39 protein-coding genes are annotated in these 45914 nt (G+C 65.7%); 21 read left to right on the forward strand and 18 right to left on the reverse strand.

Annotated elements, in window-relative coordinates; genetic code table 11:
• Positions 1-585: 585 nt before the first annotated feature.
• From bla to ACTJLD_RS40605, 6 genes are all read left to right on the forward strand, one after another.
• The gene (gene bla, locus ACTJLD_RS40580; protein ID WP_373453115.1) at positions 586-1452 is read left to right on the forward strand and encodes a class A beta-lactamase; all 867 of its coding nucleotides are present in this window, start codon (positions 586-588) and stop codon (positions 1450-1452) included.
• Positions 1453-1537: 85 nt separating this feature from the next.
• Complete coding sequence (locus ACTJLD_RS40585; RefSeq protein ID WP_141667349.1) at positions 1538-2350, forward strand: hypothetical protein; 813 nt, start codon at positions 1538-1540, stop codon at positions 2348-2350.
• A gap of 321 nt (positions 2351-2671) precedes the next feature.
• On the forward strand, positions 2672-3931 hold the full coding sequence (locus tag ACTJLD_RS40590) for an MFS transporter (protein ID WP_440661670.1): 1260 nt from the start codon (positions 2672-2674) through the stop codon (positions 3929-3931).
• A 214-nt stretch (positions 3932-4145) separates the two neighbouring features.
• Complete coding sequence (locus ACTJLD_RS40595; RefSeq protein ID WP_226113868.1) at positions 4146-4670, forward strand: RidA family protein; 525 nt, start codon at positions 4146-4148, stop codon at positions 4668-4670.
• Between the two features lie 18 nt (positions 4671-4688).
• Positions 4689-5426 (forward strand): class I SAM-dependent methyltransferase, encoded by a 738-nt coding sequence (locus ACTJLD_RS40600; protein ID WP_059484476.1) that lies wholly within the window; start codon positions 4689-4691, stop codon positions 5424-5426.
• 113 nt (positions 5427-5539) lie between these two features.
• Positions 5540-7432 carry an SAM-dependent methyltransferase gene (locus tag ACTJLD_RS40605; protein ID WP_059692677.1) on the forward strand — a complete coding sequence of 631 codons (1893 nt, stop codon included), beginning with the start codon at positions 5540-5542 and terminating at the stop codon, positions 7430-7432.
• A gap of 172 nt (positions 7433-7604) precedes the next feature.
• Here ACTJLD_RS40605 and ACTJLD_RS40610 read toward each other — a convergent pair whose 3' ends face one another.
• Positions 7605-8879 (reverse strand): tyrosine-type recombinase/integrase, encoded by a 1275-nt coding sequence (locus ACTJLD_RS40610; RefSeq protein WP_042976913.1) that lies wholly within the window; start codon positions 8877-8879, stop codon positions 7605-7607.
• A 221-nt stretch (positions 8880-9100) separates the two neighbouring features.
• Positions 9101-9751 carry a GTP cyclohydrolase II gene (gene ribA, locus ACTJLD_RS40615; RefSeq protein ID WP_322073914.1) on the reverse strand — a complete coding sequence of 217 codons (651 nt, stop codon included), beginning with the start codon at positions 9749-9751 and terminating at the stop codon, positions 9101-9103.
• 177 nt (positions 9752-9928) lie between these two features.
• On the opposite strand from ribA, the gene ACTJLD_RS40620 reads away from it, so the two are divergent.
• Complete coding sequence (locus tag ACTJLD_RS40620; RefSeq protein WP_021162297.1) at positions 9929-10390, forward strand: CBS domain-containing protein; 462 nt, start codon at positions 9929-9931, stop codon at positions 10388-10390.
• A 154-nt stretch (positions 10391-10544) separates the two neighbouring features.
• Here ACTJLD_RS40620 and ACTJLD_RS40625 read toward each other — a convergent pair whose 3' ends face one another.
• The gene (locus tag ACTJLD_RS40625) at positions 10545-10874 is read right to left on the reverse strand and encodes a DUF4148 domain-containing protein (protein WP_027789405.1); all 330 of its coding nucleotides are present in this window, start codon (positions 10872-10874) and stop codon (positions 10545-10547) included.
• Positions 10875-11386: 512 nt separating this feature from the next.
• Between ACTJLD_RS40625 and ACTJLD_RS40630 the strand changes: the two genes are divergently transcribed.
• A complete protein-coding gene (locus ACTJLD_RS40630; RefSeq protein WP_021162294.1) occupies positions 11387-11785 on the forward strand; it encodes a GreA/GreB family elongation factor in 399 nt (132 codons plus the stop codon).
• A gap of 176 nt (positions 11786-11961) precedes the next feature.
• Here the strand turns inward: ACTJLD_RS40630 and ACTJLD_RS40635 are convergent, their stop codons facing one another.
• Positions 11962-13086, reverse strand: a complete 1125-nt coding sequence (locus ACTJLD_RS40635; protein ID WP_021162293.1) for a porin — start codon at positions 13084-13086, stop codon at positions 11962-11964.
• Positions 13087-13697: 611 nt separating this feature from the next.
• On the opposite strand from ACTJLD_RS40635, the gene ACTJLD_RS40640 reads away from it, so the two are divergent.
• Entirely contained in the window at positions 13698-14081 is a 384-nt protein-coding gene (locus ACTJLD_RS40640) for a YXWGXW repeat-containing protein (protein ID WP_059652797.1), read from the forward strand.
• Positions 14082-14571: 490 nt separating this feature from the next.
• Here the strand turns inward: ACTJLD_RS40640 and ACTJLD_RS40645 are convergent, their stop codons facing one another.
• Positions 14572-14958 (reverse strand): winged helix-turn-helix transcriptional regulator, encoded by a 387-nt coding sequence (locus ACTJLD_RS40645; protein ID WP_027789408.1) that lies wholly within the window; start codon positions 14956-14958, stop codon positions 14572-14574.
• Between the two features lie 321 nt (positions 14959-15279).
• On the opposite strand from ACTJLD_RS40645, the gene ACTJLD_RS40650 reads away from it, so the two are divergent.
• The 3 genes from ACTJLD_RS40650 (at position 15280) to ACTJLD_RS40660 (ending at position 18818) form a co-directional block, all read left to right on the forward strand.
• Positions 15280-15756, forward strand: coding sequence for a nuclear transport factor 2 family protein (locus ACTJLD_RS40650; RefSeq protein ID WP_027789409.1), 477 nt, complete (start codon positions 15280-15282; stop codon positions 15754-15756).
• 212 nt (positions 15757-15968) lie between these two features.
• A complete protein-coding gene (locus tag ACTJLD_RS40655) occupies positions 15969-16784 on the forward strand; it encodes a helix-turn-helix transcriptional regulator (RefSeq protein WP_440661677.1) in 816 nt (271 codons plus the stop codon).
• A gap of 408 nt (positions 16785-17192) precedes the next feature.
• Complete coding sequence (locus ACTJLD_RS40660) at positions 17193-18818, forward strand: amidohydrolase (protein ID WP_119338444.1); 1626 nt, start codon at positions 17193-17195, stop codon at positions 18816-18818.
• Between the two features lie 19 nt (positions 18819-18837).
• On the opposite strand, the gene ACTJLD_RS40665 is transcribed toward ACTJLD_RS40660, so the two are convergent.
• Both ACTJLD_RS40665 and ACTJLD_RS40670 read right to left on the reverse strand, forming a co-directional pair.
• Positions 18838-19449, reverse strand: a complete 612-nt coding sequence (locus tag ACTJLD_RS40665) for a cysteine hydrolase family protein (protein WP_027789412.1) — start codon at positions 19447-19449, stop codon at positions 18838-18840.
• Positions 19450-19622: 173 nt separating this feature from the next.
• Positions 19623-20873, reverse strand: coding sequence for an MFS transporter (locus ACTJLD_RS40670; protein WP_027789413.1), 1251 nt, complete (start codon positions 20871-20873; stop codon positions 19623-19625).
• A gap of 334 nt (positions 20874-21207) precedes the next feature.
• Here ACTJLD_RS40670 and ACTJLD_RS40675 point away from each other — a divergent pair, with 334 nt between their 5' ends.
• Both ACTJLD_RS40675 and ACTJLD_RS40680 read left to right on the forward strand, forming a co-directional pair.
• Positions 21208-21744: a VOC family protein gene (locus tag ACTJLD_RS40675; RefSeq protein WP_226150239.1), complete on the forward strand. Its 537-nt coding sequence runs from the start codon at positions 21208-21210 to the stop codon at positions 21742-21744.
• 41 nt (positions 21745-21785) lie between these two features.
• The gene (locus ACTJLD_RS40680) at positions 21786-22541 is read left to right on the forward strand and encodes a glucose 1-dehydrogenase (protein ID WP_059697634.1); all 756 of its coding nucleotides are present in this window, start codon (positions 21786-21788) and stop codon (positions 22539-22541) included.
• Between the two features lie 176 nt (positions 22542-22717).
• On the opposite strand, the gene ACTJLD_RS40685 is transcribed toward ACTJLD_RS40680, so the two are convergent.
• Positions 22718-24235 (reverse strand): purine-cytosine permease family protein, encoded by a 1518-nt coding sequence (locus ACTJLD_RS40685; RefSeq protein WP_301825791.1) that lies wholly within the window; start codon positions 24233-24235, stop codon positions 22718-22720.
• Positions 24236-24437: 202 nt separating this feature from the next.
• Positions 24438-25085: a glutathione S-transferase family protein gene (locus tag ACTJLD_RS40690; protein ID WP_027789417.1), complete on the reverse strand. Its 648-nt coding sequence runs from the start codon at positions 25083-25085 to the stop codon at positions 24438-24440.
• A 104-nt stretch (positions 25086-25189) separates the two neighbouring features.
• On the opposite strand from ACTJLD_RS40690, the gene ACTJLD_RS40695 reads away from it, so the two are divergent.
• The gene (locus ACTJLD_RS40695; protein WP_440661682.1) at positions 25190-26308 is read left to right on the forward strand and encodes a transketolase-like TK C-terminal-containing protein; all 1119 of its coding nucleotides are present in this window, start codon (positions 25190-25192) and stop codon (positions 26306-26308) included.
• An 18-nt stretch (positions 26309-26326) separates the two neighbouring features.
• On the opposite strand, the gene ACTJLD_RS40700 is transcribed toward ACTJLD_RS40695, so the two are convergent.
• Positions 26327-26782, reverse strand: a complete 456-nt coding sequence (locus tag ACTJLD_RS40700) for a MarR family winged helix-turn-helix transcriptional regulator (RefSeq protein WP_027789419.1) — start codon at positions 26780-26782, stop codon at positions 26327-26329.
• Between the two features lie 173 nt (positions 26783-26955).
• Between ACTJLD_RS40700 and aceE the strand changes: the two genes are divergently transcribed.
• The gene (gene aceE, locus ACTJLD_RS40705; RefSeq protein WP_440661684.1) at positions 26956-29640 is read left to right on the forward strand and encodes a pyruvate dehydrogenase (acetyl-transferring), homodimeric type; all 2685 of its coding nucleotides are present in this window, start codon (positions 26956-26958) and stop codon (positions 29638-29640) included.
• A gap of 56 nt (positions 29641-29696) precedes the next feature.
• Here the strand turns inward: aceE and ACTJLD_RS40710 are convergent, their stop codons facing one another.
• From ACTJLD_RS40710 to ACTJLD_RS40720, 3 genes are read right to left on the reverse strand one after another with little or no spacing between them, the layout of a single operon-like run.
• Positions 29697-31220, reverse strand: a complete 1524-nt coding sequence (locus tag ACTJLD_RS40710) for an efflux transporter outer membrane subunit (protein ID WP_440661686.1) — start codon at positions 31218-31220, stop codon at positions 29697-29699.
• Positions 31217-34390, reverse strand: a complete 3174-nt coding sequence (locus tag ACTJLD_RS40715) for an efflux RND transporter permease subunit (protein ID WP_440661688.1) — start codon at positions 34388-34390, stop codon at positions 31217-31219. Before ACTJLD_RS40715 ends, ACTJLD_RS40710 begins: the two co-directional genes overlap by 4 nt.
• Before the next feature lie 13 nt (positions 34391-34403).
• Positions 34404-35642: an efflux RND transporter periplasmic adaptor subunit gene (locus ACTJLD_RS40720; RefSeq protein WP_440661690.1), complete on the reverse strand. Its 1239-nt coding sequence runs from the start codon at positions 35640-35642 to the stop codon at positions 34404-34406.
• An 80-nt stretch (positions 35643-35722) separates the two neighbouring features.
• On the opposite strand from ACTJLD_RS40720, the gene soxR reads away from it, so the two are divergent.
• Entirely contained in the window at positions 35723-36202 is a 480-nt protein-coding gene (gene soxR, locus ACTJLD_RS40725) for a redox-sensitive transcriptional activator SoxR (protein ID WP_059522233.1), read from the forward strand.
• Between the two features lie 54 nt (positions 36203-36256).
• Here soxR and ACTJLD_RS40730 read toward each other — a convergent pair whose 3' ends face one another.
• Complete coding sequence (locus tag ACTJLD_RS40730; protein ID WP_272546297.1) at positions 36257-37018, reverse strand: SDR family NAD(P)-dependent oxidoreductase; 762 nt, start codon at positions 37016-37018, stop codon at positions 36257-36259.
• A gap of 108 nt (positions 37019-37126) precedes the next feature.
• On the opposite strand from ACTJLD_RS40730, the gene ACTJLD_RS40735 reads away from it, so the two are divergent.
• Complete coding sequence (locus ACTJLD_RS40735) at positions 37127-38038, forward strand: LysR family transcriptional regulator (protein WP_027789426.1); 912 nt, start codon at positions 37127-37129, stop codon at positions 38036-38038.
• Between the two features lie 22 nt (positions 38039-38060).
• On the opposite strand, the gene ACTJLD_RS40740 is transcribed toward ACTJLD_RS40735, so the two are convergent.
• On the reverse strand, positions 38061-38714 hold the full coding sequence (locus ACTJLD_RS40740; protein ID WP_027789427.1) for a TetR/AcrR family transcriptional regulator: 654 nt from the start codon (positions 38712-38714) through the stop codon (positions 38061-38063).
• A 148-nt stretch (positions 38715-38862) separates the two neighbouring features.
• Between ACTJLD_RS40740 and ACTJLD_RS40745 the strand changes: the two genes are divergently transcribed.
• Both ACTJLD_RS40745 and ACTJLD_RS40750 read left to right on the forward strand, forming a co-directional pair.
• Complete coding sequence (locus tag ACTJLD_RS40745; protein ID WP_440661694.1) at positions 38863-40155, forward strand: NAD(P)/FAD-dependent oxidoreductase; 1293 nt, start codon at positions 38863-38865, stop codon at positions 40153-40155.
• Positions 40156-40199: 44 nt separating this feature from the next.
• Positions 40200-40598, forward strand: coding sequence for a DUF3331 domain-containing protein (locus tag ACTJLD_RS40750; protein ID WP_021163619.1), 399 nt, complete (start codon positions 40200-40202; stop codon positions 40596-40598).
• A gap of 17 nt (positions 40599-40615) precedes the next feature.
• On the opposite strand, the gene ACTJLD_RS40755 is transcribed toward ACTJLD_RS40750, so the two are convergent.
• Together ACTJLD_RS40755 and ggt are read right to left on the reverse strand one after the other, a co-directional pair.
• Positions 40616-41944 carry a dicarboxylate/amino acid:cation symporter gene (locus ACTJLD_RS40755; protein WP_060173516.1) on the reverse strand — a complete coding sequence of 443 codons (1329 nt, stop codon included), beginning with the start codon at positions 41942-41944 and terminating at the stop codon, positions 40616-40618.
• 226 nt (positions 41945-42170) lie between these two features.
• Complete coding sequence (ggt, locus tag ACTJLD_RS40760) at positions 42171-43922, reverse strand: gamma-glutamyltransferase (protein ID WP_060085561.1); 1752 nt, start codon at positions 43920-43922, stop codon at positions 42171-42173.
• Between the two features lie 363 nt (positions 43923-44285).
• On the opposite strand from ggt, the gene ACTJLD_RS40765 reads away from it, so the two are divergent.
• Entirely contained in the window at positions 44286-45164 is an 879-nt protein-coding gene (locus tag ACTJLD_RS40765) for a MurR/RpiR family transcriptional regulator (protein ID WP_027789432.1), read from the forward strand.
• Between the two features lie 27 nt (positions 45165-45191).
• On the opposite strand, the gene ACTJLD_RS40770 is transcribed toward ACTJLD_RS40765, so the two are convergent.
• Positions 45192-45914 (reverse strand): AAA-associated domain-containing protein (locus tag ACTJLD_RS40770; protein WP_440661698.1); only part of this gene is annotated, 723 nt, incomplete at its 5' end.

The following is a 45914-nucleotide window of genomic DNA, read 5'->3' on the forward strand; positions in this document are numbered from 1 at the left end:
TGAACTTCGATCGGCTGAGTTTCGTTGCGGAGCGCGCGAAACTGGCTGTTGCGTAGAAACCGATACGCAGGCCGGTGCATTGTTTGAGAGGCAGGGCCACCGGCCCCGTTGTTTTTACGGCGCTTGGTTGTCCAGGTACGCTCGCACGGCCCGATACGTGCCCTCACAATCGAAAGCAACCGACGGAAATCGACCCGAAACGAACCATCGGGTTTCTCGGGAGCGGCCGTTCGCCTAGAAACATTCCCGAAATCTACTGAGGCGCAACCTTGTGGTGCAGTGATCGATCTGGTCTCTTATGACAGGCTTTTGTAGGCGACTCGGGGCTCTAGATCTGCCGGCTGATAGAGGCCTGAGTGACCTTCATTTTCGATGTCGTACAAGCGAAACTCGGACAGCCGCGCTGCCGACTTAAAACCGCGAAGGTCATTCAAGGGCGACTCGTTTGCATGTCGGAGGTATAAATTTTCCTTGGACGTCGCGCAATATTTCATTGTTTTTCGCTCGGACGAAGAGGTGCGATATTGGCGATTCTTCCGGGGAGGTGGTTAATTGATTACACGAAGGCAATTCACCGTTACGGCATTGGCCAGTGCGATAGCCGGTGTTGCGGCTCAAGCAGTTTGCTCGGCGGCGCACGCGCAGCAGGGCACGGTGCTCGCGAGCCCGTTTGAGATGCGACTAGCGCAAATCGAGGCGCAGGTCGGCGGGCGACTCGGCGTGGCAATACTCGATACCGCTAGCGGGAAGCAAGTGGGTTGGCGCATGTATGAGCGCTTTCCGATGTGCAGCACGTTCAAGATCCTGTTGGCGTCACTGGTGTTGATGCGTACGGACCACGGCCAAGAAGATCTCACGCGTAAGATCGTATTTTCGAAGCGCGAAGTGGTGCCTTCTTCACCCGTCAGCGGCCCGCGCGCGGACAGTGACGGGATGACGATCGCGGAACTCTGCGAAGCAGCGCTCACACACAGCGACAATACGGCGGGAAATCTATTGCTTACAAGCGTTGGCGGCCCAACAGGACTTACTGCCTTCGCACGCAGCATTGGTGACAAATTCACCAGACTTGATCGCAACGAGCCAGCACTTAACGAAGCAGCAGAGGGGGATCCGCGTGATTCGACGACGCCGGCCGCGATCCTCTCGGACATGCACGCGCTTTTGCTCGGGAGCACCCTTTCGTCGAGTTCTCGCGACCAGCTCATCGCCTGGCTTGTCTCCAACAAGACCGGAGACGCACGTTTGCGCGCTCGATTGCCAAAAGACTGGCGCATCGGTGACAAGACGGGCACAGGCGATCACGGTACCGTCAACGACATTGCTGTTGTATGGCCTGCGGGCCGCGCGCCGGTCTTCGTAGGTGCGTACCTCACGGGAGCGACGAACGCGACCTCGACACAGCGCGATGAGGCTATCGCAAAAATTGGCGAACTGGTCACGGAAATATAGCGGCGTCGAGAAGTCTATTGTTCCGCTTACGTTTATACTTGTGTTCTTAACGAAATATTTATAATTAAAAATTGATCTATGCGTTATGGTAAATTTTCTGTTTAATAAAACAATTATATCTTTCACATCTGTCTATTTCATGATTTTACGGTGCGCGGTTGCTTCGCCGTACATGGGACATGGTAGTGTATCCGATGATCCGTTCAGCACCCCATATTTCGCGAAAATCGATGGCAACATGGTACTCTCAGTTACCTTGCCACCAAAGCTATTGGGGCTGGACATGAACGACCGGAATTCAATCAAGTCCGAAACGGGCGACTTCAAACAAGCACGCTATACTTTCCCGGACGCGAAGGTTCCGAAATCAATCCTACACGATCTGACCAAGATATATCTTTATGATCGTCGACGCGATGTACCAATTGTGTCTTCGGGAAGGGACTGGGTAATCGCGGAATTTTTCAGGGCGGGATCCCATATACCCGTTTCACGCTTTCGGCTGCTGGGTAGGAAGGTCGAACGCCAGGAACAGCTGGATGAGACTGGACGAACGATTAGGATCATCGCTATCGGCTGGGCTCGCTCGTCCACGGCGGAAGATGACGAGACAACAGATATGTCAGAGCTCGGTCAACATCCCGTGTGGATTCGAGTATTCAAGGTATCTCCTGCGGGAAAGAAAATACTCGTTGCTTTAGCCTGGCGACGGAAGCGTTTCGCTACGGCACCTGAGATCTATGACGAACCAGACGACAAGTTGCTCGCTTTCGGTCTACCGAATGGAACTGTGAAGTGGCATACAAAGGCCGAGTTCCTGAAAGCGTGGGATATTGACCCCAATGCTACAAAGTTATTGGGAAGGTCCGTGTCGACAGAAAAATCGCACCAACCATGATCAATCCTTACTGGAGTCTTATTTTGCCGATTACTCTGAACTATTCGCACTAGGCAGAAAATTTCTTCAGTCTTTGTCACGCGGTACCCGAGCACTTTTTCCGATTTTGCTTGCACCTCACGTTACGTCAGCTTTTATGGTTCATACGGACGAAACGGCCTGGGCATTGACGTGGCGCTGCAGCTGGCTCTTGATCTGAATGGGCCGTATGCGCATGGCCATTGACCACGTATCTGATCCGCTGACCGCGGGCTGAAGCAGCGTGCCAGGCCCGCGTGCTTACGTCCGCTTGTCCAGATTCATCAGTAGGGAGCCACTTTCATGGCGTTAGCCGCCGAACTGAAACAGAATGCTTCGCCGTATTTCCTGGCGTTGGGTGCCTTTGCGATTGGTACCGAAGGATTTATGCTCGCGGGGCTGCTGCCGATCATCGCGACAGATCTGTCCATCAGCGTCGCGGAGGCGGGGCAGCTCGTGACCGTCTTTTCGATTGCGTATGCGATCAGCTCGCCGATCCTGACGACGGCCGGTGCGGGCGTGAACCGGCGGCATTTCCTGATTGTCGCGCTGCTGTGCTTCGCAGCCGCCAATTTCGCGGCTTGCGCATCGCCCGGCTATCTGCCGCTGCTGGCCGCGCGCGTCCTGCTAGCCGTATCGGCCGGCCTGTACATGCCGAGCGCGAATGCGCTCGCCAGCTCGCTGGTCGCGCCGGAGCGTAGGGGGCGTGCGCTCGCGACCGTCCATGGCGGGGTTACGATCGCCGTCGCACTTGGCGTGCCGCTCGGCGCGTGGATCGGCAGCCACTTCGGCTGGCGTGCGACCTTCGCCAGCATCGGCGTGTTGTCCGCGCTCGTGACGCTCGCGGTGATGGTCGGCTTGCCGCGCGGGGTCGGCGCGAACCTGTCGGTACCGTCGCTCGCCCAACGGGTGGCCGTCGGGCGCCAGCCCGCCGTGCTGGTCACGCTGCTCATTACGACCCTATGGGCCGCCGGCATCTGGACTATCTATCCCTATCTCGCGCCGTTCTTGACAGGCCGCCCTGGCTTCAGCGGCGCGCAAGTGGGCGTCGTGCTGCTGCTGTATGGCGTGTTTGCCGGCATCGGCGTATCCATAGGCGGTCGTGCGATTGATCGTCTCGGCAGCGGGAAGGTATTGATCGCCTGTCTGATCGTAATGACGCTGTCGTATGAGAGCCTGACCGCCAGCGCGCTGCACCTGGAACCCGCGCATGCGCGCGTCGCGATCTTGATCGCGATCGCCGCATGGGGTGCAGCAGGCTGGGCGTTCAACCCGGCTCAGCAAACCAAGCTGATCGACATCGCCGGCCTTGACGTCGCGCCGGTCTCGCTGTCGCTCAATTCATCGTTCACGTATCTCGGCTTCGCGCTCGGCGCGGCGCTTGGATCGTTCATCGTCGCGTACCGCTCCGTGACTGACATTGGCGCGATCGGTGGAGTGTGCGAGGTCGCTGCGCTGCTCATCACGCTGGTGACCCATCGCCGTGTCCGGCCTACGGCGACGCGCATTCACGGCGCGGTACCGGCTGCCCCCACGCCCGCCGAACGTTCGACGCAGCCATGAAACGACACGAATGCAAGACAACGTAACGGGACACGATGCGCCCGTAGTGCCTTCGTCCCGGTTGACGTCGACAGCGCCGGACTGACAGAGGTCTTGACCCGACGATCGACATTGACGGATCGTTGTGGACGAGTCGGAAATCGTGATACGAGGAAAAGTACCTCACTCACGCGGAGGCGATCGTGATGGAGGCACCGGCAGACGTGCCAAACTGATGAACGAACCCGTCGCACCTTTCTGGTTCAAACCGATCGCCAAAACCGGGACTGCTATGACTACCGAAGAGCGACTCAAAAGTTCAGGGTTAGTACTGCCTCCAGTTCCTTCTCCTATCGCCAACTTCGTGAGTTGGCGGCGATCCGGCCAGATTCTTTATCTATCCGGTCAGGGGCCACGCGATGCTTCCGGCATGATTATCAGCGGGAAATTAGGTCGGAACTACAGTGTCGAACGAGGCTATGCCGATGCCCGTCAAGTGGGTCTGCAGCTTTTGTCGACAATTCAACAGGCGGCAGGATCGCTTGATCACATTGCCGGCGTTTTGAAAATCTTCGGCATGGTGAACGCAGCGCCGGACTTTTGCGATCATCCGACGGTCATTAACGGCTGCTCGGACCTGTTTGTGGAGGTACTAGGCGATCGCGGTCGGCACGCCAGGTCGGCGGTTGGGATGGGTTCGCTACCCAACGGGATGTCGGTGGAAATCGAAGCGATCGTCGAGATCGTGAACGGGCACTAAGACATCGATGGTGACGCAATGACGAATGCGATCTCGCGGCACTACGATACGCTCCTTGCAGAGCACTACACCTGGATGTTTGGAATGCCTTTCCGGGACAAAGTGGATGAGCAAAGAAAACTGCTCGAGGCGCTGGGAGTAGGGGCCGGCAGGCATGGAACAGCACTCGATCTCGGCAGCGGGCCCGGATTCCAGTCGATTGCACTCGCGAGCCTGGGTTTCGAAAAAGTCGTTGCTGTCGATACGAGCCAGACGCTACTAGACGAACTCAATAACCAGAAGGGCGATCTTCCAATCGAGACGGCCTTCGCTGATCTGCGAGGCTTGGATCGCCTGGTCGTTCCTCGGTCTGCGGAGGCAATCGTGTGCATGGGTGACACGCTCACGCACCTGGACAGCATGCAGGACGTGAAGGACGTGTTCAGGAAGGCGCGAGATGTCTTGCAACCGTCGGGCCTTCTGATCCTGACTTTTCGGGATCTCTCCATCGAGCTAACGGGGTTGGACCGGATTTTCCCCATTCGCGCTGATCGCGATCGCATCATGACGTGCATGCTCGAATATGGCCCAGATGCCGTTGTTGTCAATGACCTTGTCCATGTTCGAGAAGCGGGAGCCTGGACGCTTCACAAGAGCAGTTATCAAAAGCTCCGGCTGCATCCTGATACGCTTTCGGACGAATTGAGGCGAATGGGTTTCACCGTGAGAACAAACGCGCCAATTGGCAGAATGCACGCACTTGTCGCGGAGAAGTGATCGCAGGCCGTGGGAGGAAATCACGCGTTGAAAGTTGCTTGCACAACCTTTTATATTTCCCTTGCACCTGACGTTGCGTCAGCTTTTATAGTCGGTACCGACGACTGGGAAAAATGCGACTGAAAATCGGCGATCTGGCGAAGAAGGCGGGACTTAGCGTCCGTGCGTTGCATCACTACGATGCAATCGGGTTGCTGTCGCCGTCGCAGCGTACCGAGGGCGGTGCGCGCCTTTATGGGCGCGACGATCTCATCCGGCTGCACCGCATCGAAGCATTGAAGCGGTTCGGGTATTCGCTTCCGGACATCAAGGCCAGCCTCGATGGTCAGTTCGCCGATGCACCGCTTCTGCTTCTGCAGCGCCAGATCGCAGAACTCGACGCGCAGGCGTCGCGCGCGCAGCGTCTCGGTCGTCACCTGCGATACATCGTGGACATGCTCGCCACCGACGGCGAGACCACGACAACCGACTGGCTGAATGCTCTGGAGCTGATGAACATGGTTCAAAAACACCTCGATGACGACGAATTCGATGCGCTGCTGGCGGCCGGCCCTGAGTCGATGCCGTCGACCGATCCGGCATGGTCCGCGCTGATAGACGAAGTTCGCGAGGCCGTGCAACGGCCATTGCCGACTGACAGCGACGCAGCCGTGGCGCTCGCATGGCGCTGGATCCGGCTTGTGGTGCGGATGACCCGCAATGACCCAACGCTCGCCGCCAAGCTGATGACAATGCAGCTCGACGAGCCGCGTGCACCACAACTCGTCGGCATCACCGCGCCGATGCTGGCGTGGATCAATGAAGCATTCGTGCACGCGCGCTGCGCGCTATTCGCGAAGTATCTCGGTGCGGCGCAGATGAGCGAAGTGCGTAGTCGCCAGTTCGCGATGATGAACAGCCGCGCCTGGCCCGCGCTGGTAGGCGATTTGCGCGCGCAGATGGAAGACGGGGTCGATGCAGGGGCGGCACCGGTACAGGCGATCGTCAAGCGCTGGCAGCAATTGTTTCGCGACAGCTTCTGCGGGGAGGACAAGGTGCTCGAGGCGCGCGTGCTCGATGTAATGATGCGCGAGCCCGATCTGCAGCTCGGTGTCGGCATCGACGACGCGTTGCTTGCCTATCTGCACCAGGCGAACTTCGCTGGCCACGGCGTGATCGCAGCCAACGCCGGACCCAAGCCGAGCGCGCTGATGGTAGCCACGCAGCGGGCTGCGCACCAGTTGCTCGATCGGCCTCTGGTGCTGGACGATCCGGTCGCTCTCGCTGTCCTTGGTGCGACTGAAGCCCAAGCCGTGCACGACAACATCGACCGGTTCCGGCATCCGGCTTCGGTCGGACTGCGCAGTTCGGTGATCGTACGCAGCCGGTTGGCCGATGACGTGTGGGCGGCGGCGATCGAACGAGGTGTTCGCCAGTATGTGGTGCTCGGCGCGGGGCTCGATACCAGCGCGTACCGGCATCCCCATGCGGCCGGGCGTATCTTCGAAGTCGATCTGCCGGCGACGCAGGCATGGAAGCAAGCGCGCTTGCGCGAGGCCGGCATCGCGTTGCCGCCATCGCTGCATTTCGTACCGGTCGACTTCGAGCGCGTCGGCTTGGCCGAGGGTCTTGCACGTGCCGGTTTCGACGCGGATGCGCCGGCCATATTCAGTTGGCTTGGGGTGACGATGTATCTCGACGAGGCGGCGGTCATCGATACGTTGCGTTTCGTCGTCGATTGTTCCGAAGGCAGCGCGGTGCTGTTCGACTATGCTCTGCCGCTGTCGAGTCTGCCGCCGATCCTGCGTATCGCGATGGAGCAGATGACGTCGCAATTCGCCGAGCGCGGGGAGCCGTGGAAGAGCTTCTTCGAGCCCGACGCGCTTGTCGAAACGTTGGTCTCGCTGGGTTTCGGCCACTGCACCACGTGGACGCCGGACGATTTGAATCAGCGTTATTTATCGAACCGCACCGATGCGCTGCTTCTCGGAGAGACGCCCACACGGCTGGTGCTGGCGACGGTCTGAATCCAGTGCCGCTTTCTGTTCCGGTGTCGATCGGTTAGCCGGCCTCAGTCAGTCATCCATCGACACTGATTGTCGACGATTCAGGCAATCGCGTCGAGCGACTCTTCCTGGCCGAACAGAGTCAGACGATCTGACGCTGTCCGTTTGGTCTAACCTCGCCTTACACAACAGATTACTTAGTCGGATATCGCAGCGCGAGTTCATCAAGGAACTGCGACAGGCGCGTGAGCCACTCTCGACGTTCCCGATCGTAGTGGTGCCGGTTATACACGCCGGCTACACCCGGTTGAACATGACCAAGTACCGCCTCCGCGACATCATGCGGGCACCCAAGTGCGGCAAGCATAGTTCGGGCGGTCCTCCGCAAATCGTGAGGCGACCAGTGCGTGACGGGTAGCCGCGGCCGATTATGATTCGGCGCCTGCTTACAGTACGGCTGATGATAGTAAATGCCGTGCGAAATGACGGTCTGCTTCATCATCTCGCCGGTCGACGTCGGGAACAGAAAGCCGTTCACAGCCTGGTCCTTGCGTCGACGGACAACGGCCTCGGCTCGACCAACGAGCGGCACCCGCAAATCCCCTGCTTTCGCGCGCCACGAGTTCTTGGTTTTTTCCTTCGGCACGGTCCACCAGAGGCCGTCCGCCTCGTCGGCGATTTCGTGCGACTCCATAGAAATGATTTCGCCGCCGCGGGCGCCCGTCCACAGATACAACGTGATCGCGTCCGAAACCGTTAGGCTCATATTCGGCAGCCAGCGGAGCAGCGTGCCGACCTCATCCTCGCTCAATACCCGCTTTTTTGTGCCCATGGCGACGCCGTCGATCGTGCGCCCCTTGCTACGAAGCTTGCCGCGCAGGATCATTCGCCACCAGTTCGGCGTGCCGTCAGGCAGCCTCCCAGCGTCCATCGCATAGTCCCATGCTCCGCCTAACTCCATGCGGAGGCGAGCGGCGAGCGCCGGCGTGGCACGATAGGAATTCAAGAATTCGAACGCCTGCGCACGAGTTATCGACGCAGCCGGAACGCTCTCGATCGGGCCGAGCATCGCCTTGAACATCCGCCTAACCTCGATCACGCCCTTATCCTTCCGGGTCGGCTCCAGATAGCCGCCCATGTAGTCGAAACACACCCGCTTGACGGTGTATGCGTCGACGGTGCGCGAATTGGCAACCGCAGCGCGCTTCTCGCGCTTTGCAGCAGCAGGATCGGCCCCGGCATCGCGCTCCGCTCGCCTTTGCTCCCATTCAGAAATCGCTGCGGGAAACCCCATGGCCGGCCACTCGCCGAGCTTCACCTGACGCATCCGGTCGTCAATGGGGGATTTATATCGGTAGATCCAGGAGCGACGGCTCTCGCTGGCCTGAAAGCGGAGTCCCGGGAATCCGTCAAAGGTCATGTGCTGCCCGGCAGGCAGCTTGCTCGCGGTTCGTGCGTCGAATCTCATCAGCGGTCGGCGTAGGTTTTTGTTGTGGGCCGGGACCGCAGCGTAGCTTTTCGGTCTGGCGTAGGAAAATGTTACGCCAGAGTGCCAAGTTTTCGCCTATTTCGTCAAGTGCAGACAATGCACCTGACAAACGCAACTTTCGGCTCAAACCCTTTACCATAAAGGCTTCGAGGTGCGAAATCCAGATGGAGCAAGGGGCTCCGCAGAGCCCCTTGTTTCCGTTACTCGTTTTCTTCGAAGTAATGCCCGAACTTCGTCTGCTTCGTGCGGATATAACGCTCGTTTTCCTCGCGCACGGGCACCGCAAGCGCCACGCGTTCGCAGACGGGAATGCCGTGCTTCGCGAGCGTGTCGAACTTCGCCGGATTGTTGCTCATCAGCCGCACCGACGTCACGCCGAGGATCCGGAGGATCGCGGCGGCCGAGTCGTATTCGCGGGCGTCGTCGGGCAGGCCGAGGTCGAGGTTTGCCTCGACGGTGTCGCGCCCCTGCTCCTGCAGCGCGTACGCGCGAATCTTGTTGCTCAGGCCGATCCCGCGCCCTTCATGCCCGCGCAGATACAGCAGCACGCCGCGGTCTTCGGCCGCGATGTAGCGCAACGCGAGATCGAGTTGCTCGCCGCAGTCGCAGCGGTACGAGCCGAACACGTCGCCGGTCAGGCATTCGGAATGCAGCCGCGTCAGCACGGACTGCTCGCCGGCGACGTCACCCATCACGAGCGCGAGATGTTCGGCATCGCTGCCCGATACGCGGAAAGCGTACGACTTGAACGTACCGTAGCGTGTGGGCAGCGACGCGGTGGCGACGAGCGTCACGCACTCGTCGGCCTGGCCATGGCCCGGCGTGGGCGATTGTGGACGCGAAGACATCATGAATTCAATCGAAACGTTCAGGAATGTAGGAGTTGTGTGGATAGTGCGTGACGGGAGTTTACCGCTAATCTGGAATCGTCACGCGACTGCCGCCACCTGCGCGGCTATACTGGGCTCATCGGGTGACACGCATCACGCCCTGCCTGCCCTGCATCGACCTGCACACGGAGAAAGCGAATGAGCACGACTGTCGCGCAGATTCTCAAGGCCAAGCCGGATTCGGGCCGCACCATCTATACCGTCACGAAGACCGATCTCGTCTACGACGCCATCAAGCTGATGGCGGAAAAGGGCATCGGCGCGCTGCTGGTCGTGGACGGCGACGACATAGCGGGCATCGTCACCGAGCGCGATTACGCGCGCAAGGTCGTCCTGCAGGATCGCTCGTCGAAAGCCACCCGCGTCGAGGAAATCATGACGGCGAAGGTGCGCTACGTCGAACCGTCGCAATCGACCGACGAGTGCATGGCGCTGATGACCGAACACCGGATGCGCCACCTGCCCGTCCTCGACGGCGGCAAGCTGGTCGGCCTCATCTCGATCGGCGACCTCGTCAAGAGCGTGATTGCCGATCAGCAGTTCACGATCAGCCAGCTCGAACACTATATCCACGGTACGCCTGCGGTTACGTCCGCCTGACCCGCCCCAGCAAAAAAGGCCCAAACGCGTGAGCGTCTGGGCGGAAAGCCGCCGGAATGCGGCGACGGAGGTTCTGCTCCTGCGGGCGAATGACGCGCGCAACTGGCGCGCGTCTCGTCGATTAAGCGGTGCGCTCGGGCAGACCCGGCGGTGTTCAGTTCCCGAAGTAGACCGAGTTCACGGGGTTCGGTGCTTCACGCGTCATGCGGCGGCCGGCTTGCCCGGCACCCGTTGCCACGGCACCGTAGCCGCTCGTATCGGCTTGCGCGAGCATCGGCTGGTTCGGTTGAATGCGTTGTTCGGCGGCCTGGATGTTGTCCGGATACTGCGAATCGCTCGCCAGCGGCTTGTAGCCGTTCTGTTCGAGTTGCACGAGCTCGGCCTTGACCTGGTCGCGGGTCAAACCCTGCTCGGACTGTGCAAACGATGCGATCGGGGCGGCAAGGACGGATGCGGCGATGGCTGCGTAGATGATCGACTTCATGATTTACCTCCGGAATATGTTCTCTTATGACGTCGCCTCGGCAGGACTGTCTGAAGCGATTGAATGCAGTGTAGTTCTCGCATTCCCAAGGGGAAACCCTTAGTTTGAACATACAGCGTTGCGATTTCGACAAAAATAGACGACATTTTTCGGGCGATATCGCGACAACTTGCTTCAGCAGCACAACAATCGCTGACGAACTGCCGACGGCCAAATCACATATTCCGAAGGTTGTGTTGTAGAATCGTAAGGTTTTATTCGTCAGTCGATCTTCCATCCACCATGTACGCACGCACGCTCCTTTCGGTTTCGCCGTCCGGCCCGGCCGGCGTGCGCGCGCGCGCCGGTCATCCGGCGCATCCCCTCGCTCGACGCACGGCCCAAGCGCCGCTCGCCCCTGCCCGGCGCCTGATCTGACGGCTCGGTCTCCTCCCGGAGCCAGGTCAGACAGGCTCCGGGCGATCCTCATAGGCACGCCACGCCTGCCCCTGCCGATCATTTGGAGAACAGCCATGAAACAACGCCTTTACCAGTTGACCGAACTCGACGTTGCTCGCCTCGAGAAGCACGCCGAACACAACCCGCGCTTCCAGACGATGCTCGATACGCTGCTCGAGCGCGCCGACATCGTCCAGCCCGATGCCATCAAGGCGAACGTCGTCACGATGAATTCGCAAATCACGCTGCTTGACGAAGCGTCCCAGGAACAGGCCACCTGGACGATTGTTTATCCGGATGCCGCCAATCTCGAACTGGGCCGCCTGAACGTCTTCTCGCCCGTCGGTATGGCACTGTTGGGCACCCAACGCGGCCAGATGGTCAAGGTGATGCAGCCGAGCGGCGCCGAAAAGCTGATGAAGGTCGCCGCGATCGTGTTCCAGCCGGAAGCCAACGGCGAATACACGCGCTGAGCCATCTGCGGCGGGTATCGCCCCGCAACGGCGCACAACGAGAAAAGCGAGGCACACGCCTCGCTTTTTTGCATCCGGAGGATGCGAATCGCCGACACCTCGTTCCACAGACGAAAAAAAAGGCGCCCGAAGGCGCCTTTTTCGATTCTGCGAAGCGGGTTACCCCGCCGTCACGCTTAGAAGCGGTGACGCAGACCAACCGTTGCTGCGGTTTGGTTGATCGACGAGCTCGGCAGGTTGTTGCTGAAGCTGTCGCCGTTGTAGATCGATGCGCCAACGCCGTTCTTCGCTGCACGCTGGTACACAGCTTGAGCGTAGACATCCGTGCGCTTCGACAGTGCGTAGTCAGCTTGCAGGCCGAACTGGTTCCAGTGCGTGCTGCCGTTGTTGATCTTCGCGTTCGTGTACGTGTAAGCAGCACCCAGGCCGAGAGCCGGCGTCAGGTTGTACTTTGCGTTGACTTCGTAGTTGTCGGTGCGAACCGAACCCAGGCTACCGACTGCATTGTTGTCGAGGCGCGCTTGCGTCCATGCTGCGCCGACTTGTGCCGGACCGAATGCGTAGCCAGCAGCAGCACCGTACGTGCGGACGCGGCCTTGGCTAGCGATGCCACCGATCGCCGACGACGTCGCGCCGTTTGCGTTCGTACCGTCACCCAGGTTCGCTTGCGAGTAAGCTGCTGCCAGCTTCAGGCCTTGGAACTGGTATGCAGCACCCGCGCTGTATGCACGGTTGTTGCCGAAGTTCGTGTTGTTCGAGAACGAGTACGTGCCGCCGAATTGCAGGCCAGCGTAGTTTGCGCTCGTGAACTTGATCGTGTTGTTCTGTGCGACGTCGCCGTTCGTGCTCAGACGGTCAAGGTTCAGCGGGTGCGCGAAGTACGTGCCGCCCCACGAGCCGGTTGCCGTCAGCGGTGCCAGGTAGTCTTGCGTTGCGTCGTACTGCTTACCCAGCGTGACCGTGCCGTACTGGCTCGACAGGCCGACGAAAGCTTGACGGTTGAACATGCCGCCGTTGCCGTTCGCGAACTTGCCGTTACCGATGTTGAAGCCGCTTTCCAACGTGAAGATTGCCTTCAGGCCGCCACCCAGGTCTTCCGAGCCACGCAGGCCGAAACGGCTCTGGTCAATGCCCGAACCCATCGCCCAACGCGACTTGCCAGCTTGGCCCAGTGCCGGCTGGACGTTGCTCGTGTAGGTGATGCCTGCGTCCAGCACGCCGTACAGCGTGACGCTGCTTTGCGCGTGAGCGACGGTTGCGAACGATGCTGCAGCTGCTGCAACGATCAGAGTCTTGTTCATTCGTGGAGCTCCCTTCTAAAAAGAGGCAGGTCTCGCGACCTTGTTCATAAACGGTCTGCAACCGCCCGGGAGCGCCATCGATCCTGCTGGCCGCGCCCGGATAGTTGCCCGTTTGGGAACCGTGAGTTTAGGGGTGTACCCTAGGGGAGCGATCCGCAAATAAAGAAATAAGCTTTTCCAGAACTAGAAATAATGAAAGTGGGGCCGAGTTATAAGTATTTGTTTTGACGTTTGTTTTTGACTTCTTGACGGGGGCTTTTTGGAGGCTTCCATCGCACCATTCTTTCATGTCATCGTCTTGACGGTTGCATAGAAACAACAAACGGATTCGGCGTGGCACCCCAGAATAGGTAAATTTTACCCGATTCGATCTCGAATTTCTGGCTCCGAGCGCCTAAAACACATCCGTCAGCCGGTAAACAGGACGCGACGTTCGTGCTGCACGGGCAACATCCATCGTCAGCCGCAGAAAAACAGCGAGACCGGCCTCCGCCCGCTGGCGGTTCGCCCGCCTGCCGTGACACACGTAACAGCCTTGACCGCACGCGTAACCCGCCCGGCGGACTGGCAGGCTAATGTAAGGCAGCCTCGAATACTGAACAGGACACGCCATGAATCGACGCTCCTTGTTGCGCGCCATCGGATTGACCGCCGCCTTCGTCGGCACCGGCGGCTGGCTCCGCGCCGCTTCTGCCCAGCCCGTGCCGCCCCCGCCGCCCGGATATCGGCCGCCCGGCCCGAACCGCGTGCCCGGCAGGCCGCCCTATGCGGACCGCCCGGGCTTCGCGCCGCCTGCCGCGAGACACGATCGCCGCCCACCGCCGCCACGGCCGCACGGCTATATATGGACGGACGGTTACTGGCGCTGGCAGCGAGGCCGCTATATATGGGTGCCGGGCCGCTGGGTCGCACGGCGCCCCGGGCGTCGATGGGTGCCCGGCTACTGGCGCCGCCAGGGACAGGTGTGGATCTACGTCGACGGCACGTGGCGATAGGCAGGCGCGCGGCACCCCGCACTCGGCCGATGGCAGCCCCGGAACCAGGCGGCGCGACGAGCCCGCGCCATTCAGCCTCGACATCATGATGCCCGGCAGGCGCCCCCGCGCGCCCTGCCCCACCTCGCCCCGACGCATGCGCCCAGGCGTCCATCGGATCAGGCACCCTCGGCCGCCGACATGCCCGCCGGGTCTGCGATGCGCCATCCCGGTTCGGCCAGCCCCTGCCGCACCTCTCATGCGCCATGCAGCGAAAGACCGCCATTGCAATCGCCCCGGCGCGTACTCCGCAAGCGGGGCACCGCCAGTGCATTCCCGCATTCGGGACGAACGGAGCACATTGAAACTTCGGCGATGCCTGCCGCCCCGTCGAGATCATTCGGATAACGAAATCACATGCGGCAATGCACATGCAATCGCGGCATGCCTCGTCGCATCGCACTCGATCCGCCGCACACCGTCCATCGACAAAACAGCGCGTACGCCCTGCTCAGCGCCCGCCGCCGTCCAGCTCCCGTGCACGGCGCCGCGCGGCGCAGATCGCGCGATGATGTTCGTCCGCCCACTGGATCATCGCCTGCATCGGCGTCAGGAACGAACGCCCGAGGTCGGTCAGCGCATATTCGACGCGCGGCGGCACTTCGGCGAACAGCGTGCGGCTGACGAAGCCGTCCTGTTCGAGCCGCTTGAGCGTGCGTGACAGCATCTGCTTCGACACATCGCCGATCGCGCGGGCGAGTTCGTTGAAACGCATCGTCCCGCCGGACAGCGCTTCGAGCACGAGCAGGCTCCACTGGTCGCCGATGCGGTCGAGCACATCGCGGATCGGGCAGGGCTGATCGAGTTCGACGGTTTCGTCGGCGGGCGGGAACGGCATGACGGGATTCTCTTTCAAGGGCAACGCATGGTCAGCGCGGTGTGACCTGTTCACACCGCGCTGACTTCTTGTGACGGGTTCGCGGCAACTGTACCATTCGAGCGGCCCGGCAGCCGCGCGGATTCGGCAGTTCAACGAAGCATGACGACGACGCGCTTAGTCCGTATCTCGACGATACGAACCGGGCGGCGAATCCCTCGCGTCGACAACGCCCGTGCATCCGGCACCCTGCCCCGTCGCCCGCCGATCGTCATGACCGGCCCGACCCGCCGTCGCGCATCGCGCGCCAACCCACGCTTCGTCAGACAAGGAACCCGCTACATGTCATCGCTCCGCTCCCCCGTTCGCACCGTTGCCGCGCTCGTCCTGCTGGCCGCGTCGACGGCCGCGCTGGCCGCCGGCCCGGCCACGCGCAACCTGGCCGCCGAGGAAGCCAACCGCCAGCTCGTGCTGACGTTCTACGACCGCTTCTTCAACAAGCACGAAGCGGTCGAGGCCGCCGCCGTCGTCGCGGACGACTACAAACAGCACAACCCGCACGTACCGGACGGCAAGAAGCCGTTCGTGTCGTACTTCGTCGGCGCCTTCCAGAAGAACCCGGCGTCGCGCGCGCGCATCGTGCGCAGCGCAACCGACGGCGACCTCGTCTACCTGCACGTGCACGCGACCGAGCGCCCGGGCGACCGCGGCGAGGCCGTCGTCGACATCTTCCGCGTGAAGGACGGCAAGATCGTCGAACACTGGGACGTGATCCAGCCGGTACCCGAAACGTCCGCGAACGCGAACACGATGTTCTGACGCGCGGGGCCGCCACGCGGCGCGCAACGATGCGCGCCGCCCGCCGGGCAAGCGCGAATGCCTCGCGGCGGCGAAGTCTCCTACAATCGAGCTTCGCCGCCGCGCCGGCCTCCGTCCCGCATGACCGCACCGCCGGCCGCCGCGCCGCCGGCTCGCCGTCGCACGCGAAACACGGCCGGCACGGGCGGCCGTTCGCGAAGACGGTGTCAACGATGAGCCCCGCCCATATTTCCCTCAGCAATGCCGGCGACCTGGTCGCCAGCCTCGGCAGTCCGCAGTTTCCCGCCCGGCTTTGGGCATGGCTGCGCGAAACCGTCGATCCGCAGTCCCATTACAGCGTCGCGACGCGCTACCGGCGTGACGCGCCGTCGCATTCGGTCGACAGCGTCGACGTGCTGTTCTTCGCGGGCGGCGACGACCCCGACGGCACACGCCACGCGCTCGATCTGTATACACAGGGCGACTGGCGCAACGACACGCTGCTCCCGCATATCGAGCGCACCACCGATTCGCAGCTCGTGTTCTCGTGCAACGAGGACGTCGACACGGCAACCGAATACGGCCGCCAGTTCGCGCTCGGCGAACTCGGCGAAGACTGCACGCTGCTCGGCAGCGAGCGCGACTATGTCTATGCGTTCTCGCTGTTCCGCCGGCGCGGCCAGCCGTCCTATACGCTGGCCGAACTGGCGCTGCTGCGGCAGCTCGGCGATTTCGTGCTGCCGCTGCTGATCCAGCACGCGCGGCTCGCCCGCCTGACGCCCCGCTCGGACGACGGCGCGCTGCTGCAGCGGTTCGAACAGCGCCTGTCGGCCAGCGGCGCAACGCTGTCGCAGCGCGAACGGCTCGTGTGCCGCGCGGTGCTGCAGGGCCGGCCCGTCCCCCGGATCGCCGACACGCTCGCGCTCAAGCCGAGCAGCGTGCGCACCTATCTCGGGCGCGCGCTCGCGAAACTCGGCGTGACGAACCGGGCCGGGCTGTTCGCGTGGTGCGTGACCGAGGAAGAACCGCCGGCAGACCGCGGGCGCTAGACGACGACTCCGCATCCCGGCCACACCCGCCGGCTTTGTCGCAGGTTGTCCTAAAAACGATGACAGACAGCCGGCCGCCCCGCTCCTAGTATCTGACTCACCCGACGACGGGAACGCGTCGGATGCCACGGAGACACCGAATGCCGAATACCGGATGGACGCCGGCCCGCACGGCCGCGCGCGCGTCGCCCATCGATCCGCCGCTTCAGGCCCGGCGGCGGGATCGGCATTACGCCCCGGCCGCGGCCGGCCTTCACCGCGACGCATCGCGGCGCCTGCCGCGCAGCACCGGCACATAGCCGCCCCCATCCCATTCCAACCCGACCGGGTTCACGCGACCGGACGAGCCCCTCGGCCCGCCCGCCGGACACGTGCGCCCGTCGATCAGCCCCCATCCGGAGGAGACACATGCAATACGCCGACACCGCCTACCTGAACGGCCTGCTTTACACCGGCGACGCGCAGCGCCGCTTCGCGCAGGCGCTCGCCACCCGGGACGGCAAGATCGTCGCGGTCGGCCGCGACGACGATATCCGTCCGCTCATCGGCCCCGCGACGCGCACCGTCGACCTGGCCGGCAGGCTGATGCTGCCGGGCCTCGTCGACGGCCACGTGCACCCGCTCGAAGGCCACCAGATCCTCGGCGACTTCGACCTGTCCGGCATCAACGATCCCGACACGATCCTGCAGCGCATCCGCGCCTGCGCCGATGCGACGCCGAACGAGCCGTGGGTCTATCTCGGCGGCGCCAACCTGGCCGCATTCGGCGCGTATCCGACCCGCGAACTGCTCGACCGGATCGTGCCCGACCGGCCGCTGCTCGTGGTCGGCTTCGACGTGCACAGCGGCTGCCTCAACACGAAGGGCCTCGAAGCGGCCGGCATCCACGCCGACACGCCCGACCCGGCCGGCGGCGTTTACGAACGCGACGCGTCCGGCGCGCCGAACGGTGTCGTACACGAAGCGGCGTTCTATCGCGTCTGCCCGCTCATTCCGCAACTGAGCCCGGCCGGCTACCCGAAGTCGCTCGCGAAAGCGCACGCGATGGCGCACGGCTACGGCATCACCGGCTGGTTCGACGCACGCGTCGAGGAGGCCGAACTCAAGGCGTATGCCGACGCGCAGCGCGCGGGCACGCTGAAGGTGTACATGAGCGCGGGCCTCTATGCGAACCCGCGCCGCGATCCGCGCGAGCAGATCGAGCGCTTCGCCGCCTGGCGTCGCGCGTACGAATGCGACAACCTGCGCCTGCATACAGTGAAAATCTTCGTCGACGGCGTGCCCGAATCGAAAACCGCCGCGCTGCTCGAGCCGTACGCCGGCACCGACGACTGCGGCCTCGCGCTGTGGAGCCAGGACGCGCTGAACGAGATCTGCCTGCTCGCCGATTCCGCCGGCTTCGACCTGCACTTCCACACGCTCGCCGACCGCGCGGTGCGCATGACGCTCGACGCGCTCGAATATGTCCGGATCCGCAACGGCATGCGCGACCGCCGCGCGCAGCTCGCGCACCTGCAGCTCGTCGATCCGGCCGACATGAGCCGCTTCAACCGGCTCGGCGCGATCGCCAGCGTGCAGACGCTGTGGACGGCCGCGCGCGAAGAGCAGCAGCAGCTCTATCGCGACCTGCTCGGCGCCGAACGCACCGCGCGCAACTATCCGTTCCGCAGCCTGCGCAACGCCGGCGCGATGCTCGCGGCCGGCTCCGACTGGTCGGTCAGCACGATGGACCCGATGCAGATCATCCAGACGGGCGTCACGCACCTGCTGATCGACCAGCCCGACAGCCCGCCGTGGAATCCGCACGAACGCCTCGACCTGCTCACGATGCTCGAGGCCTATACGGTGAACACCGCGTATGCGCTGCGCTTCGACGACTGCACGGGTTCGCTCGAGGCGGGCAAGGACGCGAGCTTCGCGATCCTCGATCGCAATCCGTTCGCCCATCCCGTCGAGACGTTCGCGCAAACCCGCGTGATCGAGACGTGCTTCCGCGGCGAAGTCGTGTACGCCGCGCCGGGCTGGGCCGACTGAAGCACGAATCCGGCGGCCGTCAGGCGACGCCGAGCGCCAGCACCTGCTCGGTCGTCAGCACGTCGCCGAACGTGTCCGACAGCGCAGCCAGCGTCGCGCGATGGAGATCGCGGTGCGATACCGTGCCGCCCTCCGCGATGTCGAGGTCGCGCGTCGCGCAGGCATCGTCGACGACGATCACCGCGTAGCCGAGCGGCACCGCATCGCGTGCCGCGCCGGCCACGCAGGCATGCGTCATCAGGCCCGTGACGATCAGCGTGTCGATACCGGCCGCCTTCAGGCGCGCATCGATGTCCGTCGTCGGGAACACGCTCACCGAGGTTTTCTTCACGACCGCGTGATGCGGCGCCGGCTGCAGGCTCGCGTGAAAGCGGAAGCCGTCGCTGCCGTCCGCGAAGATCGGGCTGTCGGGCGAATCGACGTGCTGGACGTGAAACACCGGAATGCCCGCGCGATCGGCGAACGCGATCACGCGCTGCGCATTGCCCAACGCGCGCGGTCCTTCGGGAATCGGCAGCCGGCCGCTGAAGTATTCGTTCTGGAAATCGATCACCAGCAGCGCGGTGCGGGCGGCGGCGATCGATGTCGGCGCGGTCGCGCCCGCCAGGGTACGGATGGTCGGATGTTGCATGGGTCGCTCTCTCGGTTGGCGTATCGAAGGAACGGCGCGCCGGGCCAGCCGGCGCCGCCGGACGCGGCCCGGACGTTCCCCGGCCGCGAGGCGCCAGTGTCGGGCCGCGCGGCCGGGCGCGACAGCCGCGCGCGGGACAACGTCCGACAGGATCGGGCCAACGTGCATGCCGCCTACGACAGCGCGGCCGTTCGCGCCCCCGGCTGCGTGCGGCCGTACGCGACCATCATCGCGAAGCTGAGCAGGAAGCCCGCGCCGCCGATCAGCAGCAGGCCGATCTCGCCGAACACCGGCAGCAGGTTCGTGAGCGCCCCCGTGACGACCCACGCGACGGCCATCACCGAGCCCGCGACGCCGAGTGCCCAGCCTTGCCTGTCCTCGCTGACCGCGTCGGAGAACGCCGTGTACATCGTCGTATAAGCGACCATGTCGAAGCAGCCGACGACCATCGCGAGCGCCCACAGCACCGGCTCGTGCGGAAACAGCGCGGACAGGACCTGGCCGACGCCCGCGACGAGGAGGCCCGTCTTCGCGATGTCGACCACGCGCCATACGCGCAGCATCAGCCGCACGACGAACAGCAGGCCGAACACGAAGCAGAGGCCGATCACGCCGCTGAACAGCCCGAGCCGCGCGCTCGTGTAGCCGAATTTCGCCTGCAACAGCAGCATGATGGTCTGCAGGTAGAGCCCGTAGCCGACCTGCATCAGGAAGAACACCACCGACAGGAACGCGACGTTGCGCTGGCGCGCGGCCTCTCCGATGATGCGCAGCGGCAGCAGCGGATCGATACGCGTGTCGCCGCGCGGCACGGCCGAGTCGCGATACGACGCCCAGGTCCAGAACGCGCCGATCAGCGACAACCCGGCAACGAGCACGAACGGCGTGCCGTAGTCGAACAGCGGCGAAATCGTGCGGTCGGACGTGACGCCGCCGAGCACCGGGCCGACGATCACGCCCGCGCTGAACGCGAGCGACATGATGCTCATGTTGTACGCCTTGTTTTCCGGCGTGCTCAGGTCGGTGATCGCCGCCTGCGCGATGCCCTGGCAGCCGGCCATCAGCCCGGTGAGCCCGCGGCCGATCAACAGCAGCGCGACGCTCGCATGCCACGCACCGGCCGCCATCATCGCGTAGCCGGCCGCGAGGCCGGTCACGCACAGCAGCAGGATCTTGCGGCGGCCGTAGCGATCAGACAGTTCGCCCATCAGCGACGAGCCGAAGAACATGCACAACGGATAGATCCCGTAGCCGAGACCGAGGTAGAAATTGCGCGCGTGCGCGCCGGCGTCGGCCGGCAGGATGCCCGCGTGCGGATCGCTGAAGATCGCGGACATCATCGGATAGACGAGCCCGAATCCCATCGCGTCGAGCGCGATCGCGAGCAGACAGGGGCCGAGCAACTTGTAATCGAGCCGGGACATGGCGACCTTCCGGACAGAGTGGATGATCGCCCAAGCGTAACGACCGGACGGCGGCCGCGGTAGGCCGCCGCCCGCGATGATGACCATCGGCGGAACCGGCACCCTGCCTGCCGCCCGCGCCGATGGGCCGCCGGCGTCGGCGCGGAACGGCTGGCAGCGGCCGCTACCTGGCGCTTGACGCACCGGCATCGTCGCGACGACCCGCGCCCACCCGTCACGCCGGGACGAAGCGCGCCCACTCATCCGTTTGGATGGCACGCCGCGCGCGCTTTGTTGCGATCATGACCGCCATTCAATGCGCGGCACGCACACGGGCGGCCGCCACGGAGACGCCATGAACGACCCAGTCCTCGGCCCCATCGACCAGATCGGCTACGTGGTCGCCGATCTCGACCGCAGCATCGCGCGCTGGCGCGAACGCCACGCCATCGGCCCGTGGACCGTATTCCGCAACGTACGCCTCGACGGCCATCATCTCGGCGAGCCGGTGTCGGTCACGATGGACGTCGGGCTCGCGTATCGCGGCGATCTGCAGATCGAACTGATTCACGTGACGAACGACACGTCGTCGCCGTACCGCGATGTGCACGGGCAACCGCTCGTCGGGCTGCATCACGTCGCGTGGGTCGTCGACGATCTCGATGCGGCGATCGCACGGTTCACCGCACGCGGCTTGCGCGTCGTGTTCGAAGCGGGCAACCCGGCCACGCGCGTCGCGTATCTCGACGACCCCGACGACCCCGGCCTGCGCGTCGAATTCATCGAAGGCGCCGGCATGCGCGACATGATCGCGCGCGGGATCGCCGAATCACACACCCGGGACGGCACCGATCCGGTTCGCATCATCGACGCGGCGGCCGCCTCCGCATGAGCGGCCCCGCACATCCCCCCACACTCACGGGAGCAAGCAGCATGAAACGACTCGAAGGCAAGGTGGCGCTGATCACGGGTGCTGCCCGCGGCCAGGGCGAAGCGGAAGCGCGCCGGTTCGTCGCCGAAGGCGCACGCGTGGTGATCGCCGACGTGCTGGACGACGCCGGCCGGCGCGTCGCGGCCGAACTCGGCGCCGCCGCCCGATTCCAGCATCTCGACGTGACGAGCGAGGCCGGCTGGCAGGCTGCCGTCGATGCAACGCTCGCGCATTTCGGCCGGCTCGACATCCTCGTGAACAACGCGGCCATCCTGAAGCTCGTGCCGATCGAAGCGTGTTCGCTCGACGACTATCGCAAGGTGATCGACGTGAACCAGGTCGGCTGCTGGCTCGGCATGAAATCGGCCGTGGCCGCGCTGAAGGAAGCCGGTGGCGGCTCGATCGTCAACGTATCGTCGACGGCCGGGATGGAAGGCGTCGCGGGCGGCAGCGCGTACGTATCCAGCAAGTTCGCGGTACGCGGAATGACGAAGGCCGCCGCGCTCGAATTCGGCCGCTACGGCATTCGCGTGAACTCGGTGCACCCGGGAGGCATCGATACCGTGATGGCGCGCCCGCCCGAGTTCGCCGATTTCGATCCGTCGTCGATCTACAGCGGCCTGCCGATCGCGCGCATCGGCAAGCCCGAGGAAGTCGCCAGCCTCGTGCTGTTCCTCGCGTCCGACGAATCCGCGTACTGCACGGGGTCGGAATTCATCGTCGACGGCGGGATGCTCGCGGGCAGCACGTTCCACTGACTCGCATCGAAGCCGGCGCGCGCCTGCCAGCCCGGCAGGCGTTTTCGTTTGCGGCGGCGACACGTGGAAGTTGCGGCCGCCTCCTGTCGCGATCACACGCCCCGAAACGACGATGCCGCCGGCGGCTCTCCCGCGCGGCGGCATCGTCATCTGCGCAGCGCTGCACCACGCGCCGCTCAGTATCCCTTCGGCTGGATCGCCGGCGCGCCGTTGCCGCGCGCCGCCTGCGTGCCGCCGCGCACGAAGCGGCGCCCGTGCGGGCCGTACACGCCGTCCGGTTCCGGGTACAGCGTCAACAGCGCGAAATACAACATCCCGCCCATCACCAGCGACACCGGCACGCTCAGGTCGAGCCCGCCCGCGAGGTTGCCGAGCGGCCCGACGAACTGGCCCGGCAGGTTCACGAACGACAGCCCGACGAACGCGGCCGGCAGCCATGCGCCCATCGCGCGCACGTTCCAGCCGTGCGTGAACCAGTAATGGCCGCCGCGCAGCCCGCGGTTGAACACCTGCAGGTCGTCGGCGAGATAGTGGCCGCGCCGCGTCACGTAGCCGATCACCATGATCGCCATCCACGGGCAACTGAAGGTATCGATCAGCGTCGAGAACGTCGCGACACTTTCGACGAGGTTGAACCAGAAGCGGCCGACGAAGATGAACGCGATCGCGATCGTGCCGATCAGCAGCGTCGCACGCACGCGATTCAGGAGGCGCGGGAACATGCTCGACACGTCCAGGCCGGTACCGTACAGCGCGGTCGTGCCGGTCGACATCCCGCCGATGATCGCGATCAGGCACATCGGCAGCAGGAACCAGCGCGGCGAGATCGCGAGCAGGCCGCCGACGTAGTCGTTCGACGCAATGAATGCGGGCGCCTTCGCGGCGATGATCGTCGCGGTCGCGAGGCCGAAGAAGAACGGCACGAAGGTCGCGATCTGCGCGGCGAACACGGCGCCCATCACACGATGCTTCGGCGTGTGCTGCGGGATGTAGCGGGCCCAGTCGCCGAGCGTCGACGCGAACGACACCGGGTTGCTCAGCGCAACCAGCACCGCGCCGACGAACGCGGCCCAGAAGCCCGCGCTGCCCTGCTGCACCGTGCCCGCGTAGTTCATGTCGAACAGGCCGGCGAACGCGAACAGGCCCGCGACGAACAGCACGCTCGCGGCCCACACGGCGATCTTGTTGACCCACAGCATGAAGCGGAAGCCGTAGATGCAGACGATCAGCACGAGCACCGCGAACACCATGTACGCCGCACCGAGCGTGAAGCCGTTGACCGGCACGCCGACCATGTTGTGCGCGCCGCCGACGAGCGCGTCGCCCGAGCTCCACACCGCGAGCGAGAAGAACGCGATCGACGTGAGCAGCGCGAGGAACGAGCCGACGATCCGGCCGTGGATGCCGAAATGCGCGCCGGACGACACCGGGTCGCTCGTGCCGTTGCGCGGGCCGAACAGGCTCATCGGCGCGAGGATGCAGGTGCCGGCGAGCACGCCGAGCACGATCGCGCAGACACCCGCCTTGAACGACAGCCCGACCAGCACGGGAAAGCTGCCGAGCACCGATGTGGAAAACGTATTGCAGCCGCCGAACAGCAACCTGAACAGATCGATCGGCCGTGCATAGCGCGATGCATCGGGAATGCGCTCGAAACCGAACGATTCGACCTGCGTAATCCTGCCTTCACTCATTTGTCTCCAGCTCCTCTTGTGCATCTGTACGGCCCGGGACTGCGGCGATACGACACATCGTCATCGATTCGCGGCCACTCTAAACCGGATCGCGCGGCGCAAATATCACGCATTCGAGACGTTTACGACGAAGGAGAACAATGTTTCCCGGCAGGCCGGCGGCCGGCGCCCGCGCCATCCGTACGGCGCGGGCGATGCGACGTCAGTTCGCGCGCTCTGCCGCCGGTGCGCGGCATGCGATCAGGCCCCGCTGAACGGCTTGCCGCGCCTCGATACCGGCGAGCCAGCGCTCGACGTGCGGGTAGCCGGCGAGGTCGAGATCGAGCTCGGCCGCCGTGCGCAGCCACGGGAACGCGGCGATGTCGGCGATCGAGTACCGCGACGAAGCGAGATACGCCGATTCCGCCAATCGGCCGTTCACGACGCCATAGAGACGCCGCGCTTCGTTCCGGTAGCGCTCGAGCGCTTGCGCATTGACCGTCTTCGATGCATGCAGGAACCACCAGAGCTGGCCGAGCATCGGCCCGATCCCGCCGATCTGGAAGTGCAGCCATTGCTGCACCGCCGTGCGCTCGGCCAGCGTTTCCGGATGCAGAAAGCGCGTCTTCGCGGCGAGATAGCCGAGGATCGCGCCGGATTCGAACACGGTCAGCCCGGTGTCGTGGTCGACGATGGCCGGGATCTTGCCGTTCGGGTTGATCGCGAGATAAGCCGGGCTGCGCTGCTCGCCGGCGGACAGGTCCACGTGCACGCGCTCGTGCGCGAGCCCGGCCTCCTCCAGGTAGATCGCGATCTTGTGCCCGTTCGGCGTGTCGGCCGTGTAGAACGTGAGGGAATGCGTCGAAGTCATGTCGGTCCTTGTCTTCCGGTTGTCGTTGCAACTACAATCGTTGCAATTGCAATCCTATGCCGAAACCGACGCCCCGGCGACATGCCAATACCAAAAGGAGGGACATGCAGACTGCGCGATCCGGTCCGCCCGTGCGGACGCCCGACACCCGCCGCGCCGCGGTGGCCTGCCTCGAAAAGCTGCTGACGCAGCGGCTCGCGCCGCGTGGCCGTGCGGTGTCGCCGCTCGGCGCGATGCGCGCGGCCGCCGATTGCCTCGAACGCGATGCGGTGACATCGGAACACGTCTGGATCGTGCGAGCCGACACGCGTGCGCCGTTGGCAGACGCGGGGGCGCATCGCCGCATCAGCGCCTGGCCGCTGCGGTTTCTCGATGCGCGCAAGCGGTTCGAGCGGCCGCTGCTGTACCTGCTGCATGCACGCGCGACCGACCGGCTGCGGCTGGCGTCGATCGAAACCGTCGACCGCGGGATCTTCGTGAACGATGCCGAAACGCTCGCGTCGTCCTGGCCGAAAGGCGTGACGCCCGACGTCCCGCACTGGCTGGCCGCGAACCCCGCGTGCACGCCATACGATCCGGCCTCGGGGCATGAGGCGATCGCGATCCTCCGCCACGCGCTGCGGGCGCTTTATGTCGCCGGCCAGCCGGGCTTCTGCTACCTCGCGAGCCACGACGACCCCGTGCCCGATGCGAAACCGCTGTCGGCCACCGCGGCCCGCGATGCGTTCAGCGGCATGGTGCGGGCCGGCCGGCGGGCGGCGGCCGGCGCGGCCGCCCGGATCCGGCTGTGCGGCGCGGGCAGCACGCTTGCACAGGTGCAGGAGGCGGCCGATCTGCTGCGCGACGAATGGCGCGTCGATTCGACGATCTGGAGCTGCCCGAGCTACACGCAGCTCGCCCGCGACGGTCACGCGGCCGACCGGTGGAACCTGCTGCACCCGCACGACGAGCCGCAGGTCGCACATGTGCGCCGATGCATCGGCGACAGCCGCACGCCGGTGCTCGCCGTGACGGGCTATGCGCGGCACGTCGCCGCGCAGATCGGCGCGTTCGTCCCGGCCCGCTTCGCGGCGCTCGGTGCGGACTCGGCGGGCCCGGACACCGGCGCACGCGCGCCCAATGCGCGCTGGATCGCCGCGGTCGCGCTTCGCCTGCTGGCCGACGACGGCCGCGTGCCTGCCGACTGGGCCGTGCAGGCGATGCGCCGCCACGCGAGCGGCTGACGCGCCGGCGGGCCGCCGCTACTTCGCGTCGGCTGCCGCCTCGCGCGCCGCGGCGGTCGCACGGTCGAGCGCGGCGGCCATCGCCGCCTGCTCCTTGCCGCCGAACTGATCGAGGAAGAGTTCCGCGACCGTCGACTGGTACACCTTCCACATCTTCTTGCGCAGCGTGCGCCCCTTGTCGGTGATGCTCGCGTACGCGGCGCGGCCGTCGTCCGCCGAACGGGCGCGCGTGACGAGCCCTTCCTGCTCGAGCCGGTCGACCAGCCGCGTGAGGTTGTAACGCTCGATCGCGAGCACGTCGGCCAGCTCGTGCATCCGGCGCGTACCGTCGGGCCCGCTCTCGAGCCCCCACAACGCGTCGTACCACGCATACGCCGGCAGGCCGGCAGCCGCGAGGCGGCGCTCGATTTCGCGAATCATCGTCCGGTGTGCGCGGACGAACGAGAACCACAGATCGGGTTCGGGTGCGCTCATGTCAGGTCGTTCCTCTCATTGAATTGCAGTTGCAATTAAATTTTACCTCGATAACAATTGCCCTCATACGATTGCAATTGCAATTATCTGCCCGCCGATCGACGGGCGTCCCGTCGCGCGATGCGGCGCCACGACCGCCGCCCCGCGCAGCCTTATGCTTCTGGAGACATTGCATGACCGCACCTCTCGCGCTACCCGACATCGACCCGCAGGAAACCCGCGAATGGCTCGATGCGCTCGAATCCGTGATCGCGCTCGAGGGCCGCCCGCGCGCGCATTACCTGATCGACCGGCTTTCCGACCTCGACGCGGCGCGCCACGGCGACCTGCACGGCCGCGTGACGACCGCGTACGTGAACACGGTGCCGCGCGAACGGCAGCCGGCCTATCCGGGCGATCTCGCGCTCGAACGGCGCCTGAACGCGATGATCCGCTGGAACGCGATGGTGATGGTGCTGCGCGCCGGCCGGCATTCGAACGTCGGCGGGCACATCGCGACCTACCAGTCGGCCGCGGTGCTGTACGACGTCGGTTTCGATCACTTCTTCCGCGGCCGCACCGATACTTTCGACGGCGACATGGTCTACATCCAGGGCCATTCGGCGCCCGGCATCTATGGCCGCGCGTACCTGGAAGGCCGCATCACGGACGCGCAACTCGACAACTTCCGCCGCGAGACCGGCCGCGAAGCGGGACGCGACGGGCTGTCGTCGTATCCGCATCCGCGGCTGATGCCGGATTTCTGGCAATTCCCCACCGTGTCGATGGGGCTCGGGCCGCTCACGGCCGCGTATCAGGCGCGCTTCATGCGCTACCTCGAATATCGCGGGCTGAAAGCGCATCAGGGCCGCAAGGTCTGGGCATTTCTCGGCGACGGCGAAATGGACCAGCCCGAATCGCTCGCCGCGATCTCGCTCGCCGGGCGCGAACGGCTCGACAACCTGATCTTCGTCGTCAACTGCAACCTGCAGCGTCTCGACGGCCCGGTACGCGGCAACGGCAAGGTCATCCAGGAACTCGAAGGCACGTTCCGCGCGGCGGGCTGGAACGTCGTGAAGGTGATCTGGGGCGGCGGCTGGGATCGCCTGCTCGAACGCGACACAACGGGCCTGCTGCGTCAGCGCATGATGGAATGCGTCGACGGCGACTACCAGACCTTCAAGTCGCAGAGCGGCGCGTACGTGCGCGAGCATTTCTTCGGCAAGTATCCCGAACTGCTCGAGCTCGTCGCCGACCTGTCCGACGACGACATCTGGAAACTCGCGCGCGGCGGCCACGATCCGGAAAAGGTGCATGCGGCCTATACGCAGGCAATGCACGCGGACGGGCGGCCGACCGTCGTCCTCGCGAAGACGGTCAAGGGCTTCGGAATGGGCGAAGCCGGCGAAGGCCAGAACGTGAACCACCAGTTGAAGAAGATGAGCGCGGATGCCGTACGCGCGTTCCGCGACCGCTTCGCGCTGCCGGTCAGCGACGCGCAACTCGACGACCTGCCGTACCTGAAACCCGAACCCGGCAGCGCCGAGGCACGCTACTTCGCGGAACGCCGCGCCGCGCTCGGCGGCCACGTGCCGGCCCGCTTCAGCGAAGCGACGCCGCTGCCGGTGCCCCCGCTCGCCGCGTTCGACGCGCAGCTCAGGGACAGCGGCGAACGCGCGCTGTCCACGACGATGGCGTTCGTGCGCATCCTCGGCACGCTGCTGAAGGATCCGGCGCTCGGCAAGCTGGTCGTCCCGATCGTGCCGGACGAATCCCGCACGTTCGGAATGGAGGGGCTGTTCCGCCAGATCGGCATCCACTCGCATCTCGGCCAGCTCTATACGCCGCAGGACGCGGGCCAGCTCAGTTACTACCGGGAAGCGAAGGACGGGCAGATCCTGCAGGAAGGCATCAACGAATCGGGCGCGATCGCGTCGTGGATCGCAGCCGGTACCGCCTACAGCAACCACGGCCTGCCGGCGATCCCGTTCTACATCTTCTATTCGATGTTCGGGCTGCAGCGGGTTGGCGATCTCGCGTGGGCGGCCGGCGACGCGCGTACGCGCGGCTTCCTGCTCGGCGCGACGTCGGGCCGCACGACGCTGATGGGCGAAGGGCTGCAGCACGACGACGGGCACAGCCACGTGCTGTCGTCGGTGATTCCGAACTGCGTGTCGTACGACCCGACCTATGCGTACGAACTCGCGGTGATCGTGCGCGACGGGCTGCGGCGGATGTTCGCGGAACAGGAGGACGTCTACTACTACATCACGCTGCTCAACGAGAACTACCCGCATGCGGCGCTGCCCGACGGCGCGGAGGCCGGCATTCTCAAGGGCCTCTACCTGCTGCGCGAAGGCGCGTCGCGCGCGGCCGACGTGCCGCACGTGCAGTTGATGGGCAGCGGCGCGATCCTGCGGGAAGTGATCGCCGCGAGCGACCTGCTCGCGCAGGACTTCGGCGTGTCGAGCGACGTGTGGAGCGCGACGAGCCTGAACGAGCTGCGCCGCGACGGGCTGGCCGCCGAACGCTGGAACCTGCTGCATCCCGACGAGGCGCCGCGCGTGCCGTACGTGCAGCAATGCCTCGACGGCCGCACGGGGCCGGTGGTCGTCGCGACCGATTACATGAAGATCGTCGGCGACCAGATCCGTGCGTTCGTCGACGGCCGGCGCTTCGTGTCGCTCGGCACCGACGGCTTCGGCCGCTCGGATACGCGCGACGCGCTGCGCACGTTCTTCGAGGTCGACCGGCACTTCATCGTGGTCGCGGCGCTGAAGGCGCTCGCCGACGACGGCGCGATCCCGCGTGCGCGCGTCGGCGAAGCCATCCGGCGCTACGACATCGACATCGACAAGATCGATCCGGCCAGCGTGTAGTCACGCGGCGCGCGGCAGGCAGGATTGCGCCGGCCTGCCGCGCCGCCTTGCCCGCGCTACTGCCCCGACTGCGCGAGCGGGCCTTGCGGCCCCTGCCCCGTTCCCGACGGCCAGCCGCCCGCAAGCGCCTTGTACAGCGCGACCGTCGACGCCGCACTGCGCATCCGCCCGTCGGCCGCCGCATCCTGCGCCTGCAGCAGCGTGCGTTGCGCGTCGAGCACTTCGTAGTAGTCGATCGCGCCCGCCGAAAAACGCGCCTGCGCCAGTTGCGCGGCACGCGCGCTGTCGGTCGCGGCCCGCACGAGATGATCCGTCTCGTCACGCGTGCGTGCCGCACGCAGCAGCGCGTTCTCCGTTTCCTCCAGCGCCCCGAGCACGGTCTGCCGGTATTGCGCGAGCTGCCCGGCCGCTTCCGCATCGCTCGCGGCGATCCGTGCGCGCACGCGGCCGACGTCGAGGAACGACCAGTCGATGCCGAGCGCGATCAGGTTCGTATCGCTGCCCGCACGGAAGAACCCGTAGCTGCTCGTCGCGCTGCCGAGCAGGCCCGACAGCGTGAAGCGCGGAAACAGGTCGGCCGTCGCGACGCCGACGCGTGCAGTCGCCGCGTGCAGCCGCGCCTCGGCGGCCGCGACGTCGGGCCGGCGCCGCAGCAGGTCGCCCGGCGTGCCGGGATCGATGTCGGCGGCCAGCACTGGCAGCGGCACGGGCGTGCCCGCCGACGCGGCGGCCTTCGGGAGATCGAAGCGGCCGATCAACGCATCCGGCGTCTGCCCGGTCAGCACCGCGAGCCGGTGCTCGTCGACGCCGATCGCCGCTTCGTACACGGCGATCCGCGACGTCGTCGATTCGTACTGCGCGCGCGCCCGCGCCGCATCGAGTTCGGAGCCGCGCCCCGCGCCGACGCGCGCATTGATCAGCGCGAGCGTCTGCTTCTGGTTGTCGGCGTTCTCGCGTGCGATCCGCAGCCGCTCCTGCGAGCCGCGCAAGTCGACGTACGTGCTCGCCACCTCGCCGGCGATCGCGACGCGCACCGCGCGCACGTCCGCCGCGCTGGCAGCCGTCTCCGCGCGCTGCGACTCGATCGAACGACGCACGCGGCCGAACAGGTCGAGTTCCCACGCCGCATTGATCCCGACGCTGGACGTCGGCGTATCGCGCTGGCTGCGCGGCGCCCCGAACGCCTGGTCCTTGCTCATCAGCTGATGACCGATCTTCCCGCTCGCGGTGATCGTCGGGTAGCGGTCGAACGTGGCCTGCGACAGCAGCGCATTCGATGCGTCGTAGCGCGACACGGCGACCTGGAGATCCTGGTTCGCCGCGAGCGCCGTGTCGATCAGCTGCGTCAGCTGCGGATCGCCGAAACCGCGCCAGAATGCGGCATCGGCATCGGCCGACGCGTCGGGCGGCGTATCCGGCGTCTTGCCGGACGGCAACACGTCGCGCTGCGCCGCCGGATGCGCGTCGCGGGCAAACCGCTCGGCGGTAGCCGTATCGGGCCGCCTGAAATCGGGGCCGACCGCGCATGCGGCGAGCGTCACCGACATCGCGAGCGCGGAAAAACGGAAAGCGGCGCTCATCGGTTTTCTCCTTCGAGGGTGCCGTGGTGTTCGCTCCACACGGCCGGCGTGCCGCCCGCGAGCTTGCGGATCGCGACATAAAACACGGGCGTCAGGAACAGCCCGAACAGCGTGACGCCGAGCATCCCGGCGAACACGGTGATGCCGGTGGCGGCCCGCACTTCGCTGCCCGCGCCGCTGCCGATCAGAAGCGGCACCGAACCCGCGATGAATGCGACCGACGTCATCACGATCGGACGCAGCCGCAGCTTGCACGCTTCCAGCGCGGATTCGATCACGCCCTTGCCCTGGATTTCCAGCTCGCGCGCGAACTCGACGATCAGGATCGCGTTCTTGCACGCCAGCCCCATCAGCACGACGAGCCCGACCTGCACGAACACGTTGTTGTCGCCTCCCGACAGCCACACACCGAACAACGCCGCACAGATGCACACGGGCACGATCAGGATCACCGCGAGCGGCAGCGTCCAGCTCTCGTACAGCGACGCGAGCACGAGGAACACGAGCATCACCGCGAGCGGGAACACGACGATCGCCGCGTTGCTCTGCGTGACCTGCTGGTAGCTCAGGTCGGTCCACTCGAGCACGATTCCCGGCGGCAGCACGTCCTTCGCGATCTGCTGCAGCTTCTCGATCGCCTGCGACGACGACATCACCTTCGGATCGGCGTCGCCGATCAGGTTGGCGGCCGGATAGCCGTTGTAGCGGACGACCGGGTCGGGCCCGTACGCGGGCGCCACCGTCACCATCGAGCCGATCGGCACCATCTCGCCCTTCGCGTTGCGCGTGCGCAGGTTCGCGATGTCGGCGGCCGTCTGCCGGTGGCCGGCATCCGCCTGCGCCATCACGCGGTACACGCGGCCGAACAGGTTGAAGTCGTTCACGTACATCGAGCCGAGATAGACCTGCAGCGTGCTGAACAGGTCGGTCAGCGCGACGCCCTGCGCCTTCGCCTTCAGCCGGTCGACCTTCACCTCGAGCTGCGGGATGTTCGCCTGGTACGAGCTGACCGGGTAGCTCATCCCCGGCGTCTTCGCGACCGCGGCCTGGAACGCGGTGAGCGCGTTCTGCAATGCGCCGTAGCCGAGCCCGCCGCGATCCTCCAGGTACAGCGAATACCCCGAGCCGTTGCCGAGGCCCTGGATCGGCGGCGGCATCAGCGCATAGGTGATGCCGCCGCCGATGGTCGCGAAGCGCGCGTTCAGGTCCGCGTTGATCTGCGCGGCGCTGCGGTGGCGCTGGTCGAACGGCTTCAGGATCACGTACGAGTTCGTGATGTTCGGCGTGTTCACGCCCTGCAGCGCGTTCAGCCCGGCAAACGCCGGCACCATCTCGACACCGTCGGTGCCGAGCGCGATCTTCGTCATCTGCTCGGTCACCTCGCTGGTGCGCGCCAGCGACGCGCCTTCCGGCAGCTTCGCGCCCGCGAACAGGTACAGCTTGTCCTGCACCGGGATGAAGCCGCCCGGCACCGCGCTGAGCAGCAGCGCGGTCGCCCCGAGCAACGCCGCATAGACCGCGAACACCACCCCGCGCCGCTTCAGCGTGCGCGAGACGACGCCATGATAGCGATCCGAGCTGCGGTCGAAGAAGCGGTTGAACGGACGGAACAGCCAGCCGAACGCGCGGTCGATCCCGCGCGTGAGCGCATCCTTCGGCGCGCCGTGCGGACGCAGCAGCTTCGCGGCGAGCGCGGGCGACAGCGTCAGCGAGTTGATCGCGGAGATCACCGTCGAGATCGCGATCGTCACCGCGAACTGCCGGTAGAACTGCCCCGTGACGCCCGACATGAACGCCATCGGCACGAACACCGCGCACAGCACGAGCGCGATCGCGACGATCGGCCCCGACACCTCGCGCATCGCCTGGTGCGCGGCGTCGCGCGGGCTCAAGCCCTGCGCGATGTTGCGCTCGACGTTCTCGACGACCACGATCGCATCGTCGACCACGATCCCGATCGCGAGCACGAGCCCGAACAGCGTCAGCGTGTTGATCGAATAACCGAGCAGATAGAGCCACGCGAACGTGCCGACCACCGAGACGGGCACCGCGACGAGCGGAATGATCGACGCGCGCCATGTCTGCAGGAACAGGATCACGACGAGCACGACCAGCACGACGGCCTCGATCAGCGTGTGCTGCACCGCGCGGATCGAATCGCGCACGAATACCGTCGGATCCCATACGGGACGGTACGCGACGCCGGGCGGGAAGCGCTTCGACAGTTCGTCGAACTTCGCATACACGGCCTTCGCGACTTCGAGCGCGTTCGCCCCCGGCGACAGGAAGATGCCGACCACGGCCGATTGTTTGTCGTTGAAGTACGAGCGCAGCGTGTAGTCGCCCGCGCCGAGCTCGACACGAGCAACGTCGGACAGCTTCACGACCTGGCCGTCGTCGCCGTTGCGCAGCACGATGTCGCCGAACTCCTGCGCCGTGCGCAGCCGGCCGCGCACGTTGATCGACAGGAGGAAGTCGTTTTTCTTCGGTGTCGGCTCCGCGCCGAGCTGACCCGCCGACACCTGCACGTTCTGCTCGCGCACGGCGGCAATCACGTCGCTCGCGGTCAGCCCGCGCGACGCGAGCCGGTTCGGGTCGAGCCACAGCCGCATCGCGTAGTCGCCGGAGCCGGACAAGCCGACGTCGCCGACACCGGTCAGCCGCGACAGCTCGTCCTTCACGTGCAGCGTCAGGTAATTGCGCAGGTACAGCGAATCGCGGCTGTTGTCCGGCGAATAGAGGCTCACGTACATCAGCGGCGTCGGCGACTGCTTCTGCGTGGTCACGCCGTACTGGCGCACCTCGTCGGGCAGGCGCGACAGCGCCTGGCTCACACGGTTCTGCACGCGCACGGCGGCCGTGTCGGGATCGACGCCCTGCAGGAACGTGACGACGACCTGCAGGCTGCCGTCCGACCCGGCGACCGACTTCATGTACATGATGCCTTCGACACCGTTGATCGCCTCTTCCAGCGGTTCGGCGACCGATTCGGCGATTTCCTTCGGGTTCGCGCCCGGGTACGTCGCACGCACGACGACGCTCGGCGGCACGACTTCCGGATATTCGCCGGCGGGCAGCATCGGAATCGAGATCAGGCCGATCGCGAAGATGACGATCGACAGCACGACCGCGAAGATCGGCCGGTCGATGAAGAATCGGGAGAAATCCATCGTATCGCTCCCGTCACTGCACGGCCGGCGCGCCGGCATCGGCGACGGCCTGCGTGCCGTTGCCCGATCCGCTGCCCGCGCCATAATCGGCACCAGCACCAGCACCGGCATCGGCGCGTACGGGCAGTGCCTTCGGCTTCACCTGCGCGCCCGGATAGTAGATCCGCTGCATGCCGTCGACGACCACGCGGTCGCCCGCCTGGATCCCCTTCTCGATGATCCGCTCGCCGTCCAGCCCGCGGCCGATCGTCACGTCACGGCGCAGTGCCTTGTCGCCGGGGCCGATCACATACACGTACTTGCGGTCCTGGTCGGTGAGCACGGCCTTGTCGTCGACGAGCAGCGCATCCTGGTCGCGGCCGCTGACGAGCTGCACGCGCGCATACAGGCCGGGCGTAAACGCATGGTCCGCATTCGGCAGCCGCACGCGCGCGCGGATCGTGCCCGTCTGCGGGTCGAGACGGTTGTCGAGGAAATCGACGGTGCCCGCATGCGGGAAGCCCGTCTCGTTCGCGAGGCCCACGCGAACCGGATCGGCGCCGATCGCGCGATGCTTCGGGTCGGCACGCCGTGCGTTGTAGCGCAGGTAGCTCTGTTCATCGCAGTCGAAATACACGTAGACGGGGTTCTGCGACACGACGGTCGTCAGCAGCGTGTCGTCCGCGCGCGCCAGGTTGCCGACGGTGGCGACCGCGCGGCCGACGCGGCCCGCGATCGGCGCACGCACTTCGGTGAAACCGAGATTGAGCTTCGCGTCGGCGACGGCCGCGTCGGCTGCCCGCAGGTCCGCCCGCGCCTGCTCGGCCGTGGCGCGCGCGTTGTCGAGTTCTTCCTGCGACGTCGCATGCGCATCGATCAGCGTCTGCACGCGCTTGAGCTGCACGTTCGCGAGGCTCGCGGCCGCGCGGGCCCGCTGCAGCTGCGCGTTCGCGCGATCGAGTGCGATCCGGTACGGGCGCGGGTCGATCTCGAACAGCAGCGCGCCCTGCGCGACCAGGTCGCCCTCCTTGTAGGCGACGCGCTGCAGATAGCCGCTCACGCGCGGCCGCAGTTCGACTGCGTCGACCGCTTCGACGCGTCCGTTGAATTCGTCCGCGAGGCGGATCGTGCGCGGCGCGATGGTGGCAACGCCGACTTCGGGAAGGGCCGGGGCCGACGATGCGCCTTTGCCGTCGTGACAGCCCGACAACGCCAGCAGCAGTGCACAGGCCGCACCCAAAGGCGACGTCCTGCGTAGGGATAAGGAGAGCATGATGCCTCGCGACGGGTTAAACTGCCGCGTAGCATAAAAGTTGAAGTTAACTTCAAGTCAAGCTTTCCCGGAGGGGTGTCATGGGTATCCAGGAAATCCCGCAATGGCCGCTGATGTCGATCCGCGAAGTGGCCGCGCGCAGCGGCGTGCCGGCGTCGACATTGCGGTTCTACGAGACGCGCGGGCTCATCAAGTCGCACCGCAACGGCTCGAGCCATCGCCACTATTCACGCGCGGTGCTGCGGCTGATCGCGTTCATCGTGTTCGCGCAGAAGATCGGCTATTCGCTCGACGAGATCGCCGAGCAGCTCGTCAGCCTGCCCGAGGACACCGCGCCGAGCAACAAGGATTGGCAGCGGCTGTCGCGCGGCTGGAAGCAACGCGTCGCGAGCCGGATCGAGGAACTGCAGCGGCTCTACATCAACCTCGACGAATGCATCGGCTGCGGCTGCCTGTCGCTGAAGCGCTGCAAGCTGACGAACCCGGAAGATCGCGCGGGCCGCAACGGGCCCGGCGCGCGGCGCTGGCTCGGCGATGCGCCGCCCAAGGATCTCGAATGACCGGTGGCCGGGCGAGGCGCGCGATGCCGTGCCCGGCCGCCGGTACGGATGGCGTCACCCGACGCGCCAGCCGCCGTTCACCGCGATCGTCGCGCCGGTGACGAACGACGCGCGCGGCCCGGCGAGCCACGCGACCGCGTCCGCGATGTCGTCCGGATGCCCGGCGCGGCCGGCCGGCGTCTGCTCGCGAATCGTCGCCGCGATGGCCGGCGCGACGCCGCCGTCGCCGAAGAAGCGTGTGTCGGCGATATAGCCTGGCGCGACCGTATTGACCGTCGCGCCGCGCGGCCCGAGTTCGCGCGCCAACGCAACGGTGAACCCTTCGACGCCGGCCTTCGCCGCCGCGTACGCCAGGCCGCCCGGCAGCAGGCTGCCGGCGCGCGCCGCGATCGAGCCAAGGTTGACGATCCGCGCGTCGCGCTCGGCCAGGTGCGGCAGCACGGCCAGGGTCGTCACGAACAGGCTTTTCAGGTTCGCGTCGAGCACGGCATCCCACACGGTCTCGGCCTCGCCCGCCTCGGTGTCCGCGCTAACGCGGCCGGTCAGCCCCGCGTTGTTGACCAGCACGTCCACGCAAGGCCGCTGCGCGACGATCGCGGCGACCGCCGCCTCAGCCTCGCGCCGCACGCTCAAATCAGCGGCCTGCCCGATCGCCGCGCCGCCGAGACGCGCGACGGCCGCGTCCAGCCGCGCCGTGTCGCGCCCGACGATCGCGACGCGATACCCATCCTCCACCAGCCGCCGTGCGATCGCGAAGCCGATCCCGCTCGACCCGCCCGTGACGATCGCCGTCCGTTGCCGTTCACTGCCCGTCATGTCCTGCCCTCCCGAATGTTGACGATTGCCGACAGTGCAAGTCTGGGCGTGGCGAGGTGATAGGTAAAATACGAATTCGATGATCCACTGATACACGAGAGGTATCGCATGGTCGATCTGCGCCAGTTCAGGCAATTCATCGCGGTTGCCGAGACGCTCAGCTTCCGGCGTGCGGCCGAGCGGCTGCACATGGCGCAGCCGCCGCTCAGCGCGGCGATCCGCAAGCTCGAGGACGAGCTGGGCGTCACGCTGCTCGAGCGCGACAACCGCGGCTCGACGCTCACGCCGGCCGGCGAGGCCTTCCTGCTCGAAGCGCGGCGCGCGCTCGAACAGGCCGAACGCGCGGTGGCCGTGGCCCGCCGCGCGGGCGCGGGCCTCGGCGGCACGCTGCGGCTGCGCTTCGTCGACAGCACCGTCAACGCGCTGCTGCCGCTGATCCTGCGGGCGTTCCAGGAACGCCATCCAGGCGTCGATTTCCTGCTCGAGGAAGGCACGACCGCCGAGCAGGTGCTCGCGCTGCGCCACGACCGCACCGACATCGGCCTCGTCGTGCTGCCGGTGGCCGACGCGGGCGACGTGCGCGTCGAGCCGCTGCTGCGCGACCGGATGGTCGCGGCGCTGCCCGACGGTCACCGGCTCGCACGCCGCCGGCACATCGCGCTCGCCGACCTGGCGGACGACCCGTGGGTCATGTTCGCCGCGCACCACGGTCCCGGCATGCATGCGCTGATCGTGACCGCGTGCGCGCAGGCCGGCTTCGCGCCGCGCGTCGTCCAGCAGCCGCGCCAGATGCAGACGACGGCCGGGCTCGTCGCGGGCGGTATCGGCGTCGCGCTGATGCCGCGCCTGTTCGTGCCGATGCAACCGAAAGGCATTACGTTCTGCGAACTGAAGGGTGCGGGCAGCCCGCTCGCGTACGAGCTGGCGATCGCGTACCGGACGCCATCGCCGCTCGTCGATGCGCTGCGCGAGACCGCGCGAAACGCGGTGCGCGAACTGGGGCTGGTCGCCGCGACGTGAGTGTGCGCGTGGCGCGCGGCGCTCAGTCGCCGACGAGGTTGAACGCGGCGTCGGTCACGGCACGCCGGAACGCGTCCGGCTGCGTGGGCAGCGACGTGAACTCCAGCATGATGTGGCTGTACGACACCGTGTTGCCGATCGCGCTCGCGATCATGAAGAACAGCACGTTCGGATCGACCGCGCGAATCGCGCCAGCCTGCACGGCGTCCGCCAGCAGCGGGAACATCACGTCGTAATACGGACGGACGAGCCGCTCCTGCAGCCGGTCGAGCCGCCCGCCCACTTCGGTCGCCGCCGTCGAGAAGAACATGCCCATGTCGGGTTCGTCGAACTCATGGTCGACGCACAGCTCGAGTGCGCGCCGCACGCGTTCGCGATGCGACAGCGGCGACGTGCGCAACGCACGCAGCGCATCGAACATCGGCTCGGCGATCTCGACGATCTGCTCGACGACGGCCAGCCACAACGTTTCCTTCGTACCGAAATGATGGGCGATCAGCGCCGCGTCGATGCCCAGCTCGCGCGCGACCTCGCGCACGCTCGTCGCGTCGTAGCCCCGCTTCGCGAACGTACGGCGCGCGGCCCGCAATATCACGTCCGGTCCGACTGACGCCCCGGCCAGCGGCCGCCCTCGCATACGCCGCTTGCCCGGCGCGCGCTCAGTGACTTCAGCCACGTTTCCCTGCTCTCCTTGAATGATTCGAATGCGCCTGTTCCGGCCCCGCTTCAGCACCGCCGAAACCGCGTGATTTGCCCTGCTCCGTTGACACGCGAAGCCGGGAAGCGCTAGGATCATACCTTATTCATCACGTGATGATTTATCCATGGCAACCCCTACACGTATCGTCATCGTCGGCGGCGGGATCGCCGGACTGCAGCTCGCCACCCGTCTGGGCGAGCGTCTCGGCCGGTCCGGGCGTGCACAGGTCACCGTCGTCGACCGCAGCCCGACCCACATCTGGAAACCGATGCTGCACACGATCGCGGCCGGTACGCGCGACGTGCAGCAGCAGCAGGTGATCTTCCTCGCCCATGCCCGCGATCACGGTTACACGTACCAGCCCGGCGAACTGAAGGGGCTCGATCGCGCGCGGCGCCGCGTGCAGCTCGGCGAGATCCGCTCGCAGGACGGCGAACTCGTGCTCGACGCCCGCGAACTCGAATACGACGTGCTGATCCTCGCGCTCGGCAGCCAGGCCAACGATTTCGACACGCCGGGCGTACGCGAGCACTGCTATTTCATCGACAGCCAGCCGCAGGCCGAGACCTTCAACGAAGCGTTGCGGATGCGCGTATTTCGCAGCATCGCGCGCGACGAGCCGTTCCGCGTCGCGATCGTCGGTGCCGGCGCGACCGGCGTCGAGCTTGCCGCGGAGCTGAGCCGCCTGCTGGAAGTGGCACAAGCCTATGGCGACGAAACGGTACGCGACCGGCTGCAACTCACGCTGCTTGAAAGCGGCCCGCGCATCCTCGCCGCATTTCCGCCGAAGATTTCCGCATCGGCACAGCAACGGCTCGAACAGATCGGCTTTCACGTGCTGACGTCGACCCGCGTCACGTCGGCCGACGCGAACGGCTTTCACTACGGCGACGGTTCGTTTGCGGAAGCCGACCTGATGGTGTGGGCGGCCGGCGTGAAGGCGCCCGATTTCATGCAGGCGCTCGGCGGCCTCGACACGAATCGCGCGAACCAGATCGTCGTCGGCCCGACGCTGCAGGCAACGGGCGACGAACACGTGTTCGCGATCGGCGATTGCGCGAGCCTGTTGCCCGACGGCCAGGAACGGCCGCTGCCGCCCACCGCGCAGGTCGCGACGCAGCAGGCCGAGCATCTCGCGAAGCACCTGCCCGCGTGGCTCGACGGCAAGCCGATGCCGCCGTTCGCATTCCACGATTTCGGCGCGCTCGTGTCGATCAGCGACTACGACGCGTTCGGCACGCTCGGGCAGTTCGGGTTCTTTCGTGGCGGCTTCATCCAGGGGCGATTCGCGCAGTTCAGCCACCTGATGCTCTACCGGCGGCACCAGCAGGCGCTGCACGGCTTCTCCAAAGCGAGCCTGCTGTGGATCGCCGAACGGATCAACGGCTGCGCGCGGCCGCGCATCCGCCTGTCGTGATGCCGCGCGTTGCGGTGCCGCGTAACGTTTCGAGGAAAACTGACATGAACAACCGTATCGCCCCCTGGCTCATGACCGTCGCCGCGATCGGCAGCTTCGACATGCCGTCCGTCTCGTGGGGCACGCCGCGGCGGCGCAGCGTCACGCGCGACCGGCTGCCGTCGTGGGACGCGACGAGCAAGCCGGCCATCAGCGTACTCGAGCGGCCCACGGCCGACACCGTGATGATTTCCTGGCGCGACGCATGCACCGGGCACTACGGTTATCAGAAGTGGCGGTTGTTCACCACGCGCAAGCGCGGCGTGTGCGCGCTGTCGGGGCAGCCGATCGAGATCGGCGACAGCGTCTATGCGCCGCAATTGCTCGGCTCGACGCCGGGCAACGCCGCCGCGATGGTGCTGGCCGCGTGCATCGACGCGGCCCGCCCCGCCGAGGCGGCCTGAAGGCGCGGGATACCGCTTCAGGCCGTGGTGACGCGATCCGCCTCGCGGGCCGCCTCGTTCATCCGTGCTTCGGCTTCCTCATCCAGCCGCGCCGCATTCGCTTCGGCTTCCGCTTCGGGCATCAGCTCGCCTTCCCATTTCGCGACCACCGCGCTGGCGATCGAGTTGCCCACTGCATTCGTGGCCGAACGGCCCATGTCGAGGAACGTATCGACGCCGAGAATCAGCAGCAGCCCGGCTTCCGGGATGTTGAACTGGTGCAGCGTCGCGGCGATCACGACGAGCGACGCGCGCGGCACTCCGGCCATGCCTTTCGACGTCAGCATCAGGATCAGCAGCATCGTGACCTGCGTGCCGAGCGACAGGTGAATGCCGTACGCCTGCGCGATGAACAGCGACGCGAACGTGCAGTACATCATCGAGCCGTCGAGGTTGAACGAATACCCCATCGGCATCACGAAGCTCGAGATCTTGCGGCGCACGCCGAAACGGTCGAGCGCATCGAGGATCTTCGGATACGCGGCTTCCGAGCTCGCGGTCGCGAACGACAGCATGAACGCTTCCTTGATCAGCACCAGCAGCTTGAACACGCGGCGGCCGAGGAACAGCAGCCCGGCGATGACGAGCGTGCCCCACAGCAGGAACAGGCTCAGGTAGAAGTCGCCCATGAACACCGCGAACTTCAGCAGGATCGACAGGCCATTGATCGCGACCGTCGACGCCATCGCCGCCAGCACTGCGAGCGGCGCGAGCTTCATCACATAGCCTGTAATCCTGAGCATCACGTGCGCGAGCTGGTCGATCGCCGCGACCAGGATCTTGCCGCGCTCGCCGAGCGACGCAAGCGCCACGCCGAAGAACATCGAGAACACGACGATCTGCAGGATCTCGTTGTTCGCCATCGCCTCGGCGATCGACTTCGGCACCATGTGGCCGACGAAATCCTTCAGCGTGAACTTGGACGTCGCCAGATGCGCGGACGCGCCGATATCCGGCAGCGGCAACCCGAGGTTCTCGCCGGGCCGCAGCAGGTTCGCCATCAGCAGGCCGAGCAGCAGCGAGATCAGCGACGCGGTGACGAACCAGCCGAGCGCCTTCACGAACACGCGCCCCACCGACGACGCGTCGCCCATGTGCGCGATGCCGACGACGAGCGTCGAGAACACCAGCGGGCCGATCACCATCTTGATCAGCCGCAGGAACACGTCGGACACCAGCGAGATGTACCCGGCGATCTCCGCCGCGGACTGCTTGTCCGGCAGTTGCGTATAGATCATGTAGCCGATCAGGATGCCGGCCGCCATCGCGAGCAGGATCCAGCCTGCCGCGGACATTCGTTTGTTCATGATGGAATTCGATGCACGGGAAGAAGTTGAAGGATGAAAGGCGCGCGTCCCGTGCCGTGCCAGGGAGCGTGCGTGGCGAGCCGGCCGTGCACGGAGTGTCGACAACGGCCGGCGGCGCCGGTCAGGCTCGCGGATGTCCGCGAACCGACGGACTGCCGCCGCAACGACGCTCGCGCAAGGGCGAACGTCGTCGGCGGCGGTTCATCTCGATGCGGACGGGATCGGGTCAGTAGCCGATTGCCGATCCGGCCGGACGACGCGGGTCGTTGTAGCCGTAGATGAAGCCGACACGCACGTTGCCGGACACGGACGAATCGTTCCCGGAACTCTGGCGGCTCGCGGCTTCGGTGCCCGGCAGGCCGACCATGATCAGCTCGGCGGCGCCCCACGGCGTCTGCTCGACCATCTTGTAGCCCATGTTGCGCAGGATCGCGAGCGTGTCGGGCGACAGGCCGTAGGTCTCGTAATAGACCTCGTCAGGCAGCCACTGGTGATGGATCCGCGGCGCGGTGACGGCATCCTGCGGCGTCATCCCGTAGTCGATCACGTTCAGCACCGTCTGCAGCGTGATCGTGATGATGCGCGACCCGCCCGGCGAACCGACCACCATGAACACCTTGCCGTCCTTCTTCACGATGGTCGGCGCCATCGACGACAGCGGACGCTTGCCCGGCGCGATCGAGTTGCGCGTGCCCTGCACGAGACCGAACAGGTTCTGCGCGCCGACCTTCACGGTGAAATCGTCCATCTCGTCGTTCAGGAAGAAGCCCGTGCCCGGCGCGATGACCACGGCGCCGAAGCGGCCGTTGACCGTGTAGGTCGTCGACACCGCGTTGCCGTCCTTGTCGACGATCGAATAGTGGGTCGTCTCCGGCTTCTCGTGCACGCCGACGCCCGGCTGCACGTCCACCGACGGCGTCGCCGTATCGGCATGGATGCTCTTGCGGATCTGCGCCGCGTATTCCTTGCTCGTCAGCTTCGCGACCGGGTTGTCGATGAAGTTCGGATCGCCGAGCAGCGTGTTGCGATCCTCGTATGCGTGCCGCATCGCTTCGGTCATGTAGTGGACCGCCGCGGCCGAGTGGTAGCCGAGCTTGCGCAGGTCGTACCCTTCGAGGATGTTCAGCGTCTCGCACATCGTCACGCCGCCCGAGCTCGGCGGCGGCGCCGACACGAACTCGTAGCCGCGATACGTGCACGTCAGCGGCGCCATGTCCTGCGCGCGGTAGGACGCGAAATCGGCGGCCGTGATCACGCCGCCCGCGCGCCTGGCCGCGGCCTCGACGATCTTCGGGATCTCGCCGTGATAGAACGCGTCGGGCCCCTGCTCCGCGATGCGCTCGAGCGTGCGTGCGAGGTCCTTCTGCACGAGGCGGTCGCCCGGCTGCAGCGGCGTGCCGTCCGGGCGGAGGAAGATGCGCGCCGCTTCCGGGTCCTTCCTGAAGCGCGCGACCGTCGTGTCGAGGATGTCCGTATCGCCGCGCGTCAGCACGAAACCGTCGCGCGCGAGCCGGATCGCCGGCTCCATCACCTGCCTGCGCGTCAGCTTGCCGTACTTGCGCTGCGCGAGATCGAGGCCCGCGACCGTGCCCGGCACGCCGACCGCGCGATAGCCGTACAGGCTGTCGTCGGGGATGACGTTGCCGTTCGCGTCGAGGTACATGTTCGCGGAAGCCGCGGCCGGCGCGGTCTCACGGAAATTGATGAAGCGGTCGCGACCGTCGGCCAGGTGGAGGGTCATGAAACCGCCGCCGCCGATATTGCCGCAGCACGAATTGGTCACGGCCTGCGCATAGCCGACCGCCACTGCCGCATCCACCGCGTTGCCGCCTTCCTTCAGGATGTCGACGCCGATCTGCGACGCGAAGTGCTGCGAGGACACGACCATGCCGTTCTTCGCTTCGACCGCCGGGTCCGACGCGGCGAACGCGCACACGCTCATTGCCGACAACAGGGTGAGTACTACGAGCCGCCTCATGACGGAATCCTCCAGACAAATAAACCGTGCCATGCCGGAATGCGACGCCGCATCGTCACGCATCGAAGCATCGATTCGCGATGTAATGAACCGTACATTCCAGCGAGGCCGCGATCATAGCACTCGGTTTTTTACACCAAAACCTAGGGTTATCACTGAACCACGAACGAATATCGACCGGATGTTTTCTTTATCAATGTATGTTTCATTACATTCATTGACGAGCCGGCCGACCGTGCGATGCGTCCCTCTAAATCCGGGGTACGGGCGGCCTGCCGCACGTCAATCGGCTAACATGCGTGGGTTCGCCGGCAGACGCATGTCTGCCGTTTGTCATTTGGATTGAGAGAGTCGGAGTGCCCGATGGGGACGAGCATCAGGGCGTTGCTGTTATCCCAGATGGATAGCTTCACGCCGTCGGAACAGAAGGTTGCGCAGGCGTTGCTGGATCGCTATCCCAGTCTCGGGCTGGGGCCCATCGCGCAATTCGCGAAGCAGGCCGACGTGAGCGACCCGACCGTGTTTCGCTTCGTCGTCAGGATCGGGTTTCCCAACTATTCGTCGTTCCAGCAGGCGCTGTATGGCGAAATCGACACCGCGATGAATTCGCCGCTCGCGCGGATGGATGCATTTCACTCGGCTTCGGGGCTGCGCGACAGTCATGCGGCGATTTTCCAGCGGTTGTCGCAATCGCTGGCCACCACGATCGAAGGGCTCGATGCGGCGGCGTTCGATGCTGCCGTGGCACTGCTGGCCGATCAGGACGTTCGCGTTTTCTGCGGCGGCGGGCGTTACACCGCGCCGCTCGCTTCGCTGTTTTCGTTCACGCTCGCGTATGCGCGGCCACGCGTCCAGTATGTCGAGCCGAATGTGAATCTCGCCTCGGTCGCCCTGGCGGACATGGGGCCCGGCGACGTGCTCGTCATTTTCGATTTCCGCCGCTACCAGCGCGACAGCATCCGGTTCGCGCAAGCCGCCCACCAGCTCGGCACGCGCGTGCTGCTGGTCACCGACGAATGGCATTCGCCGATCGGGGAATTTGCGGAGATCGTGCTGCGGATCCAGGGGCAGCCGTTCGCGATGCTGCAGACCAACGTGCCGGCGCTCGCGCTCGCCGAAGCGCTCGTGATCGGCGTGACGAACCGGTTGCCTGAGCTGGCAAGGCAGCGGATGGAGAGGATCGAATCGCTCAATACCGGCGGAATCGAGCAGCACGCCAACAGTCGCGATCTGCCCGAATGACGATCGCTCGCCATTCGGGCACGGACTTCAGCTCTCGACATCCTCGAGACTGAACACTTCCGTCTTGTCGTTATACGAAAAGACTTCGCCGTAGCGCCCCCAGTCGATCACCGCGTCGAGCGTTTCCTCGGCGGCTTCATCGGACAGGAAATCCTCCAGCTCCTGCTCGAAGCGCACGCGCGGTGCGCGATGGCCCGGGCGCTCGTTCAGCACCTTCCTGATCCGTGCAGCCAGCGGCACGTGCTTCAGCAGGTGGTCGGCGAACATCAGCTTGCGCTCCTGCGTGCCGAATTCCGCGAACACACGCGCCGGCGGCGTCAGGAACACGTCCCCTTCCCGCACGTCCGCGAAGCCGAGGTATTGCAGCACTTCGGCGATCGGGAACAGTTCGTCGACCTCGAGATGCAGCGTGCGCGCGATTTCCGGCATGTCCGCGCGGCCGTGGTACGGCGCCATCGCGAGCGTCTCGATCAGGCCGGCCATCAGGTTGGTCGACACGCGCGGCATCCAGCTGCCGAGCTCCAGCCCCTTCTTCGTCGCCTCGTTGGTCTGACGCGCGGTCATCTTCGCGTAGATGTCGTCGACCAGCTTGCGGAACGCCGGGTCGAGCCGGTTGCGCGGATGCTTGAAAGGCACCTTGATCTCGGCGATCACGCGGCCCGGGTTCGACGACAGCACGAGGATCCGGTCGCACATGAACACCGCTTCCTCGATGTTGTGCGTGACGATCAGCACCGACTTGATCGGCAT

It is taken from the genome of Burkholderia sp. 22088, from assembly GCF_052045915.1.
Lineage (GTDB): Bacteria > Pseudomonadota > Gammaproteobacteria > Burkholderiales > Burkholderiaceae > Burkholderia > Burkholderia cepacia.

Coding starts and splice junctions, on each gene's coding strand:
- ACTJLD_RS40585 (WP_141667349.1), top strand. CDS start 1,538: ATGGTAAATTTTCTGTTTAATAAAACAATTATATCTTTCACATCTGTC.
- ACTJLD_RS40590 (WP_440661670.1), top strand. CDS start 2,672: ATGGCGTTAGCCGCCGAACTGAAACAGAATGCTTCGCCGTATTTCCTG.
- ACTJLD_RS40595 (WP_226113868.1), top strand. CDS start 4,146: ATGAACGAACCCGTCGCACCTTTCTGGTTCAAACCGATCGCCAAAACC.
- ACTJLD_RS40600 (WP_059484476.1), top strand. CDS start 4,689: ATGACGAATGCGATCTCGCGGCACTACGATACGCTCCTTGCAGAGCAC.
- ACTJLD_RS40605 (WP_059692677.1), top strand. CDS start 5,540: ATGCGACTGAAAATCGGCGATCTGGCGAAGAAGGCGGGACTTAGCGTC.
- ACTJLD_RS40610 (WP_042976913.1), bottom strand. CDS start 8,879: ATGAGATTCGACGCACGAACCGCGAGCAAGCTGCCTGCCGGGCAGCAC.
- ribA (WP_322073914.1), bottom strand. CDS start 9,751: ATGATGTCTTCGCGTCCACAATCGCCCACGCCGGGCCATGGCCAGGCC.
- ACTJLD_RS40620 (WP_021162297.1), top strand. CDS start 9,929: ATGAGCACGACTGTCGCGCAGATTCTCAAGGCCAAGCCGGATTCGGGC.
- ACTJLD_RS40625 (WP_027789405.1), bottom strand. CDS start 10,874: ATGAAGTCGATCATCTACGCAGCCATCGCCGCATCCGTCCTTGCCGCC.
- ACTJLD_RS40630 (WP_021162294.1), top strand. CDS start 11,387: ATGAAACAACGCCTTTACCAGTTGACCGAACTCGACGTTGCTCGCCTC.
- ACTJLD_RS40635 (WP_021162293.1), bottom strand. CDS start 13,086: ATGAACAAGACTCTGATCGTTGCAGCAGCTGCAGCATCGTTCGCAACC.
- ACTJLD_RS40640 (WP_059652797.1), top strand. CDS start 13,698: ATGAATCGACGCTCCTTGTTGCGCGCCATCGGATTGACCGCCGCCTTC.
- ACTJLD_RS40645 (WP_027789408.1), bottom strand. CDS start 14,958: ATGCCGTTCCCGCCCGCCGACGAAACCGTCGAACTCGATCAGCCCTGC.
- ACTJLD_RS40650 (WP_027789409.1), top strand. CDS start 15,280: ATGTCATCGCTCCGCTCCCCCGTTCGCACCGTTGCCGCGCTCGTCCTG.
- ACTJLD_RS40655 (WP_440661677.1), top strand. CDS start 15,969: ATGAGCCCCGCCCATATTTCCCTCAGCAATGCCGGCGACCTGGTCGCC.
- ACTJLD_RS40660 (WP_119338444.1), top strand. CDS start 17,193: ATGCAATACGCCGACACCGCCTACCTGAACGGCCTGCTTTACACCGGC.
- ACTJLD_RS40665 (WP_027789412.1), bottom strand. CDS start 19,449: ATGCAACATCCGACCATCCGTACCCTGGCGGGCGCGACCGCGCCGACA.
- ACTJLD_RS40670 (WP_027789413.1), bottom strand. CDS start 20,873: ATGTCCCGGCTCGATTACAAGTTGCTCGGCCCCTGTCTGCTCGCGATC.
- ACTJLD_RS40675 (WP_226150239.1), top strand. CDS start 21,208: ATGAACGACCCAGTCCTCGGCCCCATCGACCAGATCGGCTACGTGGTC.
- ACTJLD_RS40680 (WP_059697634.1), top strand. CDS start 21,786: ATGAAACGACTCGAAGGCAAGGTGGCGCTGATCACGGGTGCTGCCCGC.
- ACTJLD_RS40685 (WP_301825791.1), bottom strand. CDS start 24,235: ATGAGTGAAGGCAGGATTACGCAGGTCGAATCGTTCGGTTTCGAGCGC.
- ACTJLD_RS40690 (WP_027789417.1), bottom strand. CDS start 25,085: ATGACTTCGACGCATTCCCTCACGTTCTACACGGCCGACACGCCGAAC.
- ACTJLD_RS40695 (WP_440661682.1), top strand. CDS start 25,190: ATGCAGACTGCGCGATCCGGTCCGCCCGTGCGGACGCCCGACACCCGC.
- ACTJLD_RS40700 (WP_027789419.1), bottom strand. CDS start 26,782: ATGAGCGCACCCGAACCCGATCTGTGGTTCTCGTTCGTCCGCGCACAC.
- aceE (WP_440661684.1), top strand. CDS start 26,956: ATGACCGCACCTCTCGCGCTACCCGACATCGACCCGCAGGAAACCCGC.
- ACTJLD_RS40710 (WP_440661686.1), bottom strand. CDS start 31,220: ATGAGCGCCGCTTTCCGTTTTTCCGCGCTCGCGATGTCGGTGACGCTC.
- ACTJLD_RS40715 (WP_440661688.1), bottom strand. CDS start 34,390: ATGGATTTCTCCCGATTCTTCATCGACCGGCCGATCTTCGCGGTCGTG.
- ACTJLD_RS40720 (WP_440661690.1), bottom strand. CDS start 35,642: ATGCTCTCCTTATCCCTACGCAGGACGTCGCCTTTGGGTGCGGCCTGT.
- soxR (WP_059522233.1), top strand. CDS start 35,723: ATGGGTATCCAGGAAATCCCGCAATGGCCGCTGATGTCGATCCGCGAA.
- ACTJLD_RS40730 (WP_272546297.1), bottom strand. CDS start 37,018: ATGACGGGCAGTGAACGGCAACGGACGGCGATCGTCACGGGCGGGTCG.
- ACTJLD_RS40735 (WP_027789426.1), top strand. CDS start 37,127: ATGGTCGATCTGCGCCAGTTCAGGCAATTCATCGCGGTTGCCGAGACG.
- ACTJLD_RS40745 (WP_440661694.1), top strand. CDS start 38,863: ATGGCAACCCCTACACGTATCGTCATCGTCGGCGGCGGGATCGCCGGA.
- ACTJLD_RS40750 (WP_021163619.1), top strand. CDS start 40,200: ATGAACAACCGTATCGCCCCCTGGCTCATGACCGTCGCCGCGATCGGC.
- ACTJLD_RS40755 (WP_060173516.1), bottom strand. CDS start 41,944: ATGAACAAACGAATGTCCGCGGCAGGCTGGATCCTGCTCGCGATGGCG.
- ggt (WP_060085561.1), bottom strand. CDS start 43,922: ATGAGGCGGCTCGTAGTACTCACCCTGTTGTCGGCAATGAGCGTGTGC.
- ACTJLD_RS40765 (WP_027789432.1), top strand. CDS start 44,286: ATGGGGACGAGCATCAGGGCGTTGCTGTTATCCCAGATGGATAGCTTC.